At 34.2% G+C, this 57,671-nt stretch carries 56 protein-coding genes and 2 tRNA genes (2 of these 58 only partly in view); 30 read left to right on the top strand and 28 right to left on the bottom strand.

The features are described from left to right. The 4 genes from J7574_RS21955 to J7574_RS21970 form a co-directional block, all read left to right on the top strand. Nucleotides 1–366 carry the end of a DUF5103 domain-containing protein gene (locus J7574_RS21955; protein WP_290973991.1) on the top strand. It extends 888 nt beyond the left edge of the window, so the window shows 366 of its 1,254 coding nt (coding positions 889–1,254); the start codon falls outside the window, past its left edge; its stop codon occupies nt 364–366. A 79-nt stretch (nt 367–445) separates the two neighbouring features. Beyond that, nucleotides 446–832, top strand: coding sequence for a Co2+/Mg2+ efflux protein ApaG (gene apaG, locus J7574_RS21960; RefSeq protein ID WP_110348906.1), 387 nt, complete (start codon nt 446–448; stop codon nt 830–832). Between the two features lie 153 nt (nt 833–985). Then, nucleotides 986–2,611, top strand: a complete 1,626-nt coding sequence (gene pruA / locus J7574_RS21965) for an L-glutamate gamma-semialdehyde dehydrogenase (RefSeq protein WP_290973998.1) — start codon at nt 986–988, stop codon at nt 2,609–2,611. Nucleotides 2,612–2,886: 275 nt separating this feature from the next. Further along, the gene (locus J7574_RS21970; protein WP_290974001.1) at nt 2,887–3,618 is read left to right on the top strand and encodes a hypothetical protein; all 732 of its coding nucleotides are present in this window, start codon (nt 2,887–2,889) and stop codon (nt 3,616–3,618) included. A gap of 63 nt (nt 3,619–3,681) precedes the next feature. Here the strand turns inward: J7574_RS21970 and rsmG are convergent, their stop codons facing one another. Further along, entirely contained in the window at nt 3,682–4,311 is a 630-nt protein-coding gene (rsmG, locus tag J7574_RS21975) for a 16S rRNA (guanine(527)-N(7))-methyltransferase RsmG (RefSeq protein WP_290974004.1), read from the bottom strand. Between the two features lie 107 nt (nt 4,312–4,418). Here rsmG and J7574_RS21980 point away from each other — a divergent pair, with 107 nt between their 5' ends. Together J7574_RS21980 and J7574_RS21985 are read left to right on the top strand one after the other, a co-directional pair. Continuing rightward, nucleotides 4,419–5,516, top strand: a complete 1,098-nt coding sequence (locus tag J7574_RS21980; RefSeq protein WP_290974007.1) for an acyl-CoA desaturase — start codon at nt 4,419–4,421, stop codon at nt 5,514–5,516. Nucleotides 5,517–5,589: 73 nt separating this feature from the next. After that, entirely contained in the window at nt 5,590–6,780 is a 1,191-nt protein-coding gene (locus J7574_RS21985) for a pyridoxal phosphate-dependent aminotransferase (protein ID WP_111376719.1), read from the top strand. 118 nt (nt 6,781–6,898) lie between these two features. Here the strand turns inward: J7574_RS21985 and J7574_RS21990 are convergent, their stop codons facing one another. After that, nucleotides 6,899–7,951: a serine hydrolase gene (locus J7574_RS21990; protein WP_290974012.1), complete on the bottom strand. Its 1,053-nt coding sequence runs from the start codon at nt 7,949–7,951 to the stop codon at nt 6,899–6,901. Nucleotides 7,952–8,308: 357 nt separating this feature from the next. Between J7574_RS21990 and J7574_RS21995 the strand changes: the two genes are divergently transcribed. From J7574_RS21995 to J7574_RS22015, 5 genes are all read left to right on the top strand, one after another. Continuing rightward, on the top strand, nt 8,309–8,764 hold the full coding sequence (locus tag J7574_RS21995) for a PA2169 family four-helix-bundle protein (protein ID WP_111364986.1): 456 nt from the start codon (nt 8,309–8,311) through the stop codon (nt 8,762–8,764). A gap of 308 nt (nt 8,765–9,072) precedes the next feature. Next, on the top strand, nt 9,073–10,941 hold the full coding sequence (locus J7574_RS22000) for a U32 family peptidase (RefSeq protein ID WP_290974018.1): 1,869 nt from the start codon (nt 9,073–9,075) through the stop codon (nt 10,939–10,941). Nucleotides 10,942–11,179: 238 nt separating this feature from the next. After that, nucleotides 11,180–12,340, top strand: a complete 1,161-nt coding sequence (purT, locus tag J7574_RS22005; protein WP_290974020.1) for a formate-dependent phosphoribosylglycinamide formyltransferase — start codon at nt 11,180–11,182, stop codon at nt 12,338–12,340. A gap of 2 nt (nt 12,341–12,342) precedes the next feature. Then, nucleotides 12,343–12,663: a DUF6370 family protein gene (locus J7574_RS22010; RefSeq protein ID WP_290974024.1), complete on the top strand. Its 321-nt coding sequence runs from the start codon at nt 12,343–12,345 to the stop codon at nt 12,661–12,663. Beyond that, on the top strand, nt 12,663–13,238 hold the full coding sequence (locus J7574_RS22015; protein WP_207297683.1) for a Crp/Fnr family transcriptional regulator: 576 nt from the start codon (nt 12,663–12,665) through the stop codon (nt 13,236–13,238). The genes J7574_RS22010 and J7574_RS22015 overlap by 1 nt, the downstream gene beginning before the upstream one ends. A 79-nt stretch (nt 13,239–13,317) precedes the next feature. On the opposite strand, the gene aceA is transcribed toward J7574_RS22015, so the two are convergent. Then, nucleotides 13,318–14,598 (bottom strand): isocitrate lyase, encoded by a 1,281-nt coding sequence (gene aceA, locus J7574_RS22020; RefSeq protein WP_290974030.1) that lies wholly within the window; start codon nt 14,596–14,598, stop codon nt 13,318–13,320. Nucleotides 14,599–14,784: 186 nt separating this feature from the next. Beyond that, nucleotides 14,785–16,386 carry a malate synthase A gene (aceB, locus tag J7574_RS22025; RefSeq protein ID WP_290974033.1) on the bottom strand — a complete coding sequence of 534 codons (1,602 nt, stop codon included), beginning with the start codon at nt 16,384–16,386 and terminating at the stop codon, nt 14,785–14,787. A 211-nt stretch (nt 16,387–16,597) separates the two neighbouring features. Between aceB and J7574_RS22030 the strand changes: the two genes are divergently transcribed. The 5 genes from J7574_RS22030 (at nt 16,598) to J7574_RS22050 (ending at nt 20,895) form a co-directional block, all read left to right on the top strand. Continuing rightward, nucleotides 16,598–18,079, top strand: a complete 1,482-nt coding sequence (locus tag J7574_RS22030) for a helix-turn-helix domain-containing protein (protein WP_290974036.1) — start codon at nt 16,598–16,600, stop codon at nt 18,077–18,079. A 6-nt stretch (nt 18,080–18,085) separates the two neighbouring features. Beyond that, on the top strand, nt 18,086–18,445 hold the full coding sequence (locus J7574_RS22035; protein ID WP_290974039.1) for a hypothetical protein: 360 nt from the start codon (nt 18,086–18,088) through the stop codon (nt 18,443–18,445). A 603-nt stretch (nt 18,446–19,048) separates the two neighbouring features. Further along, nucleotides 19,049–19,765: a pirin family protein gene (locus J7574_RS22040; protein ID WP_290974042.1), complete on the top strand. Its 717-nt coding sequence runs from the start codon at nt 19,049–19,051 to the stop codon at nt 19,763–19,765. Between the two features lie 183 nt (nt 19,766–19,948). Further along, nucleotides 19,949–20,173, top strand: a complete 225-nt coding sequence (locus J7574_RS22045) for a (4Fe-4S)-binding protein (protein ID WP_223709575.1) — start codon at nt 19,949–19,951, stop codon at nt 20,171–20,173. Between the two features lie 188 nt (nt 20,174–20,361). Further along, nucleotides 20,362–20,895, top strand: a complete 534-nt coding sequence (locus J7574_RS22050; RefSeq protein WP_290974047.1) for a YceI family protein — start codon at nt 20,362–20,364, stop codon at nt 20,893–20,895. Between the two features lie 234 nt (nt 20,896–21,129). Here J7574_RS22050 and J7574_RS22055 read toward each other — a convergent pair whose 3' ends face one another. Next, nucleotides 21,130–21,993 (bottom strand): helix-turn-helix domain-containing protein, encoded by an 864-nt coding sequence (locus tag J7574_RS22055; protein ID WP_290974050.1) that lies wholly within the window; start codon nt 21,991–21,993, stop codon nt 21,130–21,132. 187 nt (nt 21,994–22,180) lie between these two features. On the opposite strand from J7574_RS22055, the gene J7574_RS22060 reads away from it, so the two are divergent. Together J7574_RS22060 and fabD are read left to right on the top strand one after the other, a co-directional pair. Continuing rightward, complete coding sequence (locus J7574_RS22060) at nt 22,181–22,543, top strand: DUF983 domain-containing protein (RefSeq protein WP_290974053.1); 363 nt, start codon at nt 22,181–22,183, stop codon at nt 22,541–22,543. Nucleotides 22,544–22,616: 73 nt separating this feature from the next. Then, nucleotides 22,617–23,489, top strand: a complete 873-nt coding sequence (gene fabD / locus J7574_RS22065) for an ACP S-malonyltransferase (protein WP_290974056.1) — start codon at nt 22,617–22,619, stop codon at nt 23,487–23,489. A 101-nt stretch (nt 23,490–23,590) separates the two neighbouring features. On the opposite strand, the gene J7574_RS22070 is transcribed toward fabD, so the two are convergent. From J7574_RS22070 to J7574_RS22085, 4 genes are all read right to left on the bottom strand, one after another. Continuing rightward, nucleotides 23,591–23,875 carry a hypothetical protein gene (locus J7574_RS22070; protein WP_290974059.1) on the bottom strand — a complete coding sequence of 95 codons (285 nt, stop codon included), beginning with the start codon at nt 23,873–23,875 and terminating at the stop codon, nt 23,591–23,593. A 60-nt stretch (nt 23,876–23,935) separates the two neighbouring features. After that, nucleotides 23,936–24,841 (bottom strand): EamA family transporter, encoded by a 906-nt coding sequence (locus J7574_RS22075; protein WP_290974062.1) that lies wholly within the window; start codon nt 24,839–24,841, stop codon nt 23,936–23,938. 83 nt (nt 24,842–24,924) lie between these two features. Further along, nucleotides 24,925–25,941: a UDP-glucose 4-epimerase GalE gene (gene galE / locus J7574_RS22080; RefSeq protein WP_290974065.1), complete on the bottom strand. Its 1,017-nt coding sequence runs from the start codon at nt 25,939–25,941 to the stop codon at nt 24,925–24,927. Between the two features lie 45 nt (nt 25,942–25,986). After that, nucleotides 25,987–27,117, bottom strand: a complete 1,131-nt coding sequence (locus J7574_RS22085; protein WP_290974068.1) for a DegT/DnrJ/EryC1/StrS aminotransferase family protein — start codon at nt 27,115–27,117, stop codon at nt 25,987–25,989. A 136-nt stretch (nt 27,118–27,253) separates the two neighbouring features. On the opposite strand from J7574_RS22085, the gene J7574_RS22090 reads away from it, so the two are divergent. Beyond that, nucleotides 27,254–28,483, top strand: coding sequence for a glycosyltransferase N-terminal domain-containing protein (locus J7574_RS22090; protein WP_290974071.1), 1,230 nt, complete (start codon nt 27,254–27,256; stop codon nt 28,481–28,483). A gap of 338 nt (nt 28,484–28,821) precedes the next feature. Next, a complete protein-coding gene (locus tag J7574_RS22095; protein ID WP_008467260.1) occupies nt 28,822–29,037 on the top strand; it encodes a hypothetical protein in 216 nt (71 codons plus the stop codon). A 127-nt stretch (nt 29,038–29,164) separates the two neighbouring features. Here the strand turns inward: J7574_RS22095 and J7574_RS22100 are convergent, their stop codons facing one another. The 4 genes from J7574_RS22100 to mutS all read right to left on the bottom strand — a co-directional run bounded on the left by J7574_RS22100 (nt 29,165) and on the right by mutS (nt 32,643). Next, nucleotides 29,165–29,545, bottom strand: coding sequence for a DUF1508 domain-containing protein (locus tag J7574_RS22100; protein ID WP_290974076.1), 381 nt, complete (start codon nt 29,543–29,545; stop codon nt 29,165–29,167). A gap of 156 nt (nt 29,546–29,701) precedes the next feature. Next, a tRNA-Leu gene (locus tag J7574_RS22105) sits at nt 29,702–29,787 on the bottom strand. A gap of 15 nt (nt 29,788–29,802) precedes the next feature. Continuing rightward, nucleotides 29,803–29,875, bottom strand: a tRNA-Gly gene (locus tag J7574_RS22110). A 161-nt stretch (nt 29,876–30,036) separates the two neighbouring features. Next, nucleotides 30,037–32,643: a DNA mismatch repair protein MutS gene (gene mutS / locus J7574_RS22115; protein ID WP_290974079.1), complete on the bottom strand. Its 2,607-nt coding sequence runs from the start codon at nt 32,641–32,643 to the stop codon at nt 30,037–30,039. Nucleotides 32,644–32,801: 158 nt separating this feature from the next. On the opposite strand from mutS, the gene J7574_RS22120 reads away from it, so the two are divergent. The 3 genes from J7574_RS22120 (at nt 32,802) to J7574_RS22130 (ending at nt 36,071) form a co-directional block, all read left to right on the top strand. Continuing rightward, nucleotides 32,802–33,233, top strand: a complete 432-nt coding sequence (locus tag J7574_RS22120; protein WP_008467274.1) for a DUF1573 domain-containing protein — start codon at nt 32,802–32,804, stop codon at nt 33,231–33,233. A 75-nt stretch (nt 33,234–33,308) separates the two neighbouring features. After that, on the top strand, nt 33,309–33,845 hold the full coding sequence (locus tag J7574_RS22125; RefSeq protein ID WP_290974084.1) for an RNA methyltransferase: 537 nt from the start codon (nt 33,309–33,311) through the stop codon (nt 33,843–33,845). Between the two features lie 42 nt (nt 33,846–33,887). After that, on the top strand, nt 33,888–36,071 hold the full coding sequence (locus tag J7574_RS22130; RefSeq protein WP_290974087.1) for a T9SS type B sorting domain-containing protein: 2,184 nt from the start codon (nt 33,888–33,890) through the stop codon (nt 36,069–36,071). An 86-nt stretch (nt 36,072–36,157) separates the two neighbouring features. Here the strand turns inward: J7574_RS22130 and folK are convergent, their stop codons facing one another. Then, complete coding sequence (folK, locus tag J7574_RS22135) at nt 36,158–37,291, bottom strand: 2-amino-4-hydroxy-6-hydroxymethyldihydropteridine diphosphokinase (protein ID WP_290974090.1); 1,134 nt, start codon at nt 37,289–37,291, stop codon at nt 36,158–36,160. A 138-nt stretch (nt 37,292–37,429) separates the two neighbouring features. On the opposite strand from folK, the gene sppA reads away from it, so the two are divergent. The 3 genes from sppA (at nt 37,430) to J7574_RS22150 (ending at nt 42,922) form a co-directional block, all read left to right on the top strand. Further along, nucleotides 37,430–39,187 carry a signal peptide peptidase SppA gene (gene sppA, locus J7574_RS22140; protein WP_290974092.1) on the top strand — a complete coding sequence of 586 codons (1,758 nt, stop codon included), beginning with the start codon at nt 37,430–37,432 and terminating at the stop codon, nt 39,185–39,187. Nucleotides 39,188–39,197: 10 nt separating this feature from the next. Beyond that, a complete protein-coding gene (locus J7574_RS22145; RefSeq protein ID WP_290974095.1) occupies nt 39,198–40,145 on the top strand; it encodes an alpha/beta hydrolase in 948 nt (315 codons plus the stop codon). A 173-nt stretch (nt 40,146–40,318) separates the two neighbouring features. Continuing rightward, nucleotides 40,319–42,922: an AsmA-like C-terminal region-containing protein gene (locus J7574_RS22150; RefSeq protein WP_290974099.1), complete on the top strand. Its 2,604-nt coding sequence runs from the start codon at nt 40,319–40,321 to the stop codon at nt 42,920–42,922. Between the two features lie 134 nt (nt 42,923–43,056). Here J7574_RS22150 and J7574_RS22155 read toward each other — a convergent pair whose 3' ends face one another. After that, entirely contained in the window at nt 43,057–44,139 is a 1,083-nt protein-coding gene (locus J7574_RS22155; RefSeq protein WP_290974102.1) for a glycosyltransferase family 9 protein, read from the bottom strand. Nucleotides 44,140–44,390: 251 nt separating this feature from the next. Beyond that, nucleotides 44,391–45,185, bottom strand: a complete 795-nt coding sequence (locus J7574_RS22160) for a DUF2797 domain-containing protein (protein WP_290974105.1) — start codon at nt 45,183–45,185, stop codon at nt 44,391–44,393. A 241-nt stretch (nt 45,186–45,426) separates the two neighbouring features. Between J7574_RS22160 and J7574_RS22165 the strand changes: the two genes are divergently transcribed. From J7574_RS22165 to J7574_RS22175, 3 genes are read left to right on the top strand one after another with little or no spacing between them, the layout of a single operon-like run. Then, nucleotides 45,427–46,938: a GH3 auxin-responsive promoter family protein gene (locus tag J7574_RS22165; protein WP_290974108.1), complete on the top strand. Its 1,512-nt coding sequence runs from the start codon at nt 45,427–45,429 to the stop codon at nt 46,936–46,938. Between the two features lie 54 nt (nt 46,939–46,992). Further along, the gene (locus J7574_RS22170; RefSeq protein ID WP_290974111.1) at nt 46,993–47,400 is read left to right on the top strand and encodes a YbbC/YhhH family protein; all 408 of its coding nucleotides are present in this window, start codon (nt 46,993–46,995) and stop codon (nt 47,398–47,400) included. A gap of 31 nt (nt 47,401–47,431) precedes the next feature. Continuing rightward, nucleotides 47,432–47,674 (top strand): redox-active disulfide protein 2, encoded by a 243-nt coding sequence (locus J7574_RS22175; RefSeq protein WP_290974114.1) that lies wholly within the window; start codon nt 47,432–47,434, stop codon nt 47,672–47,674. A 185-nt stretch (nt 47,675–47,859) separates the two neighbouring features. On the opposite strand, the gene serB is transcribed toward J7574_RS22175, so the two are convergent. The 7 genes from serB to J7574_RS22210 all read right to left on the bottom strand — a co-directional run bounded on the left by serB (nt 47,860) and on the right by J7574_RS22210 (nt 52,040). Continuing rightward, the gene (serB, locus tag J7574_RS22180; RefSeq protein WP_290974117.1) at nt 47,860–49,089 is read right to left on the bottom strand and encodes a phosphoserine phosphatase SerB; all 1,230 of its coding nucleotides are present in this window, start codon (nt 49,087–49,089) and stop codon (nt 47,860–47,862) included. A gap of 156 nt (nt 49,090–49,245) precedes the next feature. Beyond that, nucleotides 49,246–49,680, bottom strand: a complete 435-nt coding sequence (locus J7574_RS22185) for a VOC family protein (protein ID WP_290974120.1) — start codon at nt 49,678–49,680, stop codon at nt 49,246–49,248. A 123-nt stretch (nt 49,681–49,803) separates the two neighbouring features. Beyond that, nucleotides 49,804–50,241 carry an SRPBCC domain-containing protein gene (locus J7574_RS22190; protein WP_290974123.1) on the bottom strand — a complete coding sequence of 146 codons (438 nt, stop codon included), beginning with the start codon at nt 50,239–50,241 and terminating at the stop codon, nt 49,804–49,806. Between the two features lies 1 nt (nt 50,242). Next, a complete protein-coding gene (locus tag J7574_RS22195; protein ID WP_290974126.1) occupies nt 50,243–50,653 on the bottom strand; it encodes a VOC family protein in 411 nt (136 codons plus the stop codon). A gap of 148 nt (nt 50,654–50,801) precedes the next feature. After that, nucleotides 50,802–51,206 carry an SRPBCC family protein gene (locus tag J7574_RS22200; protein ID WP_290974129.1) on the bottom strand — a complete coding sequence of 135 codons (405 nt, stop codon included), beginning with the start codon at nt 51,204–51,206 and terminating at the stop codon, nt 50,802–50,804. Between the two features lie 19 nt (nt 51,207–51,225). Continuing rightward, nucleotides 51,226–51,630, bottom strand: coding sequence for an SRPBCC domain-containing protein (locus J7574_RS22205; protein ID WP_290974132.1), 405 nt, complete (start codon nt 51,628–51,630; stop codon nt 51,226–51,228). Nucleotides 51,631–51,632: 2 nt separating this feature from the next. Continuing rightward, nucleotides 51,633–52,040 (bottom strand): VOC family protein, encoded by a 408-nt coding sequence (locus tag J7574_RS22210; protein ID WP_290974136.1) that lies wholly within the window; start codon nt 52,038–52,040, stop codon nt 51,633–51,635. 141 nt (nt 52,041–52,181) lie between these two features. On the opposite strand from J7574_RS22210, the gene J7574_RS22215 reads away from it, so the two are divergent. After that, entirely contained in the window at nt 52,182–53,147 is a 966-nt protein-coding gene (locus tag J7574_RS22215) for a GlxA family transcriptional regulator (protein ID WP_290974138.1), read from the top strand. Nucleotides 53,148–53,368: 221 nt separating this feature from the next. On the opposite strand, the gene clpX is transcribed toward J7574_RS22215, so the two are convergent. From clpX to J7574_RS22240, 5 genes are all read right to left on the bottom strand, one after another. Further along, nucleotides 53,369–54,601: an ATP-dependent Clp protease ATP-binding subunit ClpX gene (clpX, locus tag J7574_RS22220; protein WP_290974141.1), complete on the bottom strand. Its 1,233-nt coding sequence runs from the start codon at nt 54,599–54,601 to the stop codon at nt 53,369–53,371. Nucleotides 54,602–54,778: 177 nt separating this feature from the next. Further along, nucleotides 54,779–55,453, bottom strand: a complete 675-nt coding sequence (gene clpP, locus J7574_RS22225) for an ATP-dependent Clp endopeptidase proteolytic subunit ClpP (RefSeq protein ID WP_290974144.1) — start codon at nt 55,451–55,453, stop codon at nt 54,779–54,781. Nucleotides 55,454–55,785: 332 nt separating this feature from the next. Continuing rightward, nucleotides 55,786–57,108, bottom strand: coding sequence for a trigger factor (locus J7574_RS22230; protein WP_290974146.1), 1,323 nt, complete (start codon nt 57,106–57,108; stop codon nt 55,786–55,788). A gap of 112 nt (nt 57,109–57,220) precedes the next feature. Next, entirely contained in the window at nt 57,221–57,565 is a 345-nt protein-coding gene (locus J7574_RS22235; RefSeq protein WP_111283849.1) for a phage holin family protein, read from the bottom strand. A gap of 54 nt (nt 57,566–57,619) precedes the next feature. Then, on the bottom strand, nt 57,620–57,671 hold the end of the coding sequence (locus J7574_RS22240) for an alpha/beta fold hydrolase (RefSeq protein WP_290974152.1). The gene runs 713 nt beyond the window's last position; the window shows 52 of its 765 coding nt (coding positions 714–765); its start codon lies beyond the right edge, outside the window — the gene reads right to left on this strand; its stop codon occupies nt 57,620–57,622.

The following is a 57,671-nucleotide window of genomic DNA, read 5'->3' on the forward strand; positions in this document are numbered from 1 at the left end:
AATAGTATAGAAGCTGATTATGCTTGGGTCTATTTTACGCTTTCTGCACCTGCTTTTAGAATGAACAAAGACATTTATATTAGCGGAATGTTTAACAATTACAGCCTTTCACCAGAATATAAAATGGATTACAATAACGAAAAGGGCGTTTTTGAAAAAGCCGTCATGATAAAGCAAGGTTTTACTAATTTTCAGTACACCGTTGCAGACAAAAAAGGCATTGTTGATTTTGAAAATGCCATTGACGGAAACTTTTATCAGACTGAAAACGAGTACACCGTGCTGGTTTATTACAAAGAAGCAACCGATCGTTATCAGCGTGTAATTGGAAAAGGAAATGCAAACTCTATCAATATAGTCAATTAAAACAATGTTAAGGTTTTAGTTTAAACGATTTTTTTTTGTAGCTTTGCCTTTATAACACTCACATATATACGGCGTTAGTATGGTTTCCCAAATTACACGAGGCATAAAAATATCTGTTTTGACTAGTTTTGAAGGCACGTACTTCAAAAACTACAAGATTCATTTTGCTTTTAGCTACGTAGTTACCATCGAAAATCATAGTAAAGATTCTGTGCAATTAACTTCACGCCACTGGGAAATTTTTGATTCTTTAAATGATTTAGAAGTGGTAGATGGTGAAGGTGTAATTGGGAAAAAACCAGTTTTAAAACCTGGCGAAAACCATACGTATAGTTCTGGCTGTTTATTATCGTCTCCTTACGGCGCAATGAAAGGTCATTTTAACATGATTAATTTTACTACTACAAAAATATTCAAAGTAATTGTTCCTACTTTTAGAATGTGTGCTCCTTTTGCATTAAATTAAGATATAGTTTACATCTATAGCTTTTATCGTTATCTTAATCACAAAATTGTCAATTTATTAATTTATCCTTTGTACTTTTGTGCAGCGTTAGATTTTTCGTAACAAAACAAATCGTCTAACTTTAAATTGTCTAATTCACAAATTTTAAATAACATGCTTAAAGGATTTTTTCATGTACCAAAAGCGGTAAACGAGCCTGTAAAAAGCTACGCACCAAACTCACCAGAAAAAGCTGCTGTTCAAGCTGCTTATACCACAATGTGGAATTCTCAAATTGACGTTCCTTTATATATTGGAAGCGAAGAAATTAGAACTGGAAATACAAGAAACATTACAGCTCCACACGACCACAAACACGTTGTTGGAAAATACCATTTAGCTGAAAAACAACATATAGAAAGTGCCATTGCTAATGCACTTGAGGCAAGAAAAGCATGGGCAAACATGGCTTGGGAACAACGTGCTGCTATTTTCTTGAAAGCTGCCGAACTTATTGCAGGACCATACAGAGCTCGTATCAATGCGGCTACAATGATTGGTCAGTCTAAAAATATTCACCAAGCAGAAATCGATTCTTCTTGCGAATTAATTGACTTCTTACGTTACAATGTTGAGTTTATGACTCAAATCTATAACGATCAGCCAAAATCTGATTCTTCTGTTTGGAATCGTGTAGAATACAGACCTTTAGAAGGTTTTGTTTACGCTATTACTCCTTTCAACTTTACTGCTATCGCTGCAAACCTTCCTGCAAGTGCTGCTATGATGGGTAACGTTGTAGTTTGGAAACCAAGTGATAGCCAAGTATTTTCTGCAAAAGTTATCGTAGACGTTTTCAAAGAAGCTGGAGTTCCAGACGGAGTTATTAACGTAGTTTTTGGAGATGCTTTAATGATTACAGATACTGTTTTGGCTAGCCGTGATTTTGCTGGTATTCACTTCACAGGATCAACTCATGTATTTAAAGATATCTGGGCTAAGATTGGTGCAAACATCAACAATTACAAAACGTATCCAAGAATTGTTGGTGAAACAGGAGGTAAAGATTTTATCATTGCTCACCCAAGTGCAAATGTAAAACAAGTAGTTACAGGAATTACTCGTGGAGCTTTTGAATTCCAAGGACAAAAATGTTCTGCTGCTTCTAGAGCTTACATTCCGCAAAGTTTATGGCCAGCTGTAAAAGAGCAGTTAATTGCTGATGTTAAATCTATGAAAATGGGTTCTCCAGAAGATTTTGGAAACTTCATTACAGCTGTTATTCACGAAGGTTCTTTTGACAAATTAGCTAGTTATATCGACCAAGCTAAAAAAGACGCTGACGCTGAAATCATCGTTGGAGGAAACTACGATAAATCTGTAGGATACTTTATTGAACCAACAGTTATTGTAACAACAAATCCAAAATATACAACAATGGAAACTGAGCTATTCGGACCAGTTATCACTCTTTATGTTTACGAAGATGCGAAGTGGGAAGAAACTCTTGAATTAGTTGACACTACTTCTGAGTACGCTTTAACAGGAGCTGTGTTTAGTCAAGATCGTTATGCTATTGAAGTAGCAACAACTAAATTACAAAACGCTGCTGGTAACTTCTATATCAATGACAAACCAACTGGAGCTGTTGTAGGTATGCAACCATTTGGTGGAGCAAGAGCTTCTGGAACTAACGATAAAGCAGGTTCTGCATTGAACTTATTGCGTTGGGCTTCTCCAAGAACTATCAAAGAAACTTTTGTAACTCCAGAAGATTACAGATACCCTTTCTTGGGTTAATCCAATTTAAAATTTCAGGTTTCAAGTTATAAATCTGACTAATATAAGTAAAGCCAATTCTCTTCCGAGAATTGGCTTTTTGCTTTTACTTACAATAATAGTTGCTGATTTTGTAATCTTTTTCTTATTTATTTAAAAATCAACACTTTAAACATCTCAATTACCTTATTTTGATACTTTAAAAACTTATTGTTCCTATCAAAAAAAACTCATCCAACTAAATTTGTCTCAATCTTAAATAGCATTAAAAGACCTAATATATTAATAGCATAAGTATGAGAAATTTAAACAATGTTCCTAAAGTTATTATGGAATCTAAAAGCATTGGGCATCCAATTAATTATAAATGGACAAAAAAGAAAATAAATAAACTTTTGGATCCTATTGAAGGCAATGAAGACCTTGAAGAAACCTTAATGCAAATAAACCATAAAGGTTCAATTGGTTTGACTGCCGCATTGTTGGAATGGGTTTACTGGCGTTTTACAGGTTATAGCCAAGTAACAAATGACACACAAAAACGTCTTGAAGCGCTTTGGTGTTCTATTAACAATCGCGAGCAAACTAATCCTTTATTATTTGACACCGATTTTGATATGCCTGCAGCAGGTTCTGTTAATGGCGCACTTTGGATCGCGTTAATGAATGTGAGAATGATAGATGTAAGATACCGCAAAGGATCTTACTTTCTACAAAATGAACTTGTAGGGTTAGCATTGCTAGCGCGTCATATTACACCAAAAAAGAAAAAATTCGATAACTGGTTTGCACAAACTATTATTAAATTAACTCATTCACATCCTAATCCATACAAAAACGAAAAATTGGATGAAAGCGACGAAGCGGTATACGATTCGTCACACGAACCAGTAATTTGCAGAGAATTTTTCTTTGATGAAAATTTCAAATATTCAGTTGAAGCATCAGAAAATGCAATTCATGCTTTCATTGACAATTTAGATCTTAAAGCAAATAGCTTTTTAAATCTTCCCAAAAAAGCTTCATAATTTAAGCTATAGTTTTGTTCAAAAAAATAACCCGTTTAGAAATTCTAATCGGGTTATTTAATATTAAGATTTAAATTTTAAAGGAAGATGAACTACCTTTTTGGTTTCAAAAAATTCATCTTCGAAATAATCAGCCAAATCATATAAAGTGGCATTCGGAAAATCTTTTAATTCTTCGGCTAAATCACCACCTTTTAAATAAAGGATTCCATTTTTAAGAATGTGTTTGTGCTGTTTTTTGATTTTATCATTAATCCACGAAACAAAATCTGGCATATTGGTAACAGCACGGCTCACAATAAAATCAAAATCGCCTTTTACCAATTCAGCACGCTTTTGTTCTGCTTTTACGTTCTTTAATTCTAATGCATCAACAACACCTTGAACTACTTTTATTTTTTTTGCGATAACATCAATTAAATAAAAACGCGTTTCAGGAAAAAGAATCGCTAACGGAATTCCAGGAAAACCTCCTCCCGTTCCAACATCTAAAACCGTTGTTCCAGGTTCGAACTTCATGACCTTAGCAATTCCTAATGAATGCAAAATGTGTTTTGTATATAATGAATCGATGTCTTTGCGAGAAATAACATTGATTTTTTCATTCCAATCGTGGTATAAAAAGTCTAATTTTTGAAATTGTTCGATTTGAAGATCCGTCAAATCTGGAAAATATTTCAATATCTCATCCATTGCTATAATTTTTTAACAAAAGTACTACTTTACGATTGAAATATTTAACTCAATTTTGCAAATTGAAAATTTATAATAATTACCTTTGAAACCTATTTAAATTAATTATGAATAACACTGCTCCTACTTTTGCACGGCAAGACAATTTAAAGTTTTTTAGAACGCTTAACTCACGCGTAAACAATTACTTTAAAGAAAATAATATCAAAAAGACCGGAAACTGGCAGTTACACTTAAAAGCCGTTATTCTATTTGCTGTTTTTTTAACTCCATACTTTTTAATCCTTACGCTTAACATGCCTTTTTGGGTGATGTTGCTTTTATCAATCGTAATCGGAATTGGAATGGCGGGTGTTGGAATGAATGTAATGCATGATGGCAATCACGGATCATATTCTACTAAAAACTGGATCAATAAATTCATGGGCGGAACTATTTATGTTCTAGCAGGAAACGTATACAACTGGCAAGTACAGCACAATGTTTTGCACCATACTTATACTAATATTCCAGGACATGATGAAGACTTGGATGCAGGACGAATTATTCGTTTTACTGAACATGCTAAATGGTATCGTTTTCACCGTTTTCAGCACTATTATTCTGTTTTCTTATACGGTCTACTGACATTTAACTGGGCTCTGACAACAGATTTCAGACAAATGCGTACTTATTTGAAAAGAAAACTATCTTATGGAGAACCAAAAAGCCCTAAGATTCTTTGGACAACTTTGATCATCACAAAAATGATTTATATTTCTATCTGGATTGTTCTTCCTATTTTAATCGGAATTACATGGTGGAAAGTACTTCTAGGCTTTTTCGTGATGCATTACACTGCTGGATTAATTCTAAGCGTTGTGTTCCAATTAGCGCACGTTGTAGATCATACCACAAACCCAACTCCAAACGAATTAGGAGAAATGGACAATACTTGGGCAGTTCACCAATTGTATACTACAACTAATTTTGCTCCTAAAAATGCTATCGTGAATTGGTACACAGGCGGTTTAAATCATCAAATCGAACATCATATTTTCCCAAATATCAGTCATATTCATTACGGTAAAATTGCAAAAATTGTAAAAGAAACAGCAAAAGAATGCAATTTGCCTTATTACGAATATAAAACAATGCGAAGTGCCGTTGTTGCTCACTTTAAGCATTTACGCGAATTGGGAATGAAACCAGAATTAGCAGTTTAGAAACTAAAAAAATCTATTAATAATTAACCTTCCTTAAACAACAGCAAATTTAAGGACATTCAAAATTTTTATAATGAATCATATTCTTTCGGACAGAATCAACAACTTAGCAACTTCGCAAACATTGGCAATGGCCGCTTTAGCACGCGAACTAAAAGCACAAGGAAAAGATATTATTAGTTTAAGTTTAGGTGAGCCTGACTTTAATACGCCAGACTTCATCAAAGAAGCAGTAAAAAAAGCAGTAGACGAAAATTACAGCACTTACTCGCCTGTTGAAGGATATTTAGAATTAAGAGAAGCAATTTGCAGAAAATTTAAAAGAGACAACGATTTAGAGTACAAACCAACTCAAATTGTAGTATCTACAGGAGCAAAACAATCTTTATACAACATTGCACAAGTAATGTTAAATGATGGTGACGAGGTAATTTTACCAGCACCTTACTGGGTTTCTTATTTTGAAATCGTAAAACTTTCTGGTGGAGTTCCAGTTGAAGTTCCAACATCTGTAGAAACAGATTTCAAAATGACACCAGAACAATTAGAAGCTGCAATCACACCAAAAACAAAAATGATGTGGTTTTCTTCTCCTTGTAATCCTTCAGGTTCTGTTTACAGCAGAGAAGAATTAACAGCTTTGGCTAAAGTTTTAGAAAAACACCCAAATATTTACGTAGTTTCAGATGAAATCTATGAGCACATCAATTTCTCAGGAACTTTCTGCAGTATCGGTTCAATCCCAGGAATGTTGGAAAAAACAATTACAGTAAACGGAGTTGCAAAAGCATTCGCAATGACAGGATACAGAATTGGTTATATTGGAGCCCCAGAATTTATCGCAAAAGCGTGTACAAAAATTCAAGGACAAGTAACTTCAGGAGCAAATTCTGTTGCACAAAGAGCTACAATCACTGCAGTAGATGCTGATCCAAGCGTGTTAAACCATATGGTTGAAGCTTTCCACGGACGTAGAGATTTAGTTGTTGGATTATTGAAAGAAATTCCAGGAGTAAAAATCAACGTTCCAGAAGGAGCATTCTACGTATTCCCAGACGTTTCTTCTTTCTTCGGAAAAACATTAAAAGGACACGAAATTAAAGATGCAAACGACGTTTCGATGTATCTTTTAGCAGAAGCAAACGTTGCAACAGTAACAGGAGACGCTTTCGGAAATCCAAACTGTATTCGTTTCTCTTACGCAACAAGCAACGACATTTTAAAAGAAGCATTACGCAGAATCAAAGAAGCTTTGACTGCATAACCATATTCTAAGTTTTATAAAAACGGCTTAAGGTTCAAAAGTTTCATCACTTTTATACTTTAAGCCGTTTTTTTATTGAATTTATTTAGGCGAATCAAAGCATCTAAAAAGTTTTTCTTTAGTCAATTAAAAGAGAAGCGATCTCTTTTGTAATAACAGTTGGAGAATTACATTCGCAATTACTCAAACCAACCACATAAATTTGATCTGTTGGCTCATAAATTCCCATAGATTTAAAACCAAAAATACTTCCTCCGTGTTCACGAATTGTTTTACTTTTTACTTTTTCCAAATGCCAACCATATCCATAATCTATATTTGTCCTATTATTTAGTTTATAATTTGTAAAAGCTTTTTCCCTATAATTTGGGCTTAATAATAAATTTCCGTTTAGTGCATTTTGCCATTTTAGCAAATCATCTACAGTAGACATTATTGAACCAGAAGCATACGGTATAGAAAAACTGATATAGTTTGCATTTACATAACCACTTTTATCGCGATAGCCAGAAACTCTGTTTTTAATGATCCTATCATGACTTGCATAGTAACTATTTTCCATTCCAGCTTTGTTAAAAATGTTTTGAACTACAAAATCTTCATAAGTCTGTCCAGTCACAATTTCAATAATATACCCTAAAAGCGCATATCCAGAATTACAATATTTATATTCTTCGCCAGGTTTAAAATCCATCGGTTGATCCTTAAAAAAATCAACAAGCTCTTTTGGCGACAAATCTTCTCTTGCAATATCCTTAATAGACTTCATGCTTGTAAAATCTTTGATTCCAGAAGTATGTGTCAGTAAATGATGTATTGTAATCACATTTCCATGTGTTGGATAATCAGGAATAAATCTCGTAATTTCATCATCGAGCTTAAGTTTTCCTCTTTCAGCCAATATTAAAATAGAAATTGCCGTAAACTGTTTGGTCATAGATCCAATTTCGAAAACAAATTCAGGTTTCATTTTTACATTCATTTCTAAATCTGCCATTCCAAAAGCTTTTCTATAAATAACCTTTCCTTTTTTAACAGCCAAAAAAACAGCTCCCGGATTCTCAGATTTAAACTTAGAAGAAATTAAACTGTCGATTTTAGCTTCTAAATTTTGAGAAAATCCATTATGGAAAACTAAAAGAAGAATTATAAATTTTAAAATTGTTTTCATGTAATAATTGATTAATGATTGATTTTCATTTTGACGACAAAATCAAACATTGGGTTACAATTTAAATTACAAGGGCGTGTTTCGCCGCGGCGAATCGGGCTATCCGCTATATCTTTTATGGTGAACCCCACCATAAAAGGATACCGCTCCTATCCCTCACGCAAAACGGTAAACAAGAATTGTCGTTTTTTAAAAAGAAAAAATTTGTTCAAATTAATTTAAATCTGCGTGAAACTTTTTTCAGAGTTTCAAAATTTCCATTCCACAATATTATAAAACCCCGCTTGTAATCCTGTAAAACAAACCACTTTATAATTGTAAACTTTGTAACATATTAATTTCAAAAAATTATATGTCATGACACATGCAGAAGAAACCACCACAGAAACAATTAAAACCTTAGAAGGATTAATTTCAATTCTTGAAGATGGAAAACTAGGATATACAGATGCAGCAGAGCATGTAGAAAATCCCGCAATAAAAACCGATTTCCTTGAATATGCCCGCGAAAGAGCTTTATTTATTGTAGAGTTACAAAACCAAATCAACAAACTAGGAAAATCTACAGATACTTCTGGCGGAGGTCCGCTTGGAGCTTTACACCGTACTTGGATTGATATCAAGTCAGCTTTTACAGGAGGTGATACCGAAGCCATTATAAACGCCTGCATTACTGGAGAAGAAGCCGCAATTGAAAAATATAAAAAGGCACTCGAAGAAAATCACCTAGAACACGAACAGATTTACATCGTTTCAAAACAATTGAACAGTATTCAAAATACTTTATCACAAATTAAAATGAGAGCAAATTAATCGATCGATTCATGCTTTTTTTTTGAGAACTGCTCGGTCTTCGGATCGGGCGGTTTTTTTATTTTGAGCTTAAATAAAAACCTTTTTCTTGACATTAGGAAAATGGTAGAAACAGAATCAAGTTCCGAAGGAACGAATCATTTTGAAGCAACGGATTTTGATCCGTGGTAAGGAAAACAACACCATTATCATTCCATATTAAGTTAACAATTTCAAAAAAAACGCTTCAGGACTAGCAAACTCAAATAATTTATTAGACCTTTGCACACTTTTTTTCGTGAATACCACAAAAGGCTAAAGTTTTAGAAATGAAGAAGAAAATAGAAATATTAGCTCCAGCAAGAGATTTAATCGGCGGAATGGCAGCTATTAACAGCGGTGCCGATGCAGTATATATTGGTGCACCACAATTTGGAGCACGTTCTAATGCCAACAATTCTATTGAAGATGTTGCTGCATTAGTAAAATATGCTCACTTATTTAATGCTCAAGTTTTTGTGGTAATGAATACCATTTTATACGACAACGAATTAGAAACGTGTCGTGCCATGATTTGGGAATTATACGATATTGGCGTAGATGCCTTGATTATTCAAGACATGGCGATTATGGAAATGGACTTGCCTCCTATCGTACTTCACGCCAGCACACAAGCCAACAACCGTGACGCAGATAAAATCAAATTTCTTAAAGATGCCGGAATCAAACGTGTGGTTTTAGCACGTGAATTAAACTTGCATCAAATCAAACAAATCTACGATCACGCTGATGTTGAACTAGAATTCTTTGTAACTGGTGCATTATGTGTATCATTCAGCGGAAACTGTTATATGAGTGTAGCAAACGGAGAACGTAGCGCTAACCGTGGTTCTTGCGCTCAAAACTGTCGTTTACCTTATAACTTAATTGACGGAAACGGAGATACTTTAATCCGAAACAGTCACTTGCTTTCGATTAAAGATTTAGACGTTTCAGATCAGATACCGAATTTGATTGAAGCTGGAATCGTTTCTTTCAAAATTGAAGGACGTCTTAAAGATGTAGCTTACGTTAAAAACAATGTATCTTACTTACGCCAAAAATTAGATAGCTTTTTAGAAGGAAGCGATAAATATACTAAGGCTTCTTCTGGAAAATGTACGTATACTTTCGATTCAACTTTAAGCAGAACTTTTAACCGTGGTTATACCGATTATTTCGTAAACGAAAGACACGCTAGTATTGGTTCTTGGGAAAGTCCAAAATCAAAAGGACAATATATTGGTAAATTAATCCGTACTATTGGAGACGCTTACGAAATTGAAAATGGCGAATTGTTAAACAACGGTGACGGACTCTGTTTCATCAACGAAAATAACGAAGCTGACGGAATTTACGTAAACAAAGCCGAAAATGGAAAAGTTTATCCAAACGTTTTAAAAGAAATCAAAGACGGAACTTTCATTTACCGTAACAACGATACTGCTTTCATCAAAATTGTTGAAAGAGAAGACAGTGCGATCCGTAAAATCGGAACGACTTTATTACTTACCGAAAACGAAAATGGTTTCGAATTAATCGCAACCGACGAAGACGGAAATGTAAGCACAGTAAAATTAGAGCACGCAAAAGAACCGACAAAAACTGGCGAATCAATCGAAGAAAACATTAAAGTTCAATTGGCAAAAACAGGTTTCACCCCTTACAGCGCCGATGAAATCAATGTAATGTTTACTCAAAACTGGTTCCTTCCTATTTCAAAAATCAACGAAATGAGAAGAAATGTTTTCGAACAATTATCAGAAATTCGTCTGGCAAATTACAAACGTGAAGAACACCAATTGGTAAAAACGTCACATCCTTATCCAGAAACTAAACTGGATTTTATGTACAACGTTTCGAACAAAACGGCTCGTAAATTCTACGAACGTCACGGTGTTACCGAAATTGAAAAAGCATTTGAATTACAATGGGATCCAGGAAAATCTCGTGTAATGACCACAAAATATTGCATCAAATACGAATTAAAAAAATGTCCGATACACCAAAAAGATATTGTGGGTGTTAAGGTTAAAGAACCTTTGGTTTTAAAACAGGGCGAATTGGAATACAAATTAAAATTCAACTGCAAACCCTGCGAAATGGAAATCTGGGAAAAAGATGCCGAATTTGAGATTGAAGAAGATCAATTTCATTAATTTTATTTTAACCGCAGAGTTTTTTTACCGCAAAGGCACAAAGAATTACGCAAAGTTCGCAAAGATTAATTAAAATCTTTGCGAACTTTTTCTTTTACTTAAAAACAAAACTTAGCGCTCTTAGCATATTCCTTTGCGAACTTTGCGGTTAAATTAATCTGCAAAATCAAGAGACAAACTTTGCGGTTAAAAGAAGCTTTTTCTTTACTTTTACTACGCAACAATACACTACTCCAAAATGAAAATATTACTTCTCGGTTCAGGCGAATTAGGCAAAGAATTTGTCATTGCCGCACAACGAATCGGACAAACTATAATTGCAGTTGACAGTTACGAAAATGCACCAGCCATGCAAGTTGCACACGGATTTGAAGTCATTAATATGCTTGACGGCGAAGCTCTTGACCGAATTGTAGCAAAACACAAACCTGATTTTATTGTTCCCGAAATAGAAGCCATTCGCACCGAACGTTTTTACGATTACGAAAAACAAGGCATCACAGTTGTTCCTTCAGCGAAAGCGGCCAACTTTACCATGAACCGTAAAGCTATTCGCGATTTAGCAGCAAAAGAACTCGGATTACGAACAGCAAAATACCAATACGCAACATCGGCAGAAGAATTACAAAAAGCGGTTCAGAAAGTCGGAATTCCGTGTGTGGTTAAACCTTTAATGTCTTCTTCTGGAAAAGGACAATCGACAATCAAATCGGAAAGTGATATCGAAAAAGCCTGGCAATACGCCGTTGCAGGTTCGCGTGGCGATGTTATCGAAGTGATTGTAGAAGCTTTTGTAGACTTCCATTCAGAAATTACACTTTTAACGATTACTCAAAATAATAATCCAACATTATTCTGCTCGCCAATTGGTCACAGACAAGAAAGAGGCGATTATCAAGAAAGCTGGCAACCAGCTTTGGTTTCAGAAAAAGATCTATACGAAGCTCAGGATATGGCCGAAAAAATTACCGAAGCGCTTGGCGGTGCCGGACTTTTTGGTGTTGAATTTTTCCTGACAAACGAAGGCGTTTATTTCTCTGAACTTTCACCACGTCCGCATGACACGGGGATGGTAACTTTAGCAGGAACGCAAAATTTCAACGAATTCGAATTGCATTTACGAGCGATTTTAAGTCTGCCAATTTTCGAAATTACTCTAGAAAAAGCTGGAGCTAGCGCTGTAATTTTAGCATCAGAAGATTCGACAAATCCAACTTTTACCGGAATCGAAAAAGTAGCCGCTTTACCCAAAACCGATTTTAGGATTTTTGGAAAACCAACTTCAAGACCTTACCGAAGAATGGGAGTCGTTTTAAGTCACGATACACTTTCAACTCCAATTAATGAAGTAATAGAACGTGCCAAAGAAACCGCAAAATTAATAACTGTAAACTTGTAGATATGAAAAATATATTATTAGTGACATTCCTTTTTATTGGAATCGCTGTACAAGCACAAAGCAAAAAGAAATTTGATAAACCAACAGTAGTTGAAGCTTCATGCGGAGAATGCCAATTCGGAATGAAAGGCAAAAGCTGTGATTTAGCTGTTCGCATTGACGGAAAAAGCTATTTTGTTGACGGAACAACGATTCACGATCACGGAGATGCGCATTCAGAAAAAGGTTTTTGCAATGCTATCAGCAAAGCTTTAGTTACGGGAGAAATTGTAAACAACAGATTCAAAGCAACATCATTCACTTTAATAGACGATAAAAAATAATGGCATTAATTCTCGAAAATATTGCCAAACACGTTTCTCTGACTCCAGAAGAACAGGCGCTTTTTTTATCTAAAGTAGAAACAAATACATACAAAGCCAAGACGCTTTTGTTAAATGCGGGCGAAGTTTGCACGCATTCTTATTTTGTAAATTCTGGTATTTTAAGAAGTTTCAATATCAACGATAATATTGTTGAGCATGTACTTTCATTTGCCTGCGAAGGCTGGTGGATGAGCGATATGTACAGTTACTTTTCGCAGAAACCAGGACAGCTTTTTATTGAAGTTTTAGAAGAAGCAGAAGTAGTTTCTCTATCCAAAGAAAATCAAGAGCAATTGTATCTCGAGATTCCGAAATTGGAACGTTTTTTCAGGATTTTAATTGAAAATTCATTAGTTGCGAACCAGCAGCGATTAATGGACAACTTAAGCCTACCTGCCGAAGAACGTTTTGAAAAGTTCACTAAAAAATACGGAACATTAGTTCATAAAGTTCCTCAAAAACAAATCGCTTCTTTCATTGGTGTAACACCTGAATTTTTCAGCAAAATGAAAGCTCGCCTTTTGAAGAAATAAAGTTTTCCGCCACGAATTCACGAATTTTTATTTTCAATGATTGTCGAATAAAAATTCGTGAATTCGTGGCGGAAAAAAATTAAAATTGCTCAACCTCCGTAGAATGTTTCATTGCGGTTATGGATGATCTTCCTATCATCACCGTATTTTGAACGGCGTCGAAATAAGAAGTTCCTACAAAAGCTTGGTGTTTTACAGCTCTGAATCCGTTTTTTTGGAGAGCGAATTCTCTTTCCTGCAATTCAGAGTAGCCCGCCATTCCGCGTTCTTTGTAGGCTTTAGACAATTCGAACATACTTGTATTCAAAGCGTGGAATCCTGCCAAAGTGATGAATTGAAAACTGTATCCCATTGCTGCCAAATCTTCTCTAAACGTTTCCATTTCGGCTACAGATAATTTCGCTGCCCAATTGAAAGAAGGAGAACAATTGTACGCCAGCATTTTATCTGGAAACTCCTTTTTCATCGCTTTTGCAAATTTTCTTGCATATTCTAAATCCGGATTACTGGTTTCCATCCAAATCAAATCAGCATACGGAGCGTAGCTCAAACCTCTAGCGATTCCCTGATCGATTCCGTTGTTTACATAAAAGAAACCTTCAGCTGTTTTTTCTCCCGTTAAGAATTTACGATCTCTTGGATCTGCATCACTCGTTAGCAAATTAGCTGCATCAGCATCTGTTCGGGCAACAATTAAAGTTGGAACTCCCATAACATCTGAAGCCAATCTTGCTGCAATCAATTTATTAATCGCTTCTTGAGTTGGCACCAAAACTTTTCCGCCTAAGTGTCCGCATTTTTTAGCAGAACTCAGCTGATCTTCAAAATGAACTCCAGAAGCTCCGGCCTCAATCATTGACTTCATTAATTCGAAAGCATTTAAATTGCCCCCAAAACCTGCTTCGGCGTCGGCTACAATCGGCACTAAATAATCTTTTTTATCTTCAATATTATTTACGGTCTGAATCTGATCGGCACGCAATAAAGCATTGTTTATCTTTTTTACCACCATCGGAACGCTGTTTACAGGATACAGTGATTGGTCAGGATACATCTCGCCCGCCAGATTCGCATCAGCAGCAACCTGCCATCCACTCAAATAAATTGCTTCTAAACCGGCATCCACTTCCTGAATCGCCTGATTTCCCGTTAAAGCTCCCAAACCCGCTACATAATCCTGACTTTTTAACTTTCTCCATAATTTTTCTGCACCCATTTTTGCAATAGAATGCTCGATTTTATACGATCCTTGAAGCGTCACTACTTCACTTGCAGTGTAAGGACGCTCCACTCCTTTCCATCTCGGGTTCGTAATCCAATCGTTAATCAGTTCCTGAATTCTGTCTTCTGTTGTTTTCATAAATAGTATAGTTAAGTTGGTTAGTAAGTAATAGTGTTCAGTTCACAGTTTTAAGTGTCCAGTTTTTAACTGACCTTAAAAGATCTGTGTAAATCTTTCGTTATCATTTTATCTGCCTGATCTGTAAAATCTGCGAGAGTTTTTTTGCTCGCAGATCACGCAGATAGAGCAGATTTTATTTTTTAATTATAAGTACTTATAACATGGAATCGTTAAGAAATCAACGAAATCGGCATTTACAACTAGCCTCTCCAAAACTTTTTCAGCTAAAGGAAATTGCTGTTCTTCGTGTTTTTCTTCGCCTAATTCTGTTTTGATTTTCTGAAATTCATCCAAAGCCAATTCGTGATAGTACGCCAGATCTAATTTTCGTCCATTATCCAAAATCACTTTGTTTTGAAGCCATTGCCACAATTGCGATCTCGAGATTTCAGCGGTTGCCGCATCTTCCATCAAATTATGCAAAGCGGCAGCACCTTGTCCATTCAGCCAGGAAGCCAGATATAGAACTGCAACATTGATGTTTTTTCGAACACCGTTTTCTGTAATCAGTCCAATTGGCGGTTCAATCAGATCTTCTTCTGTTATTTTGCGGTTTTCTCTTTTTATATGAATCTGATTTGGACTTGGCATTCCTTCATCAAAAACGGCTTTTGCCAACGAAACCAAATCTGGATGTGCTACCCAAGTTCCGTCATGACCGTTTCGAACTTCACGTTCTTTATCGGTTTTCACTTTCGCGAAAGCGATCGCATTGGCTTCATCATTATTTCGAATAGGAATTTGCGCTGCCATTCCGCCGATTGCATGGATTCCGCGTTTATGACATCTCTGAATTACCAGATTTGAATATGCATTCATAAAAGGTGAAGTCATATTTACCTGATCGCGATCTGGAACAATGAATTTTGGATTTTTTCTAAACTTTTTAATGTAAGAGAAAATATAATCCCAGCGTCCGCAGTTTAAGCCAACGATATGTTCTTTCAATTCGTAAATGATTTCATCCAACTGAAAACTTGCTGTAATCGTTTCAATTAAAACTGTCACTTTTATTGTTCCTCGTTTCAGTTTCAAATAATCTTCTGTAAAATCAATTACGCTGTTCCACCATCTTGCTTCCAGATAATGTTCCAATTTCGGAATGTAGAAATACGGTCCAGAATTGTTCTCCAAAAGTCTTTTATGATTATGAAAAACATATAAACCAAAATCTACTAGCGAACCCGAAACTTCATTCCCTTCAATCAAAACATGTTTTTCAGGCAGATGCAAACCTCTTGGACGTACAATCAGTGTTGCGATTTTTTGATTTAAGTGATACGATTTCTGTTTCACCAAATCGGTATACGTAATGGTTTTGTTCACCGCATCGATTAAATTCACTTGTCCGTCCATTAGGTTTTTCCAAGTTGGAGAAGTGCTGTCTTCAAAATCGGCCATAAAAGTTTTCGCACCCGAATTCAGAGCATTGATAATCATTTTGCGGTCAACTGGTCCAGTAATTTCGACTCTTCTGTCTAATAAATCTTTAGGAATTTCTCCAGCTGTCCAATTACTTTCTCTGACGCTTTTTGTCTCTGGAGTAAAAACCGGCAGGACGCCTTGATCAAAAGCAACTTGTTTTTGCTCTCTTTGCAAAAGCAATAATTTTCTTTGCGAATCGAATTTTTTGTGCAATTCGATGATAAACGCAGTCGCTTCTTCTGTCCAGATTTTTGGATAAGCAAGCTTTTTGTCGGCTAAGAATTCTATAGCCATTTCAGTAATCTCTAATTGGTTTTTCATAGCTGCAGATTTTAATTTTTATTGGATTAAAAAGTTATTCTTCTCAATCGTATTTCATTTTATCAAAACCAATAAATCATAACTAACTCATAATTAATTCGTTTCGACAGTACAATGTTATAAAAAAGTTTTTTACAAAACAAGCGAACGTTCGCTAAATTTTAAAAATATTTATTTTGCGATTGTTTTTAGAATGTCTATATTTGACATTATGGATATCGAAAAAGACTATATAAAGCTGATTTTTGGGCTAAAACTGAAGCAAGTTCGGACGCAAAAAAACTTGTCTCTTTTTGGTTTGGCCAAACTGACCAATCTTTCAAAATCGTATTTAAACGAGATTGAAAAGGGAAAAAAATACCCCAAAACAGATAAAATTTTGCTTTTATGCGAACATTTGGATGTGACTTACGACCAAATGGTGTCTTTAAAACTCGATAATAACCTCGCTCCGATTGGCGAAATCTTAAAATCTGGAATTTTAAAAGAGATTCCGCTTGAACTTTTCGGAATTCAAGAAGCCGACTTAATTGATATTATCGCGAATGCTCCAGCAAAAGTCAATGCCTTTATCAGTACGATTATTGAAATTGCACAGCATTATAATTTAAGTCGGGAAAGTTTTTTCCTCGCCGCTTTACGTTCGTATCAGGAAGCGCACAGCAATTATTTTGAAGATTTAGAAGAAAAAGTAATTGCTTTTTCGAAGTCCTTTCAAATCAATTTAGATTCGAAGATCAGTATTGAAGAGCTAGAAGCGATTTTAAAAGAGGAATACGAATACGTCATAAAAGAAATTGCGTTTACAGATCAGGAGGCTTTGGGAGATTTGCGTTCGATTTATGTTCCAAAAAGTAGAACTTTATTGCTTTCAACCGAACTAGATGATCCGCAAAAAGCTTTTATTTTAGCCAAAGAAATAGCGTATAATTATCTACAGATTTCAGATCGTCTGCTGACTTTTAGTTGGATTAAGTTTGAAAATTTTGATCAGGTTTTGAATAATTTTTATGCTTCTTATTTTGCGGGAGCTTTACTTTTGCCAAGAAAATTGGTTGTCAATAAAATCAATGCTTTTTTGGAAAACGAAAATCCAAAACCGGAAGAATTTGTCGCACTAATTGAGAGTTTCCAAGTTTCGCCTGAATCTTTTTATCAGCGATTGACCAATTTATTGCCAAAAGATTTTCAGCTGAAAAACCTTTTCTTCCTAAGATTGTCTCACCGAATTGGTTCTGATGTTTATCAAATCAACAAGGAATTGCATATTACGCATCAGCAGGAACCTCACGCCAATGAGACGAATGAACATTATTGCAGAAGATGGGTTTCGGTAAAAACGATTGACGAAGCGATCAGACAGAATAAACCTCATTTTTTTGATGCACAGATTTCGAGTTACGCTAATAGCGGCAACGAATATTTGGTTTTTTCATCGGCTACAAAAGATCCTTTTGCTGAAAATTATATTAGAAGTATTTCGGTTGGAATCTTAATTAATCCGACAATGAAAAAGAAATTTAAATTCATTGACGGAAAACCTTTGGTAAAACGAATTGTAGGTGTAACTTGCGAAACCTGCGCGGTACCAGATTGTTTAGAAAGAGCTGCTCCGCCAATTGTTTTGGAGAAAAAGAAACGCCATGAAAATACAGATGCCGTTGTACAGCAGTTTATGAATCAATACAGTTAGAATTTTATGCATTATTTATCTTTACTAATAGTTCTGCTTTCTGTAAACTTCAGTCAGAAAACAGACAAACTTAATGGACGTTATAATTATCTAATAGAAGATAACGATTCGTATATCCAAAAAGATAAAATTACTTTTAAGGATAGTGTTTTTGTTTTTGATAATAAATACATGCCTAAAGGAAAGGTTTCTTATGGAAATGCAATACTTCTGGATAATTTCATAAATACTGATTTAGTTATAACTATTCCGAAAGATCAAATTCAGAAAGATACTATTGAGTTTTTTATGCATGATAGGAAAAGTTCTTCTGCAAATTACCTTGATGAAGTGACTGGGAAAGGGAGATTAATTAGGATAAAGTAGTTTTTTTAGTCTCGCAAAGGCGCTAAAGCGCAAAGGTTAATTTTTCTTTAAACACGATTTCTCAACGCAATCTTGTCATCCTGAGGAAGGAAGGATCTCACTCGAAGCTCGACAAAGATTGGCGATCATTCAGATGGAATTTCGCATGTGATCCTTCCTTCGTCAGGAGGACAAGCTGCATGGTTACTTTCCTATATTACTTCTGAAAACAAAAACTTCTAAATTAGCCCCGATAGAAGTGGAAATCCTTTTGTGACGGGGTTCGGCACAAAAGATTGAAACGGATAGCGGGACTAGACTTATTTTGAAAACCAATTTTCTGCTTCAAAAAATCAATTAGATAATTTGGGAATGTGTCAATTAGATAATTCTACTAAATCTTGAAAATTTTTCAAAGATTGGTGAATCACTTTGTAGAGTTACTAGTATGATCCTTCCTTCATCAGGATGACAAACTGCATGATAAAAACCTTTGAACCTTTGTCACTCTGTCTCTTTGTACCTAAAAAGAAAAACCTCAAAATCTTTCTTAATCTAGGTTAAGTGCTTTTCCTTTACGATGATAGTATCTTTGTACTATAAAAATAATGAAAGGACAAAATCATGGAAAATATAGTATTGCACAAAGCAGAATCAAGAGGAAATGCAAATCACGGATGGTTAAACGCTTATCATAGCTTTAGTTTTGCTAGCTGGTATAATCCAGATAGAATTCAGTTTGGAGCGCTTCGCGTTTTGAACGATGATACGATTGCTGCAGGAATGGGATTTGGAACTCACCCTCACGATAATATGGAAATTATTACGATTCCGCTTGAAGGTGATTTGGCTCATAAAGACAGTATGGGAAACACTGAAGTGATCAAAAATGGTGACATTCAGGTAATGAGTGCGGGAACTGGAATTCAGCATAGCGAGTTTAACCCAAATGCTGATCAGCAGACTAAATTATTGCAGATTTGGCTGTTTCCAAATAAAAGAAACGTTACGCCACGTTACCAACAAATCACTTTAGATGTTGCGGACAGACACAATAAATTATCTCAAGTTTTATCTCCAAATGCAGATGATGAAGGGGTTTGGATTCACCAAGATGCTTGGTTCAACATGGGTAATTTCGATTCTGGAGTTACTGCCGAATATAAAATCAAAAAAGAAGGAAACGGAGTTTATGCTTTCGTTTTAAAAGGAAATGTAACCATCAACGGTCAGGAATTAAATTCTCGTGACGCGGTTGGAATTTCAGGAACTGATACTTTAAATATTAAAGCGAATACAGATGCTGAATTCTTATTAATGGATGTTCCGATGAATTATTAATTCGAACAAAAAACAATTAAATACCTGTTACGCTGAAACGATAATAAATCTGGAAATCAGATTATTATCGTTTCTTTTTTTAACCTTTAATTGATAAAAAACAAAATAAGAAAGACTAACTTTATAAAAATAAGGACATTGGTCTGACTTTAAAATTAAAACTAATCCTTAAAATTTTAAACCATGAATCCAAATAATCTCACTAAAGAATACACAAACGGAGAAGTTACTATTGTCTGGCAATCTGGAAAATGTATTCACTCCGCAAATTGCGTCAAAAACAATCCAGATGTTTTTCGTCCAAAAGAAAAACCGTGGATTACTCCAGAACAATCTACAACTGAGAAAATAATTTCGACTGTAAATAAATGTCCGTCGGGAGCGTTGACATTTTATATGAATAAATAATCATCATTAAAAACCCGACAGGTTTTCAAAACCTGTCGGGTTTGTTCACATAAATTTTTATAAATGTGATAATCAAAAAATTATCGCATTTTTTATTTCTTAATCTAGGTTAAGTGCTTCAAGACAACTGTCAACGTAACTTTGTCTTATCAAAATGAAACAAATTAATTATTTAAAAAAATAAAATTATGGCAACTACAAAATGGTCAATTGACCCAACTCACTCAGAAATTGGTTTTAAAGTAAAACACATGATGTTTACTAATGTTTCAGGAAAATTTGGAACTTACGATGCAACAGTAACAACAGAAGGAGATAATTTCGAAAATGCAGACATTCAATTTTCTGCTGATATTGCTTCTATCGATACTGCAAATGCAGACAGAGATGGTCACTTAAGAAGTGGTGATTTCTTTGACGTAGAAAATCATCCAAAATTAACTTTCAAATCTTCAACTTTCAAAAAAATCGATGATGGAGACTACGAAATTACTGGAGACTTAAACATTAAAGGTGTTTCTAAAACGGTTAAATTCCCAGTAGAATTTAGCGGAATTATGACTGACCCTTGGGGAAATACTAAAGTTGGTTTAAATATTGAAGGAAAAATTAATCGTAAAGACTGGGGCTTAAACTGGAATTCGGCTCTTGAAACTGGCGGAGTGCTTGTTGGTGAAGAAGTTAAATTAAACATCGAAATCCAATTGGCAAAACAAGCTTAATCTTTGGTTTAGATTAGATTTAATTGGTTGACAAAAGCTCTGCGTTTACTCGCAGGGCTTTTTTGTTTTTTTTCGCCACGAATTCACGAATTATTTTTTTTTATTTCACGCAGATTTAAATTGATTTAAGCAGATAAGCATAGATTTTATTTTAATCTGCACAAATCTGTAAAATCTGCGTGAAACCAAAATAATAGCCAAAGATTAATTAAAAAATAATTCGTGAATTCGTGGCTATCTAACAGTATTTCTAAATTCTGTTGGTGACATTCCGGTTTGTTTTTTGAAGAATCGCGAGAAGTATGAGTAATCTTCGTAGCCGACTTTGAAAGCGACTTCGTTTACTGCCAATTGCTTATCAATCAACATTCTTTTGATTTCGAGAATAACGCGATCTGTGATTACTTCTGTTGCCGTTTTCTGGAGAATTTCGTTGCAGATTCTATTGAGGTGTTTTAGCGTGATATTTAATTTTTCAGCATAAAATGAAGGCAATTTTTGGGTTCTGAAATATTGTTCTAAAAGCGATTCGAATGTATTGATTTTGATGTTGTATGAATGTGTTTGATGCGAATACGTTTCGCTGTATTTTCTAGCAATTTCGATATGAATGCAGTCTAACAAATTCAGCAATTTATCTAATTGATATTTATTGTCTGTACTATTTTCTTGGATCAGCAAATCAAAATAAGGAAGGATTTTTGGAATTTCATTTTCTTCAAAAACCATTTCTGGCCGATTATGAATGGAATGATAAAAATTATAATCGTTGATCTTTTTTTGTCCGAAATACAGATTATACAATTCCTGCGAAAAGATAATGACGAAACCTTCAACATCTTCAGATAAACTCCAATGATGCATTTGTCCAGGTTGCAGCACAAAAAGGCTTCCTCTTTTGATTCCGAATTGATCAAAATCGATTTCATGCAATCCTGAACCCTTGGTAAAAAAGACCATTAAATAGGAATCATGCCGGTGCGGTTCTTCGACAAAACTGTGATTTTTTAAATGTTCTGTAAAAGTGTTAACATAAAAATCGCGATGAATATCGTTACAGCTAAAATTCTGCACACTATAAATGGGATATCTTTTCATTCACAAAAAATATTTATTGTTTTTCTAATTACAGAATACTTTTGTTCGATTTGGAATTTGGAATTTGGAATTTAGATTTTGAAAATTTAGTCAAAAATGTCTTTATTATGCTATAATAAGCGAAGATATAAAAAAGACTTTTACAAACCTCTAAATTACCTTTGTATAAACAAAAATCAACAAGATCATGTCAAGCGCATTAACTCATATTTTAAAAAACGAATGTCCTGTTTGTCATAAAGGAAAAGTTTTTACAGACAAAAATATTTTCTTGAACTTCAGTTTTCCAAAAATGAACGAATACTGCAGTCACTGTCATTATAAATTCCAAAAAGAGCCTGGCTATTTCTTTGGCGCCATGTATGTAAATTACGGATTAACAGTAGCACAGGGAATTGCAACGTATTGTATTGCACAATATTTTTTCGAAACCAATTTCGATTTAAGAATCCTTCCTATTATTGCTGTTGTGATTACTTTGCTCACTCCTTTTAATCTCAGATTTTCAAGATTAGCATGGATTTATATGTTTAAGGGTTATTCGAGCTAAAAAAATAGTACTTTTGCCTTCCAATTGAAACTAATTTTCAATTTTAAAAAAAAGTAAAAATTAAATTAGACAAATGAAAGCATACGTATTTCCGGGTCAAGGTGCACAGTTCACAGGAATGGGTAAAGACCTTTATGAAAATTCGGCTGTTGCCAAAGAATTATTCGAAAAAGCTAATGAAATATTAGGTTTCAGAATTACAGATATTATGTTTGAAGGTACTGCCGAAGAACTAAAAGAAACAAAAGTAACACAGCCAGCTGTATTCTTACATTCGGTTATTTTAGCTAAAACTTTAGAAGATTTCAAACCGGAAATGGTTGCAGGACACTCTTTAGGGGAATTCTCCGCTTTAGTAGCCAACGGAACTTTATCTTTTGAGGACGGTCTTAAATTGGTTTCTCAGCGTGCTTTAGCTATGCAAAAAGCTTGCGAAATCACTCCATCTACAATGGCTGCTGTTTTAGGTTTAGCCGATAATGTTGTAGAAGAAGTTTGCGCTTCTATCGATGGTGTTGTGGTTGCTGCCAACTACAACTGCCCAGGTCAATTGGTAATTTCTGGAGAAACTACTGCTGTTGAAAAAGCTTGTGAGGCAATGAAAGCTGCTGGCGCGAAACGTGCTTTGATTTTACCTGTTGGTGGTGCTTTTCACTCGCCAATGATGGAACCTGCAAGAGAAGAATTAGCTGCTGCAATTGAGGCAACTACTTTCTCAACTCCAAGTTGTCCAGTATATCAAAATGTTACTGCAAATGCAGTTTCTGATGCAAACGAAATTAAAAAGAACTTAATCATTCAATTAACTGCTCCTGTAAAATGGACTCAGTCTGTTCAGCAAATGATCGCTGACGGTGCGACTTTGTTTACTGAAGTTGGCCCAGGAAAAGTTTTAACTGGATTGATTAACAAAATCGATAAAGAAGCGGCTACTGCTAATGCTTAATTTTTAAGTGATCCGTATTCAGTTTTGAGTATTCAGTTACTGGCTATACAAATAAAAAAATCCTCATCAACTTTAATTAGTTTATGAGGATTTTGTTTTTTTTATTTTTTCCAAGGATAACTTTTAATTCTTTTATACATTTCAATTTTAAATTGTTCCGGTGTCAAGCCATTTTCAAACTCATGATCAAAATTATCTGTCCACCATTCTCTAATTTTTCTAATTGATTCCTTCTTAGCTTCCTCAAGAGTCAAACCTTTTGCAAACTCAGCATCAAAATTAAAAGTTTCGAGATCTATACCTTGTCGTCTTGGATTTTGAATTTCATATTCTGTTGCAGGCCCTTCAACCTTATTGATTTTTTTATTTTCTTTATTCGAGTCCATAATTTCTGTGCTTTCATTCTTACAAATTTACAGAATAAATGAAATCAAAATAAATACTTTTTATGAAACTTTCTTTTCCTTCTTTTTATAATTTACAATAAAAACTCCCAGAATAATAAGTGTTGTGGCAATTAAAAAATCAATTGTAATGATTTCGTCTAAAAGCAGCCAACCCAAAAAAACTGCAATTATCGTATTTATGTACGACAAAATGGAAACCTGAACCGGCGTAACGTGTTTCAGCGCATAATTATAACTGAAAAAAGCAATTACAGATCCAAAAATCGACAAATACAATGCAGCTAAAACACTTTTAGTGCTCCATAAATTCACATCGATAGTAGGCGAAAAAATAAACGCTAAAACGACTTGGATACACGAAGCCATTGTAAATTGATAAAATAAATTAAGAACTATATTTTTAGATTTATTGCCATGAATTTTGGTATAAATTGTTCCGGCTGCCCAAGCTGTAATCGCAAATGCCATAAACATCATTCCAATTCTGTAATCAGCATCTAAAAAAGCCCCTAGTCCATCTTTAAATATAAAAACAACTCCCGAAAATCCTATTATAACCCCAACAAACCCTTTTAAACTTGGTTTTTGCAATTTAAATAAAATACTCCCGAGAAAAATAAGTATAGGAGACATCGCACTGATTACAGAAGCTAGTCCACTTGGTACAGTCTGTTCGGCAACGGTTGTAAAACCATTTGCCACCACAATCATTAAAATAGAAGGAACAAGCTGATGTTTTAGGTTTTCCCAACCAATCCACTTTAATTCTTTTTTGAATAATAAAATGATCATCATGATTATTCCTGCCAATCCCTGACGGATAGAGGTTACAAACCAAGGTGGAATCGTTTCTACTGCAACTCTAATTCCTAAAAATGTAGTGCCCCAAATAATTCCAACAGCCGCTAAGGCAAATATTAATTTATAATCTAAATCTTTTTTCATAAAAATTAAATGTCATTAAAAGAAAAGTCCCAAACTATATTGCTATAATCTGGGACCTTCAAAATTTATAATTTTATTAAAAATTACTTATTCCTCACTTTTTGTTCCCATTTCCAAGCACTTGCCATAGCTTCATCCAGACTTAGTTCAGCCTTCCATCCTAAGACGTTATTTGCCTTATCTGTATTCGCATAAGCTTCAGTAATATCACCTTCACGACGTGGCATCATCTTATAAGGTAGTTTTTTATCGCTGACTTTTTCAAAACTGTGAATCACTTCAAGAACAGAGCTTCCTTTGCCTGTTCCTAAGTTGAAAGTTTCTACTTTTGCTAAATTCTTTTTGTTTAATAAACGCTGTAAAGCAATTACGTGAGCTTTTGCTAAGTCTACAACGTGAATATAATCGCGAATTGCAGTTCCATCTGGAGTTGGATAATCGTTTCCAAAAACAGATAATTCCTGACGCAATCCTACTCCTGTTTGAGTAATAAACGGAACTAAATTTTGAGGAACTCCCAAAGGCAATTCTCCAATTTCTACCGATTCGTGTGCTCCAACTGGATTAAAATAACGCAATAAAATTGCACTGATATTGGTAACTTTAGCTGTATCTGTAATGATTTCTTCGCCAATTTGTTTTGTGTTTCCATAAGGAGACATTGCCGTTTGCACTGGCGCATCTTCAGTAATTGGCATTTTTTCGGCTTGACCGTAAACCGTACATGAAGAACTGAAAATGAAACTTGCTTCTGGCTTTTGCTGCAATTCCTGTAAAAGATAAATTAAACTGCTAATATTGTTTTCATAATACAACAAAGGTTGCTCAACACTTTCTCCTACTGCTTTTGAAGCTGCAAAATGAATTACTCCTGTAACGTCACTGTGTTTTTTAAAGAAATCCCGCACTGCTGCTTTTTCTCTTAAATCTAATTTTTCGAATAAAGGCGTTTTTCCTGTAATTGATGCAATTCCTTTTAAAACATCTTCTGAAGAATTTGAAAGATTATCAATAATCACCACCTCGAAGCCTTCATTTTGCAATTCGACTACGGTGTGGGATCCGATAAATCCTAAACCTCCTGTTACTAATACTTTCATTTTGCGGTTGTTTGTGGTTATATTTTGGCTAATACTTAGACTTTCTTATTTTAAAAACTCAATTACACTGTCTGTAATATATTTAATTTGCTCGTCATCAAGCTCTGTATGCATTGGCAATGCAATAACTTCTTGAACCAATTGATTGGTAATAGGAAATTGCTCTTCTTTGTAACGCGGATCTAAATATGCTTTTTGAGAATGCAACGGAATTGGATAATAAATCGCACATGGAATTCCTTTATCCAACAAATGCTGCATCAACGCATTTCGATCTGCATCAATAATTCTTAATACATATTGGTGAAAAACGTGATCGTTTTGATTGGCGTCAAAATCAGGAGTTATGATTTTTGCATTTCCAGCAAATGCCGCATTATATTTTGTTGCCGCCAAACGACGAGCAGCATTATACTGGTCTAAAAGAGGCAATTTTGCATTTAAAACACCTGCTTGAATACTGTCTAAACGCGAATTAACTCCCACAACATCATGATGGTAACGTTCGTACATTCCGTGATTTACAATTCCGCGGATGATGTGCGCTAAATTATCATCATTTGTAAAAATTGCTCCTCCGTCTCCATAACATCCCAAGTTTTTAGATGGGAAGAAAGAAGTCGCCGCAACGTGGCCAATAGTTCCTACTTTAGCTTTTGCTCCAGATTTAGAAATATAATCTGCTCCAATTGCTTGAGCATTATCTTCAATTACATATAAATTGTACTGAGCTGCAATTTCCATAATCGCATCCATATTGGCAGCACGTCCAAACAAGTGAACTGGAACAATTGCTTTTGTTTTTGGAGTGATTGCTTTTTTAACAGCATCAATATCGATATTCATATTATGCAAATCAACATCAACTAAAACTGGTGTTAACTGCAATAATGCAATAACCTCAACAGTAGCAGCAAAAGTAAAATCGGCAGTAATAACTTCATCTCCTGGCTGAAGACCTAATCCCATCATGGCAATCTGCAAAGCATCTGTACCATTTGCGCAAGGAATAACATGTTTTGCTCCTAAATAATCCTCAAGATTTTTTTGAAACTGATGAACCAAAGGTCCGTTGATATAAGTGTTTGTATCTAAAACTTCTTGAATTGAAGCATCTACAGTAGATTTTATTTTTTCGTATTGACTTTTTAAGTCAACCATTTGGATTTTTTTCATTTTTGAATCTATTTAAAAATTAAAGACACTGTTTTTAGACAGAAATCTCTAAAAGGAGGAACAAAAATAGTTATTAATCCCTTCAAACCAATGAAAATAGTTCAAAGAAATGTAATTTAGCTGCAAAAAAAATTACATGCTTTTTTTATACAACTTAGCCATACATATCGCAGGATTTTTCTTAAGAATCATAGCCTTGTTTAGTCCGAAAATTAAGCTTTTTGTAGAAGGCCGAAAAAGTGTTTTTAACACACTACAAGAAAAAATAAAGCCTCTAGACAAAACAATCTGGTTTCATTCTGCTTCATTAGGCGAATATGAACAAGGACTTCCCGTTATAGAAAAAATTAAAGAAAAATATCCTTCTCATAAAATTATTGTAACTTTTTTTTCACCTTCTGGATACGAAGTTCGCAAAAACAACACAGTAGCCGACGTGACGATTTACCTGCCTTTGGACACAAAAAGCAATGCAAAGAAGTTTATCCAATTAGTTCACCCAGAACAAGCATTCTTTATTAAATATGAATTTTGGTTGAATTATTTAAAAGAACTTGAAAACCACCAAATACCAACTTATCTGATTTCTGGAATCTTCAGAGACAATCAAATGTTTTTTAAATGGTATGGCGGATTTTATAGAAAAGCGCTAAACGCTTTTACCTATTTCTTTCTTCAAAACGAAAAATCGAAAGAAAAAATAGAAAGCCTTGGCTTTAAAAATGCCATTGTTTCTGGCGATACCCGTTTTGACCGTGTAAATGCCATTTTAGAAAGAGACAATCAATTGGACTATATTGAAAATTTCAAAAACAATCAGCCAACAATTGTTGTTGGAAGCTCTTGGCCAAAAGATGAAGCCTTAATAGCAGAATACATCAATCAGGCTCCCGAAAATGTAAAATTCATCATCGCTCCACACAATATTAAACCGGATCAGATTTCAGATCTACAGTCGAAAATTACAAAATCGACCGTTTTATTTTCAGAAAAAGACACCAAAGACCTTTCTACTTATAGTGTTTTTATAATTGACACCATCGGAATCTTGACTAAAATTTACAGTTATGGAACGATAGCCTACGTAGGTGGCGGATTTGGAACCCCAGGAATACACAATATTCTAGAACCAGCCACTTTTGGAATTCCAATCGTAATTGGCCCAAACTATTCAAATTTTGCTGAAGCAATTGATTTAGTTGAAATTGGCGGCTGTATGCCAATAACAACTATCGCAGAATTAAAAGACGTTTTAGATCGATTATTAAACGACAAAGACTTCCTAGAAGAAAAAAGCGAAATCTGCAGAAAATTTATTCAAGATAACAAAGGCGCTACTGAAACCATTATACAACTTATTCCATGACCTTTGGACCGATTTAAAAGTGTTAAAATTAAAAAAGGAATACAAATAAGCTCATTTTTATCTTAGAGCGATCTAAATAAATAGTCTTAAAAAACAAAATAAACCACAAGTAAGAGAATTAAAACAGGCTACTTTTATAAAGATTTTTTAATGAAAAATTATTTACACAATAAATTAGATAATTTAAGAAAAATTTATATTTTTGGCATATTCTTTGATAAATAAGATAAACGTGAGTAAGGAAAATATTTTAAAAAAAAAGTGAAAAAATATTTTACATATTAAAAAATTTATATCTTTGCCACGAATTAATAATTAACCTTTTATAATAAAGTAAGATGAAAAAAGTATTTTTAAGTTTAGCTGTTGTTGCTGTATTAACTGTTGTATCTTGTAAAAAAGCTGACGCTGCTGCTGAAGCTCCTGCTGTAGATTCTACTGCTGTTGCTGTTGATTCAGCTGCTGCTGTTGTTGATTCTGCTGCTGCAACTGTTGATTCTGCTGCTGCTAAAGTTGACTCTGCTGCTGCTAAAGTAGAAGAAGTAAAAAAATAATTAGAACCTAAGTTCTAACGATTTTAAAACCATCTTTTAGATGGTTTTTTTTATGATTAATTTTTCGATTAATCAACACCATAAAATAAAAAAAAGCGTCCGCAATTGCGAACGCTTTTTTTTATTATTATTCAGCAGCCTCATCCTCTTCCTCAGGCTCCTCATCTCCAAAAATCGATTCGCTCGACGAGAAATCTAAAATTTCGGACCTAGACGAATAAGTCACAATCTCTTTTATCCCTTTCTGCAGAAGCAATTCTGTACTGTATTTTCGACTTGTAGCAAAGTGCACATCACCTAACATCAATTTGAAAAAATACTTTCCTCCAGAGCCTTTAAATTTCAAAAACTTCGCAAAGTCAATATTTGCTTTAAATTTCTCAATATCTTCTTCACACTCAAACCTCAACTCATAACTCAAACTCGTAAAAATAACTTTCCCCTTTCGCGAAGTAAAAGTAAATTTATATTCATCATTAAATCGCTTGCTAATTACAAAAGCACCCATTTACAAATTTTAGATTTTAGATTGTTGATTTTTTTTTTAAGACGCTAAGCCACTAAGATTCTAAGATACTGAGATTTCCCAAAATCCAAACCCTTAAAAACCACAAAGCTTAGATTTTTCCAATAAAAAAAGCCTCTTCAAAAGAAGAGGCTTTAGTACTCAGAGCGGGACTTGAACCCGCACGAACATTGCTGTTCACTGGATTTTAAGTCCAGCGTGTCTACCAATTTCACCATCCGAGCATTGTATGGTTTTAGAGCGAAAAACGGGGCTCGAACCCGCGACCTCGACCTTGGCAAGGTCGCGCTCTACCAACTGAGCTATTTTCGCATTTTCAAATTTTATTAAGAACCGCAACACTTGTTTTGTTTCGTATTGCGAGTGCAAATTTAGGACATTTATTCAATTACACAAGCGTTTTTTCAAAAAAAAATCGACTTATTTTATAACTTTCTGATAACCTAAACTTTAAAATTGAAAATTTTTATATTTTATTTTTTAACCAACATTCTTTTGATCTCATTCAGTTTCATCAACGCTTCTACTGGTGTAATTGCATTAATATCGAGATTGAGAATTTCTTCTTTTATCTCTTCCAGCAAAGGATCATCCAAATTAAAGAAACTCATCTGCATTTCTTCATTGGCCGATTTTATTCCATTCAAAGCATCACTTGAATGATTCTTTTCTAATTTCTTCAAAAGCTTCTGCGCTTTCGAAATAACCAATTGCGGCATTCCTGCCATTTTCGCAACGTGAATTCCGAAACTGTGTGCGCTTCCTCCTTTTACCAATTTTCTAACGAAAAGAACAGTGTCTTTTAATTCTTTTACCGCAACATTAAAATTCTGGATTCTTGGCATCGATTCCGTCATTTCATTCAATTCGTGATAGTGCGTTGCAAAAAGCGTTTTTGCTCTTCCTGGGTGTTCGTGTAAGAATTCGGCAATTGCCCAAGCAATTGAGATTCCGTCATAAGTGCTCGTTCCTCTTCCAATCTCATCCAATAGCACTAAACTTCTATCAGAGATATTATTCAAAATCGAAGCGGTTTCATTCATTTCGACCATAAAAGTAGATTCTCCCATCGAGATATTATCCGAAGCTCCAACTCTGGTAAATATTTTATCTACAATTCCCATTCTAACACTATCAGCAGGAACAAAACTTCCCATTTGAGCCAAAAGCACAATTAAAGCCGTTTGTCTTAAAATAGCAGACTTACCCGACATGTTAGGCCCGGTGATCATAATAATTTGCTGTGTTTCTCTATCTAAGAAAACATCATTTGCAATATATGGCGTTCCAACTGGCAATTGCTTTTCAATTACAGGATGCCTTCCGTTTTTAATGTCTAACTCAAAAGTATCATCAATTTCAGGACATACATATTGATTTTCGACAGCCATTTGGGTAAACGAACACAAACAATCTAACTGCGCAATTAAATAGGCATTCATCTGAACTGGTTTTATATAAGTTCCAATCCACGCTACCAATTGTTCGAAAAGTTCGCTTTCTATTTTATAAATCTTTTCTTCTGCTCCTAAAATTTTAGTTTCGTATTCTTTTAATTCTTCGGTTATATAACGCTCTGCATTTACCAAAGTCTGTTTACGAATCCATTCTTCTGGAACTTTGTCTTTATGTGTATTTCTAACTTCGATGTAATATCCGAAAACATTATTAAAAGAGATTTTCAATGAAGAAATTCCTGTTCGCTCCGATTCTCTTTTTTCAATTCCTTCCAAAAATTCTTTTCCAGAAGTTGAAATTGCGCGTAATTCATCTAACTCCTCATTAATTCCGCTCGCAATAGCATTTCCTTTTGAAATAGCAACAGGAGCATCTTGATTTAAAGTTGTTTTAATTTTTTCGCGAAGCAAATCACAGGCATGCAAACTGTCACCAATTACTTTTACAGCTTCCTGCGGACTTTCAAGCGCCAATATTTTAATTGGAATAATCGCATCCAGAGATTCTTTCAAATAAATAATTTCTCTTGGTGACACTTTTCCTGCCGCAATTTTAGAAATCAAACGCTCTAAATCTGAAATCTGCTTAATCTGATATTGAATATTATGCAGAATTTCAGGATTTGATTTTAAATACGCTACTACTTCATGTCGGCTTTTTACTTTGTTAGCATCTTTTAAAGGCAAAGCCAACCAACGCTTCAACAAACGTCCCCCCATTGGAGAAAGCGTTTTATCGATAACATCCAAAAGCGTAACCGCATTTGGGTTATAGCTATGATACAATTCTAAATTTCGAATTGTAAAACGATCCATCCAAACGTATGCATCTTCTGCAATACGCTGAATCGCCGTAATATGTTGCACACGATTATGTTGTGTCTCTGATAAATAATATAAAATTGCACCAGAAGCAATAATTCCTTCTTTTAACTCTTCAACACCAAATCCTTTTAAAGAATTCGTTTGAAAATGCTTCGTTAAAGTTTCTAAAGCATAATCTTCTTTATAAATCCAATCTTCTAAGTAAAAACTATGAAAATCTTCACCGAAAGCAGTCTTGAAGTCGTTCTTATTGTTCTTCGGAACCAAAACCTCACTTGGATTAAAGTTCTGCAATAATTTATCAATGTATTCTGCATTTCCCTGAGCCGTTAAAAACTCTCCAGTCGAAACATCTAAAAATGAAATTCCGATATTTTTATTAGCAAAATAAACAGATGCTAAGAAGTTATTAGATTTAGAATGCAAAACCTCATCGTTTAAAGAAACTCCTGGAGTTACCAGTTCTGTCACACCTCTTTTTACGATAGTTTTTGTCATTTTAGGATCTTCCAGCTGATCGCAGATTGCCACACGAAGTCCGGCTTTTACCAGTTTTGGCAAATAAGTATTTACAGAATGATGCGGAAACCCAGCCAATGCTGTTTCGGTATCAGACCCTGCTCCTCTTTTAGTTAAAGTAATCCCTAAAATTTTAGAAGCTCGAATGGCGTCTTCTCCGAAGGTTTCATAAAAATCTCCTACTCTGAAAAGCAGACATGCATCAGGATATTTAGCCTTGATTTCGTTGTACTGTTTCATTAAAGGTGTTTCCTTCACCACTTTCTCTTTAGCTGCCAAATTGTAATAGTTTTAAATGAAAAATTAAGACAGCGAATTTATGATTTTTTAGTGGCATATCGAAAGCTTCAAAAATTAAAATATTTTAAGATATTTTTAGTTACTCATTTAAGAATTTTATATAGCTTTGTTTATCATTTAAAAAAAGACCCTTAAAGATGAAAAAAATAATCTTATTCGCTATGTTGGCTGTAGCTGGTATTACGGCTACTAATGCACAAACAACTAAAAAAGCTAAAGCTGCTAAAGTTGCTAAAGTTGAAGGAGCTGGAATGCTTTTCGAAACTGAAACTATCGATTACGGAACTATCGCTCACAATGCTGATGGAAAACGTGAATTCGTTTTTGTTAACAATGGTACAAAACCATTAATCATTACTAACACTCAAGGATCTTGCGGATGTACTGTTCCAACTACTCCAAAAGAGCCAATTGCTCCAGGAGCTAAAGGTGTTATTGGTGTAAAATATGCTACTGACAGAGTTGGTGCTTTTACAAAAACAGTAACTGTAACTTCTAATGCTGAAGGGCAACCAACAAAAATCCTTACTATTAAAGGTACTGTTTTACCAGATCCAGTAAAAAGCTAATCTGAGAAACATTTAAAATAATCAAAAAGCTTCCTTATCTTTGGAAGCTTTTTTTATGACTACAATTCAAAAACAATGAGAAAACTCGAAAACAGCGAACTAGATCGCAAATCGATTGAAGATTTTAAAAAATCAGAGAAAACCCCTTTAATATTAGTTTTAGACGATATTAGAAGCCTACACAATATTGGCTCTGTTTTTAGAACTGCTGATGCGTTTTTGATTGAAAAGATCATTTTATGCGGCATTACCGCAACTCCTCCCAACAAAGAAATTCATAAAACCGCTCTTGGCGCAACCGAAACTGTCGCGTGGGAACATCATGAAAATGTTTTAGAGGTTATTGAAAACTTAAAAAAAGAAAATGTTCTTACGATGGCCATTGAACAAGTGGAAAGTGCTATTTTTCTTCAGGATTTTAAAGTGGCGAAAAATCAGAAATATGCTTTGGTTTTTGGAAATGAAGTGTATGGCGTATCACAAGAAGCTGTTGCCATCTGTGACGGATGTATTGAAATTCCACAGTTGGGAACCAAACACTCTCTTAATATTTCTGTAAGTGCCGGAATTGTGGTTTGGGATTTATTTCAAAAAATAAACTGGCCTGAATAAAAATTTATTTTTTTATTCTCAATTAATTGATATTTTTAGCGAATGAAAAATATCAAATTAACAACTATTTCTCTTTTCTTTTCTGTTTTAAGTTTTAATATTTCAAATTCAAATGAAAACTCAAAAGCTTTTAACAAAAAAAATAAACATATCCAAAAAACCACCATTAGTCAAAAAACAAAAAAACTAAAGAAATCCAATTTTGCAATTGATCCTCCTAAACTCATTGCACAGGGAGATCAGCTTTACTGTCCGCAAACATCGATTAATATTGTCACTGATTTTACAATTCGCCATGACGCTGCTGAAAATGGCACACAAGAACTATACATCCAGATTTCATCTGGATACTCTAATGGTTTTGACCGATTAGAACTAACAAATCCGACTTTACACCCAAACATTATAACTAGTTGGGACGCCAATTCCGGGAAGCTAAAATTATCAGGAACAAATGCAGCAACAGAAATTCCTTATGATGATTTTATTTCAGCAGTAAAAGATGTTGTCTTTACCAATTCGTCTGCAACCGCAAGTGGAACAAGAACTTTCTCTATTACAATTGGACAAGCAAATTATTTGCCTTCAACAGGACATTATTACCTGTTTATTTCCAATGTAGGCGTTACTTGGACAAATGCACGCAACCTTGCCGCATCGAGCACGTACTACGGCCTTCAAGGATATTTGGCTACTATTTCGTCTGCCGACGAAGCAAAATTAATTGGCGAACAAGCTTCTGGAACTGGATGGATTGGAGGAAGTGATGCCGAAACAGAAGGCGTTTGGAAATGGGTTACGGGTCCAGAAGCAGGAACTGTTTTTTGGAATGGAACCGCAAACGGCTCGACTCCAAATTTTGCTTTTTGGAATACAGGTGAACCCAATCAGCTTGGAGATGAAGATTATGCACACATTACTCAACCTGGAGCTGGAATAAGAGGTTCTTGGAACGACTTATCAAATACTGGAGACCCTGCAGGTAATTATCAGCCGAAAGGCTATATTGTGGAATATGGCGGAATGCCTGGCGAAGCACCGCTTGAAATTGCCGCCAGCACCAAAATTACCATTCCTGTGGCAACACCAGCTATTGACCCAGCTCCTGCCTGCGATTCTGGGAGTTTTACTTTTAATGCAACAGCAACTTCTGGAGCAACCATAAGATGGTTTAATGCCGTTACTGGCGGCAATTTACTAGCAACAGGTTCAACTTACACTACACCAGCATTAACCACAACTACCACTTATTATGTCGATGCTGGTTGTGAATCAAATCGCAAGTCAGTAAAAGCAACGGTAAATGCAACTCCATCAATTACTGTTGCAGAACAAGACACTTATACCAATTGTGGTCCAGGAAGTTTAACTATAAAAGCGACTTCAAATGTTGGTTCTATAAACTGGTATGCTTCAGCAACAGGAGGCACAAGTCTTTATGTGGGAACAGCCTTTACAACTCCAACAATTACGACAAACACCACATACTATGCCGAAGCATCAAATGGTTTCTGTATAAATACAACTAGAACTCCGATAAACATTGTAATCAACACTCCTCCAGCGGTTACAGATGAGACTTTGACATTATGCCAGTTTCGAAATGTAACATTAGATGCAGGAATTTCTGGAATGACTTATTTATGGTCAAATAATAATGAAACTACTCGAACGATCTCCGTTGATAAGGCTGGCAAATATACTGTTGATGTTACAAGTCCTGAAGGTTGCAAAAGCACCAAAACAATAACAGTCGAAGAACACAAGATCCCACAAATTGCTCGAGTGGATGTTGAAGGAACAAGAGCCATTATTTATCCCGTAAAAGCAGAAGATTATTTTGAATATTCTGTCGACGGTGCCTTTTTTCAAGATTCTAACGTTTTCTATGATGTTCCAGGCGGACTTCAGACAGCATACGCAAGAGCAAAAAAATGTGGAGGAACTTCTAGACAATTTGTAGTTCTTGTTTTCCCTCCGTTTTTTACGCCAAACAACGATTCCTACAACGATGTCTGGGAAGTAACCGGGATGGAAAATTATCCTCAGGCAGTAGTTACTATTTTTGATCGCTATGGAAAATTAATAGCACAATTAAGCCACTTCAAAATGAGTTGGGATGGCACTTTTAATCAAGTTCCGCTTCCTGCTTCCGATTATTGGTATGCTTTAAAAGTGGATGATTCAACGCCAATATTAAGAGGACATTTTACATTAAAAAGATAATTTTTGTAATGAGAGAATGTGCCAATTTGATGATTAGATAATTCTAAAGCAATTATCTAATTATCCCATTTTCTAATTGCCACATTTCAATTAAGCTTCTTCTTAATTTCATTCAATATATAAAGGTAATCTTCGTGCTTTTTTACAAAATCGCGATCCGAAACATCAATTATTAAAACATTCAAATCGGTTTGAGATTTTATGTATTCCAAATAGCCGTTATTAATTTTGTCTAAATATGTGGCTTCAATATTCTGTTCATAAATACGCCCACGCTTTTTGATGTTTTGCAGCAATCTCTCTGTATTCTGATACAAATAAATATACAAATCTGGCTTTGGCATTTCCTTGTAAATGATATCAAATAGATTTCTGTACAAACGATATTCATCTTCTGCAAGGGTTATTTTTGCAAAAATCAACGATTTAAAAATATGATAATCAGCAACAATAAAATCTTTGAACAAATCAAACTGCGCCAAATCATCAGCCAGTTGCTGGTAGCGATCTGCTAAAAAAGACATTTCTAATGGAAACGCATATCGGTTTTGATCTTTGTAAAATTTTGGCAAAAACGGATTATCAGCAAAGCGTTCTAAAACCGTTTTTCCGTTAAAATCTTCTGCTATTTTATGCACCAAAGTGGTTTTTCCAGCTCCAATATTTCCTTCAAAAGCAACATAATTAAATTGGTTTAAAAGAATTTCGGCAATTGGACTTTTCAATTTCTGCACCACTGTACAAACACTATCATCTGGAGTAACGGCAATTAATTCAGAAATTGTTTTTTGTAAAATTGGGTGTTTCCAATTTAACTTTAAATCCTGCATTGGAAGCAAAACAAAATTTCTATTTTGCATTAGCGGATGCGGAACCTTTAATTTTTCAGTCTCAATTATTTCATCATCAAAAGCAATCAAATCAACATCGATAATTCTAGATTGATATCCCTCTTGATTCAAACGGATTCTTCCCAGTTCTTTCTCGACTTTTAAAATTTGATTGAGTATTTTTTGCGCAGAAGAATTGGTGTGCAAAAGAAGCGCGCAATTATAAAAAGCATCACTCTCAAAACCCCATGCAGGAGTTTCGTAAAGTTTTGAAACCTGAATAACAGTCCCCACATTTTGATGTATCAAATCGATACAATTTTGAATGTTTTCTAGTCTGCTGCCTTGGTTGCTGCCTATCGATAAAACGACTTGATGCTGTAATTTCATAATTAATGCAAATTAACTAAAACTATTTTAGAATTAACCAATATATTTGTGAAACGACGTCTCAAATTCAATCCTAAATTTAGATGTCTAGTTTGTAACATTTTGTTCTTTTTTGATACTTATAAAAAAAATATACATATGAAGTTTTTAGGAAATGTAATTGCCACAGTAATTGGTATTTTTGTTTTTATGATGCTCTTTTTCTTCGGAGTAATCTTTATTAGCGCTATTTTCGGAAGCGATGACACAGTTTCTGTCAAATCTGATTCGGTTATTGAATTGAATTTAAAAGAAATTAAAAACGACTACGCAGGGAAATATAAAGATCCTTGGGTAAGTGTCTTTTCAGACAAAAAAGGCATTGGTTTGACCGATGTGCTTAACGCTATCGAAGCTGCAAAAACAGATGACAACATTAAAGGAATTTCGATTTTAAATGACGAATCATCTCTTGGTCTGGCACAATACAAAGATTTAAGAAACGCTCTAGAAAGCTTCAAAAAATCAGGAAAATTTGTTTGGGCTTACGCCAACACCTATTCTCAAAAAGAATATTATTTAAATTCTGTTGCCAACACCATTTATTTAAATCCTGCTGGAGATTTAGATTTTAAAGGCCTTTCTTCTGAAGTGATGTTCTTCAAAGATTTTCAAGATAAATCTGGAATTCATATGGAGGTTATTCGCCACGGAAAATACAAAAGTGCCGTTGAGCCTTTCTTAGACAATAAAATGAGCGATGCCAACAGAGAGCAGATTACCGCACTTTTAAGTTCGATTTGGGCGACCGTTTCTGCTGATATTTCAAAGAGCAGAAATATTCCGTTGCCAAAATTAAACGAAATTGCAAATGGCCTTTTGGCAAGAACTCCTGAAATGGCAAAACAACAGCATTTAGTAGATATTGTAGCTTATGAAGATGTTTATCACGATGCCATTAGAAAAGCATTAAAAGTAGACAAAGATGAAGATTACAATAAAATTTCTATTTCAGATTATACTCAAAATCACGTAACAACAGCTTTGGCTAATTCTGCAACCGATCAGATTGCGATTATTTACGCTCAAGGAGAAATTGGAAGCGGTGAAGGAGATGTTAATACAATTGGAGAAGGTTCTATGCGTCGTTCTTTGCAAGAAGCAAGAAAAAATGACGATGTGAAAGCCATAGTTCTTAGAATTGACAGCCCAGGAGGAAGCGCACTAACTTCTGATTTAATCTGGAGAGAAATAGAAATTACCAAAAAAGTTAAACCTGTGGTGGTTTCTATGGGTAATTATGCTGCATCTGGCGGTTATTATATTGCCTGCAACGCCAATAAAATTTTTGCTGAAAACAACACTATTACAGGATCGATCGGAGTTTTCGGAATGTTGCCAAACTTCAGTCCGTTAGCCAACAAATTAGGCATTAATTCCGAGCAAGTTAAAACGCACGAGAACGCTGCAAATTACAGTCCGTTTTTGCCTGTTGACGAAAAGTTCAAAGCTTTTACTTTAGAAGGAGTAGAAAAAATTTACAACACTTTTGTTACTCATGTTGCAGAAGGCCGTAAAATGACTTTTGCTCAAGTTGATTCAATTGCGCAAGGTAGAGTTTGGTCTGGAACTGAAGCTTTAAAAATTGGTTTGGTGGATAAAATTGGCGGATTGAATGATGCAATCGCTGAAGCGGCTAGAATCGCTAAAGTAAAGAAATACAGCACTCAGAATTATCCTGAATACGAAAAAACATTAAACGACTTGCTTGGAAATCTTCCTTTTGCAAAATCGAAAGAAGCTTTCATAAAAGAAGAAATCGGAGAGGAAAATTACCTTCTGCTTGAACAGGTTAAGAAATTTCAAAAACAAAAAGGAGTGCAAGCGATATTGCCTTACGGAATCAATATTTATTAATTGAATTGAAATGAATAAAGTAATTCTTTTTTTAACGGTTTTATTTTGGAGCTTTTTAAATGCTCAAACTACAAAAGAAATCACTTTTAAGGAAACGCCAGCGATATTAAAAATAAACAATGACCAAATTTTTGGTACGCTGACCACTCCCGATTTAACCAAAAAATTTCCAGTTGCTTTAATCATTGCGGGTTCTGGCCCAACGGACAGAAACGGGAATAATCCGATGATGAAAAACAATTCGTTAAAAATGCTGGCAGAAGCTTTAGCAAAACACGGAATTGCATCATTACGATATGACAAAAGAGCTATTGGAGAAAGCAAAGCGGCAGGCGGTTCTGAAAGCAGTCTGGTTTTTGAAAATTATATTCAAGATGCCAAAAGCTGGATTAATTATTTAAAACGAGACAGACGTTTTTCTAAAATAATCATAATCGGTCACAGCGAAGGTTCTTTGATTGGAATGGTTGCCAGTGCAAAAGCAGACAAATTTGTTTCTATTGCAGGAGCGGGCGAGCCAGCAGATCAAATTCTGAAAACGCAAATTGGCGCAAGGTCAATGAAACAGCTTAATGACATGACTTACCCGATTATCGATAGTTTGAAAAATGGATTTACAGTCAAAAAAGTAGACCCGATGCTGAATTCTCTTTTTAGACCAAGCATTCAGCCTTATTTGATTTCGTGGTTCAAATACAATCCGCAAACCGAAATACAGAAGCTTACCATTCCTGTTTTAATCCTTCAAGGAAATAATGATATCCAGATTGCTGTAAAAGATGCAGAGAATTTAAAACAAGCCAATAAAAATACAGATTTGCAAATTATCGATAAGATGAATCATATTATGAAAATTGTTGATGGCAATCAGGAAGCTAATTTAGCTACTTACAATAATGAAACGCTTCCTATTTCGGAAGTTCTAGTTGAGAAAATAGTTTCATTTATTCAGAAATAATAAAATAAATTCAGTTAAAAATCCGTTTTGAAAGTATTTCTCAACGGATTTTTTTCGTATAAATTTAAATAAAATTCTTACAAAATTAAGAAAACTTTATCTGCAAACTCTAGTAAAAAAAACTATTTTTGCAAGAGTCGATTTTAACACGTTAAACCCTCAAATCTATTTATATGCTAAAAAAAGTTTTAAAAATAAGTGCCATAGTAATTGTGGTATTTGTTGCTGCATTATTTGCCATTCCGTTTTTGTTTAAAGACCAAATCAAGGCTAAAATCGTCGAAGCTATCAACGAAAGTGTTGATGCCAAAGTAAGTTTTACAGATGCCGATTTAAGTTTATTCAAAAATTTTCCAAACGCAACGGTTGGAATCGAAAAATTAGTTATCATCAACAAAGCTCCTTTTGAAGGCGACACATTGGTTTCGCTAGGAGAATTGAATTTAAAAATGAGTGTAAAAGAGCTTTTCAAAGGAAAAGATGAGCCTTTAAGCATTCAGGGAATTAGTTCTACAAACGGATTAATCAATATTATTTTCAATAAAGATGGTGTTGGAAACTTTGATATTGCTTTAAAAGACAAAAAAGACGATAAAAAAGACGAAGCTAGCAAACCGCTTGCATTGAAAATCCAAAACTATAAAATTGAAAATTTTACTTTTAGATATATCGATCAAGGCTCTAAAATTAAAATGGTAATTGACAGTTTAAATCACGAAGGAACTGGAGATTTTACCAATTCAAAGCTAGATTTGGCTACAAAATCTACAGCTAAAGTTTCATTGGACATGGATAAAATGAACTACATGAAAAATGTAAAACTTACTCTAGATGCCGTTCTTGGAATTGATTTAGAGAAGAGCAAATATACTTTCAAAGAAAACAAAGCTTTAATCAACCAATTGCCTTTGGAGTTTGACGGATTCATTCAAATGGCAGAAAAAGCTCAGATTTACGATTTGAAATTTAAAACTCCTACTTCATCATTTACCAATTTCTTAGGTTTAATTCCTTCGGCTTACGCTTCTAGCTTAGAAGGTGTAAAAACAACTGGAGATTTTACTGTAAATGGTTTTGCAAAAGGAGAATTGACAGATACGACGGTTCCTAAATTCAATATCGAAATCGCATCAAACAATTCTTCGTTTCAATATCCTAACCTGCCAAAATCGGTTCAGAATATTGTAATTGACACGAAAATCATCAACGAAACTGGTATTTTAAATGATACTTATGTTAACCTAGATAAGCTATCTTTTAGAATTGACCAGGATGTTTTTAGCGCTAAAGCGAATATCAAAAACATAACGGTAAATCCGATTATTGATGCGGCTTTAAAAGGAACAATCAACTTGGCCAATCTTTCAAAAGCCTATCCTATTAAAATGGATAAACCTTTGGCTGGTATTTTAAAAGCAGACGTTACGACCAATTTTGATATGGCTTCAGTAGAAAAAAGCCAATACCAAAACATCAAAAACGCTGGTACAATGAGTTTGTCAGGATTTAAATATACTGATGAGAACAACAAATCGATGAACATCAGCACGGCTTTGGTTGAATTTAATCCAAGCAAAATCAACTTAAAACAATTTGATGCAACAACAGGAAAAAGTGATATCAGCATTAACGGAGTGTTAGAGAATTTCTATGGTTTTATGTTTAAGAAACAAGAACTGAAAGGAAACTTCAATATGAGTTCAAAACAATTGGCTGTTGATGATTTTATGACTTCTGGCGAACCTGCAAAAACTGAAACTAAAACTCCAGCAAAACCAGCTGATGCAATGAAAATTCCAGCTTTCTTAAACTGTACTTTAAATGCCAAAGCTACAACGGTTTTATATGATAATTTAAAACTTCAAGACGTTGCTGGAACATTGATTATTAAAGACGAAAAAGCAACTCTTCAAAACTTTAAAACAAATATCTTCGGCGGATCAATCGGTCTTAACGGAGCTGTTTCTACAAAAGAAAAAGTGCCTACTTTTGATATGAATTTAGGATTCAATCAAGTTGATATTGCACAAACTTTTACACAGTTGGATATGATGAAAAAAATCGCTCCAATTGCTGGAATCATCAACGGAAAATTAAATTCGACTATTAAATTGAATGGTAATTTGGATGCCAAAGAATTGACTCCAGATTTAAAATCGATTTCAGGAGATTTATTAGGTCAATTATTATCGACTACAGTAAATGCTAAAAACTCAACAGTTTTAAATTCGCTTACTTCAAATGTGAAATTCTTAGATTTAAATAAATTGAATCTAAACGATTTAAAAATGGCCTTGACCTTTGATAACGGAAAAGTAAATGTAAAACCATTTGACATCAAATATCAAGATATTAAAGCTACAATTGGCGGAACTCACGGTTTTGACCAAACGATGAATTATAACATTAAATTTGATGTTCCTGCTAAATATTTAGGAACTGAGGCCAATAATTTAATTGCAAAATTATCACCTGCAGATGCCGCTAAATTGGAAAATATTCCAATTAATGCTTCTTTGACTGGTAACTTTTCAAATCCTAAAGTGAGCACAGATATGAAAGCTGCTGTGAGCAATTTAACAACACAATTGGTAAATCAGCAAAAAGAAAAACTGACTCAAAAAGGAACTTCAGCACTTACCGATTTAATCAATAAAAACACTAAAGCAAAAGATACGACTCAGGCTGCAAAAACCGAGAAAGAGCAAAAAACTCAAGAAGTAACTAAAAAAGCTAGTGATTTATTGAATGGATTGTTTAAGAAGAAAAATCCATAAAAAAGGCTCTAAGGTTCTAAGACGCTAAGGTACTGAGCTTCTCAAAGCTAAAAAAACTTAGAACCTTAGTATCTCAGCATCTTAGAACCTAAACAAAAAATCCTGTTCCGAAAGAACAGGATTTTTTGTTGTTTTTATATTGCTTTTGAATAATTATTTAATCTACCGTTATTCAAAATTGAGTTTATCGTTTTTATGTATTCTTTTTGGGTGTACAGATTCACATCTACTCCAATGCTGCAATTATCGTAAGGTTCGTACTTTTTCAGATTAGATACAGAAAACAATCCTATCGTTGGCGTATGTACTGCGCTAGACAAATGCATAATTCCGCTGTCGGCACCAATAAACAAGTCTGCATTTGCAATTACAGATCCTATTTCTCGAATGTCTTTGCTGTAGAATGTTGGAGCTTTAAATCCAATTTGTGACACATTTTCTACAGGCAAAATTTCAATAATATTATAATCTTTATATTCTGCTATAAGTTGAGAATAAAACTCTTCCCACCATTCTTCCGAAAGACACTTTGTTCCTGTGGCGTAGGTAAAAATGCAAATTGTTTTTTTATCGTTATTTGTAATTCCGCTTAATATTTTTTTGCCTTCAGCAACTTCAGATGTCGTTAGTTTAAGATCTAAAGGAGCAATTATTTTGTTGCTATTGGTTGGCATTCTGAGTTTTGCCAAATAATTTCGAAAATTGTAAACTGGGTATTTTGCAATATGCTCAAAATCATTTTTTTGTTCTGTCGTCTCTTCATTCGAATCGCCAAAAAACTTGTATTTGGCATTTGAAAACTGAACCGCTAACCGGCCCGAAGAGGAGTTTTGATCTACATTAATCGCTAAATCGTAAGGTGTTTTCTTTAACGAAATCCAAACTTTTGAATAAGCGATCAAACTTTTAAATGGTTTTTTAGGCAGAGGAATTATTTTGTCAATGACATCATATTTTTCAAAAATAATCGGAGCTACTGTGCCCTTTACAAATAAATCAATTTTACAATTTGGAAACATCTCAGACACTTCCTGAACAAGCGGAGTAATTAATAAAAGGTTTCCTAGCCTTCCATTTGGTCTGCAAATAAGAACTCTTTTTATTTCGCTTTTATCGACCAAAATAAAGTCGTCCTGCATATTGGCCTTTCCAACATTCTTAGTCAGATTCCGCATTATGCTTCGCCTGTGTACATTTATTTTGTTTAAAACACTCATTTATGGAATAATTTAGGGGGATTACAAAATCTTAATTAAAATTTAAAAATACTGGCAGACTCAAATCTACCTCCTTTTATTTTTTAAAAATAAATTCTTCCAATAAGCATTTGTTACAAAATTGTAATCAAATGTATCAACATTTACACCTCTTTTGTTTTTGGAATTGAGTTAAAATTACAATAATTTATCATATAATTAACAAATTAATAGATGTATACATAAAAGACATCGACAGAAACCTGATTAGCCTAGACATCTATTGTGACCACGTAACCTTCAGAACCCCTAATATTAAAGACGGTTCCATTTTCAAAAAGTAAATATTGACCTTTAATACCTGTTAATTTTCCGTTGAATGAAGGTGTCTTATCTAAGTTTAAACTGTTCACTTTTGCAGGGTAACTCAAAACGGGATATTGAAGTTCGTAAACATCATCTTTTTGAACATAAAAGTAATCTCTAACTTCTGATGGAATCAAACTTTCAATCTTGGCTTTTTCTGCAATTAAATCGAAACTTTCTACAGAGTTCTGAAGCATTTTTCTCCAATTGGTTTTGTCTGTATAATGATCTTTTAAAGCTACCTCTGTAATTCCTGCTAAATATCGGTTCGGAACCTCAACAATTGCAATGGCTTGAGAAGCACCTTGATCGATCCAACGCGTTGGAACCTGCGATTTGCGGGTAACACCCACTTTTATTTCGCAAGCTGAAGCCAAATACACAATGTGCGGCTGCAATTGCGCTTTTGATTCATATTCTAAATCTCTGTCAGCAATTCCTAAATGGGCAGTACTCAATTCTGGTCTCATAATCCAATCTCCAACCGCTGGACTTGAATAAAAACATTCGTAACAGAAACCTTGTCGGTATATTTTTTTCTTTTTACCGCAATTCAAGCATTGGCAGCCTACAAAATTGATTTCAATTTCTTTATCTAATAATTGATTTACATTTAAGAAACTATCTTCGAAAACCAAATAATATTGAATTGGACTTCCTAATTCGGTTTGCATTTTGGTCAGTACGCCTTGATATTGCATTAGTATTTTTATTTATAATTGCTGATTTAGATTTATCAAAAGATTTAAAATTTTTTGTGTTAAAATTCGTTTAAACAGATAGAATCTTTACCTCAAATCGAATTGTTTTTTACAAAAAAATATTATTTTTGATATGAAGACAAAGTTACTATTTGTCTATCGATATTCAAATTTTAAGTTTTTTGTTTTACACAGATCGTGCGATTTAAAACCTAAAATCAGTTAACTAAAAACCCGATTCATGCCTTTATCAATTATCAATTCGTTTGCATCTTGGGTCCTCAAACAAAGGATTCATCAAATAGAGCTTTTTTTAAAATACCCTAATGAAGTTCAAGAAGAATTATTGCACAACTTATTGACGGCATCAGAAAATACAGTTATTGGAAAACAATATGATTTTTCGAGTATAAACTCCTATCAAACCTTTGCAGAAAGAGTGCCAATTGCAACTTACGAAGAATTACAGCCACTAATTGAGCGCACACGTTTGGGCGAACAAAACGTTTTTTGGGAAACACCAATTAAATGGTTTGCAAAATCAAGCGGCACTACAAATGCCAAAAGCAAATTTATTCCAGTAAGCAACGAAGCATTGGAAGATTGCCATTATAAAGGAAGTAAGGATCTTTTGTGTCTTTATTTGAATAATAATGAAGACTCTGAACTGTTCTTGGGAAAAAGTCTTCGATTGGGAGGAAGTTCTCAGATTTACGAAAACAACAATACTTTCTTTGGTGATTTATCGGCAATTTTGATTGAGAATATGCCAATTTGGGCAGAATTCAGCAGCACGCCAAGCAGCAAAACTTCGCTAATGAGCGAATGGGAAACCAAAATCGCCGCCATTATTAATGAAACCAAAAATGAAAATGTAACCAGCTTTGCAGGAGTGCCGTCTTGGATGCTGGTTTTAATGAATAAGGTTTTAGAAAATACTGGCAAGCAGAGTTTATTGGAACTTTGGCCCAACTTGGAAGTCTACTTTCATGGAGGCGTAAGTTTTTCTCCTTATAAAGAACAGTACAAAAAATTGCTGCCAAGCAAAGATTTTAGATACTACGAAATATACAATGCCTCTGAAGGTTTTTTTGCAATTCAGGATTTGAATAATTCAAGTGATTTACTGCTAATGTTGGATTACGGAATCTTCTACGAGTTTATTCCGATGGACACTTTTGGAACTCCAAATCAAAAAGTAATTCGATTGGCAGATGTTGAGCTGAATAAAAACTACGCGATTGTTATTACGACCAACTCTGGTTTGTGGCGTTATCTGATTGGCGATACTATTCGTTTTACATCATTGAATCCTTACAGGATTAGAGTTACAGGAAGAACCAAGCACCATATTAATGTTTTTGGAGAAGAATTAATGGTAGAAAACACCGATCAAGCCATTGCAAAAGCCTGCCTGGTTACGCAAACAGAAGTTATCGATTATACGGTTGCTCCTATTTTTATGCAGGACAAAGAAAAAGGCGCACACGAATGGATGATTGAATTCAAGAAAAACCCAGCTGATGTAGGTCTTTTCCAAAAAGTTCTAGATGAAACATTGCAGACTCTAAACTCAGATTACGAAGCAAAACGCTATAATAATATGACTTTAAATCCTTTGGTGATTAATGTTGCTCGCGAGAATCTTTTTTATGACTGGCTAAAGGAAAGAGACAAATTAGGAGGTCAGCATAAGATTCCTAGACTATCGAATCAGAGAGATTATTTGGAGCAATTGAAAGAAATGTGTTGATTTTTTTTGCCACGAATTTCACAAATTTTCACGAATTAAAAATTAATAAAAACCTTGATTCTAAAATCATTCGATAAACTTGACTCATTAAAAAAACTCATTTTATTCTTTTTGATTTTTAGTTTGAGCAACTGTTCTGATATTACACATCAGAAACTAGGAAAAGAAAATGCAGAAAATGAATTAAAAATAGCGCTTAATGGCGCTTCTCAACACAATGTTGTTAATTATAAGGAATTAGTAATAAAAAACGAAAATATTGCAATCCAAATTGCAGAACCTATTCTTTTTGAGATTTATGGAGAATCTCATATTAAAGACCAAAAACCTTATGAAGCTTATTTCATTGACAATTATTGGGTAATTAACGGAACTTTGCCAATTGGAATGCTTGGTGGTACTTTTGTCATTATTATTGACGCAAGAAATTCAGAAGTTTTAAAAATTACTCATTACAAATAACCATTTAATTTCTTAAATAAAATTATAATAGATGAAGGATACAAAATTCAGCGATATGACAACTGAAGAACTGGTTAAAAATCAGAAGACATTAAAAACGGTAAATACTATTTTTTGTGTTGTGCTTTTTATGCTTTTTGCGCTTAACATATTTATTGTTTTCATGAAAGGTTTTAGTGCGATGAATGTTATTCCGATTGCTTTATTGCCTATTCTATTTTTGAATCTGAAAAATTTAAAAGAGATTAAAAGAGAATTAGAATCTCGTGAATAAAACGCTAATTCCACTAAACGGATAGCCCGATTCGCCGCGGCGAAACATGCCCATATAAAAAAACCTCAGCTCTTTTTTGAAGGACTGAGGTTTTGTTTTTTATTAGTTTCCGTTTGTCAGGCTGAGCGAAGTCGAAGCTCTTTTAAACTTAAAGTCCTTCGACTCCGCTGAGGGTGACAAGCAAATTACATCATATCGATATATCTATCATGATATCCTAAAAGATATAAAACTCCATCAAGACCTAGACTTGAGATTGAAGTTGAAGCGCTTTCTTTAACTTTTGGTTTAGCATGAAAAGCGATTCCGAGACCTGCTAAGTTTAGCATTGGCAAATCGTTTGCTCCATCTCCAACTGCAATTGTTTGGTTGATGTGGATTCCTTCTTTCTCGGCGATTGCTTTTAAGAATTCTGCTTTTTTCTGACCGTCTACAATATCACCTAAATATTTACCTGTTAGTTTTCCGTCTTTTATTTCTAACTGATTGGCGTGAACGTAATCTATACCTAATTCTTTTTGAAGATATTCTCCAAAATAAGTGAAACCTCCAGATAGAATTGCGGTTTTGTAACCGTAGTATTTTAGAGCTTTCATCAAACGATGCGCTCCTTGTGTGATTGGTAAATTAACAGCAACCTTTTGTAGAACTTCTTCGCTCAAACCTTCTAAAAGAGCCATACGTTTTTTGAAGCTTTCGTTGAAGTCGATCTCACCATTCATAGCCGATTCTGTGATGGCGCGAACTTGATCTCCTACTCCATTTAATTCTGCTAATTCGTCGATTACTTCAGTTTGGATTAAAGTAGAATCCATGTCAAAGCAAACTAAACGGCGGTTTCTTCTGTAAATATTATCTTCTTGGAATGAAATATCAACATTCAGCGTTCTAGAGATTTCCATGAAACTAGCTGTCATAATGATCTTATTTACAATCTCGCCCGTAACAGACAATTGAATGCAAGAACGCGGATATTCTTCCTTTTCGACAATAGAAGTTCTTCCTGTTAATCGGATAATAGAATCAATATTCAGGTTTTGATCTGACATAATTTTGGTTACGGCCGCCAATTGAGAAGCAGCCAGTTTTTCGCCCAAAATATTGATGATATATCGTTGTTTAGATTGTGATTTTACCCATTTTTCATAGTCTTCAATAGAAATTGGAATAAATTTCACTTTAATTTCTAATTCGTAAGCCTTGAAAAGAAGATCTTTTAAAACTGGTGCCGAAGAAGAACCAGCAGCAATTTCGAACAAAATTCCTAAAGAAAGTGTGTCATGGATATCGGCTTGACCAATATCTAATATATTAGCATCGTATGCTGCCAAAACAGCTGTTAAACCTGCTGTAACTCCAATTTTATCGTGTCCTGAAACTTTTAATAAAATGATCTCTTTATCTTCTGCTGCCATTTTTCTTTCTTGATTTTGAAGCGACAAAAATCGGCAATCTCTCGATGATAAAAAAGAATAATCCTTGTTTTTTTGAAAAGAAAAAGCACATATAAATGTGCTTTTTCGAGTAATTTAACAATTATCTTTTATAATTGAAATAACATAACTTTTTGATTATTGATTTTGTGCATTTTCATCAAAATTCACCATCCAATTAATACCGAATTTATCTTTAAACATTCCGAAGTAAGCTCCCCAGAAAGTTTTGTTCAATGGCATTTCTACTTTTCCTCCAGCCGAAAGTCCGTTGAAAATTCTATCTGCCTCTTCTGTACTTTCTGTATTGATCGAAATAGAGAAATTATCACCAAAACCTACATCTCCGTATCTCGGATGTGTGTCACTTCCCATTAAAATAGTATTTCCAATTGGAAGCGATACGTGCATAATTCTATTTAAAGCCTCTTCTGAAAGTACTTCTCCTTCTTCTGCGGGAGCATCTTTAAATTTTCCGATATAAGGAAAATCCCCGCCAAAAACTGATTTATAAAACAGAAATGCTTCCTCGCATGTTCCGTTAAACATTAAATATGGATTTACTGCTGCCATGATGTTCTTTTTTAAATTGTTAATTATAAATTGTTAGTCATTAATTCATTTGAAGCAGAAAGTCTTTTATCTAGTAACCTTCTTGCCTCTTTCTTCTTTTTTTAATTTCTTACTTCTTATTCTCTAATTCTCAGATAACTCTTTAATCATTTCCATTCCTTTTGGAAAAGCTTCTTTAAAATAGTCAATATGTTTTTCGATTACATCAACTTCTACATGGAGGTCTACTACAGCACCTTTTTGATCTAAGCGATACGTTTCCATTGCTCCAACCCATTTTTCTGTTTCTTCGTTTGGAGGAACTTCCTTAAAATTTTTAAGTTCGCCCATATGCTTAAACGCCATGTATTCGTTCGGAATTTTCGATTCAATTAAACTATTCATTCCTTCTCCGCCTGGCCCTAAAAAATAAATTTTATCGCCTTCGTTCCAACTCGTTTCAACGTAACTTCCTTCACAAAAAGCGCTTGTCCACTTTCTGTAAGTTTCGTCGTCCCATAAAACTTTCCAAATCTTTTCTTTGGGTGCTTTTATATCGATGTTAAAAATTAATTTTTCCATGCTACTCTGGTAATTTACTAAAGTCCATAAATAAAACATTCCAACGATGACCATCCAAATCGGCAAAACCAAATCCGTACATCCAACCTTGACTTTCTGCAGGAGGAGTAAAAACAGTACCGCCAGCTTCTTTGACTTTTTCGGCCAGTTCGTCAACTTCTTCTCTGCTTTCTGCATCGATCGAAATCAAAACTTCTGAACTCGATTTAGTATCAGTTAAAGGATTCTGAGAAAAACTAGAAAAAAGCATTTCTTCAAAAAGCATTATTACAAAATGTCCATCACCTACAACCATGCACGTCGAACTTGGCGTGTCATGTTGTTCATTAAACGAAAAACCAATTTTCCAGAAAAAATCTTTCGCTTTTGCTACGTCCTTTACAGGAAGATTCAACCATATTTGTTTTGTCATTTTTTTGTTTTTTTTGTTGGGTTAGATATTTATTTTTTTCTTTTTTAAACCATATAAGTGATATAAGTTAATTTAAGTATGTTCCTTCAAAACATAGTTACTATTTCTCTTTGTTACTTTGTTACTTTGTCTCTAAGCAACTTAAACTTTAGTTTGCTTCAATGTAACTTTTAAAATTATCTAAAATTGCCTGCCAGCCCGCGCGTTGCATTTCTTCTGGATTTTGCGTTTCTGGATCAAAGCTTTCTACAATTTCAACACCATTTGGAGTTTCTGTAAAAGTGATTTCTACTTTTCTGCCATCTCCTAAAATGTACGAAAGCGCTTCGTTTGGTTTTACTAAAGTAAATTCGCCTCCAAAATCAAAACTCATGCTTCCGTCTTTGGCAGCCATAGTCGATTTGAATTTTCCTCCTTCTCTTAAATCAGCTTCTGCGTAAGGCGTATGCCAATCTGGAGAAGCAAAGCTCCATTTTGTAATGTGTTCTGGCGTGTTCCAAAACTTCCAAACTTTTTCTACAGGTGCGTTTACTGTATTTTTTATTGTTATCATTTTATCTTAAGTTTTAGTTTTAAAATTTCTCTGTGTACTCTTTAAAATTGTTAATTACATCTTGACACCATTGCTTTTGCATATTTTCAGAATCGGTTTTATTGGATTCAAAATATTCAGTAAGCTTTACATGGTCTCCAAAATCCTCAAATCGAATACTACCAATTCTATTGTCTGAAAGCTTATATTCTATTAATTGAAAATTTTCAACCTTTGTATATATTCCCTCAAAATCAAAACTTTTAGTTTTATCTTTTGAGATCATTACATATTTGAACCTTCCTTTTTCTTTCAAATCGTTTTCTGCATAAGGCGTGTGCCAATTATCAAAAGCCATGTTCCAGTTCTGAATATGTTTTGGTGTAATCCAAAAATCCCAAACTTTTTCTATCGGCGCTTTGATTACAACTTCAACTGAAATCATTTTTAATTACTTGGAATCTTACTTTCATCCATAAAAAAGACTTCCCAATGATGTCCGTCTACATCTAGAAAAGTTCTTTGATACATCCAGCCATAATCTTGAGATTGCTGATAATCTGTACCTCCAGCCTTAATAGCCTTTTCCACCATTTCATCTACTTGTTCTCGTGTTTCCACAGAAAGTGCCATAAGCGCTTCACTGGTTGTTGTAGAATCACAGATTTGTTTTTTAGTAAAGGTTTGATAAAACTCTTTTACCAAAAGCATCACATAAATAGTATCGCTAATTACTATACAGGCTCCCTTTTCATTTGTAAATTTTGGATTGGTTGAAAAACCAATTCCATTAAAAAATGTCACTGCCCGATTTAAATCTTTTACAGCAAGATTTAAGAATATTTTAGTTTTCATCTTTATAAAATTACGAATTAATTAAAGCAAATGTAAAATTTTAAGATTACTTAAAAATGCCCTTAAAAGTCATTTTTGGGGTCATTTAAGACATTTTTCTTACTTTTGAATAAAACTAGAAACTGCAAAAACAAAAATATCATGAGCAAGAAATTAGGTTTAATCGTACCTCACGACTATAAATTATTGAGTATAGCAGCAATATTAGAAGTATTTGAAACCACAAACAAATTTACCTCGGGAACCGAAAAACCATTTGAAATTATACTTTTTCAGTCACAAGAACAGCTTGAGCAAGGAAATCTATTTGGATATAAAAGCAATGCTATTGAAACTTCAGATATTATGCTAGACTTAATTTTAATTCCCGCTTTTACTACCGACAATATGAGCGAGATGATAAAAAAGAATAGAAGTTTTATTCCTTGGCTGCAAAAACAGCATCAAGCTGGAGCCGAATTGGCCAGTTTTTGTACAGGAGCATTTTTATTTGCCGCATCAGGCTTGCTAAACGAAAAATTAGCCACGACACATGTTGATGCTTGCAGCGCATTTACCAAAGCTTTTCCGATGGTAAAACTAAAACCTGATGAGACCCTAACAGCCGACGGAAGTTTATATACCAGTGGAGGATCGACCTCAACTTTTCATTTACTGATTCTTTTGGTTCAAAAATTTTGTGGCAACGAAATGGCAGTTAAAATTGCCAAAACATTTTCTATCGATTTAAACCGATACAAACAAAGCTATTTTAGCACTTTCAGACCCAATCATTTGCATAATGACACTTTGGTGGCCATGTTGCAGCAAAAAATCGAAAGTCAGTATCATACGATTGAAAAATTGGAAGAAATTACAAAAGATATTCCAACAAGTGCCAGAAACATGACACGCCGTTTTAAACAAGTAACAGGAATTCCGCCAATCGAATATTTGCAGAATATTAGGGTAGAAAGTTCGAAAAAATATTTAGAACAAACCCAACTTTCTATTTCAGAAATTATCGAAAAAACGGGCTACAACGATCCAAAAGCTTTTAGAAAAGTTTTTTATAAAATGGTTGGCATGAAACCTATTGAATATAGAGAGAAGTTTAGAGTGCAATAATTAGCAGCAGCAGTATTTCATTTCAAAAGAAGTCTTGTCCTGCTCTTCACTGTATCTTTTGCTCTGAACGCCAGAGCAATAGGATGCCGTTTCGATCAGGACTATACGAGAAGTTTTTGCTTTCAAAAGGCCAAAAACAAAAAAACCTGCTCAAAAAATGAACAGGTCTATAATAGAACTTTGTCAAAGTTTTAAACTTTGACAAAGTTATTTAGCTCTATCTAAGAAGCAATTTCCATACGCTTCAATAAGTTTTTGCTTAACGTATGTTCTGCATATTCTTTGTCGATTGTCAAACTTATATCATCTGAAGTTGGCAATTCGTACATGGCATCTGTCAAGATAGCCTCGCATAAAGAACGTAATCCACGAGCACCTAATTTGTATTCTAAAGCTTTATCTACAATAAAATCCAGAGCTTCGTCTGTAATTGTAAATTCAACATCATCCATTGCAAATAATTTCTGATATTGCTTGATCAATGCGTTTTTTGGCTGTGTTAAAATCGCACGAAGGGTTTCTTTATCTAAAGGATCCATGTGCGTTAAAACTGGTAAACGGCCAATAATTTCAGGAATCAAACCAAAGTCTTTAATATCTTTTGGAATAATGTATTGCAACAAATTATCCTTGTCTATATTGTCTGTATTTTTAGAAGTAGAATATCCAACTGCCTGACGGTTTAAACGTTTTGAAATAATACGTTCTACTCCATCAAAAGCTCCACCCGCAATAAACAAGATATTTTGAGTATTTACTTCAACAAATTTTTGATCTGGATGTTTACGTCCTCCTTTTGGTGGTACGTTTACAACTGTTCCTTCCAATAATTTCAATAATGCCTGCTGAACACCTTCTCCAGAAACATCACGTGTTATTGATGGATTATCGCTTTTACGAGCAATTTTATCAATCTCATCAATAAATACGATTCCTCTTTCTGCTTTTGCTACGTCGTAATCGGCAGCTTGAAGTAAACGCGTCAAAATACTTTCAACATCTTCTCCAACATATCCTGCCTCTGTTAATACTGTCGCATCAACAATTGCCAATGGAACGTCTAACATTTTAGCAATCGTTTTTGCTACCAATGTTTTTCCTGTTCCTGTCTGACCAACCATGATGATGTTACTTTTTTCAATCTCAACTTCGTCGTCTAATTGCTGTTGCATTAAACGTTTGTAGTGATTGTAAACTGCCACCGACATTACTTTCTTAGTCTGATCTTGACCAATAACATATTGATCTAGGAAAGCTCTAATTTCTTTTGGTTTCTTTAAGATTAAGTCCCCAACTAGTTTTGCGCTTCCGCTAGATTTTAATTCTTCTAAAACAATTCCGTGTGCTTGTTCAATACACTTATCACAAATGTGTGCATTGATACCAGCAATTAATAAATTAGTTTCTGGCTTCTTTCTTCCACAAAACGAACATTCTAATACTACTTTTGCCATTCTATTTATGTTACTAAGCTGCAAAGATACTAAGTTTCTAAGCTTTTTGACCTAAAACTTAAAAACTTAGCACTTTACAGCTTAATATTTTTATTTTTTTTGTTTAAAGTTTCATGTTCCAAGTTTTCAAGTTAAACGTTGAAACTTGGAACATGAAACAATTTTAACTTTAAGAAATTATCCTCTTCTTAATACTTCGTCGATCATTCCGTACTCTTTTGCTTCGTCAGCTTTCATCCAGTAGTCACGCTCACTGTCTTTGTGCACTTTGTCAAAAGTTTGTCCAGAGTGTTGCGAAATGATATTGTATAATTCATCTTTTAATTTCAGCATCTCACGTAAGTTGATTTCCATATCTGTTGCAACACCTTGTGCTCCTCCAGATGGTTGGTGAATCATTACTCTTGAGTGAGGCAATGCAGAACGTTTTCCTGCTGCTCCTGCACATAATAAAACTGCTCCCATAGAAGCTGCCATTCCAGTACAGATTGTTGCTACATCTGGTTTGATGTACTGCATAGTATCATAAATTCCTAAACCTGCATAAACACTTCCTCCTGGCGAGTTTAAGTAAATTTGAATATCTTTTGAAGCATCAGCACTTTCTAAGAATAATAACTGAGCTTGAACGATATTAGCGATTTGATCGTCGATACCAGTTCCTAAAAAGATAATTCTGTCCATCATTAATCTTGAAAAAACGTCTAATTGAGAAACATTCAATTGACGCTCTTCGATAATATATGGAGTCATGTTTGTTGGAGTCATTGCTGCTACGATTTTATCGTAATACATTGCGTTTACTCCTTGGTGCTTTGTAGCAAATTTCTTGAATTCTTTACCGTAGTTCATATTTTTAGTTTAAAGTTGAAAAGTCTAAAGTCAGAAAATGACTTAAACGGATAAAACAAAGTTCGTACCTTTTTATAAAGGATGCCAATTTGTCTTCTTTTTTAAGATGCTAAGATTCTAAGGCACTAAGATTCTAAGTTTTTTTTTTAGATTTAGAAACGTTTACTAACCTGAAACCTGAAGCAAAAAAAGAACGTCAACAGAAGAAAAACTTCCATTGACGTTCAAATATAATTATTTTTATCTTTCGGTTTCTGTAATAAAATCTTAATTTTTAAAAAAGTATATTTCTTAACTTTCGACTCTATTACTTTTGACTTTCAGACTAAAATTTATTCTCCGTAAGATGCAGCGATAAATTCTTCGTAAGTAACCTCTTTTGTTGTTGGGTTAGCTTTTTCTTTGAAGATATCTAACATTTTAGATGCTACAACTTGCTCAGAAAGTCTTTTCACTTCATCTTGGTTAGATAAAACTCTAGCTACGATTCCTTGAACTTCTTCGTCTGTTGGGTTTGTTTGTCCAAATTGAGCCATTTGCTGTCTGATAGCGTTTGATGTAAACTCTTTCAAGTCTTCAAATGTAATTTGGATATTGCTTTGCGCTAATGCTTTTCCTTCGATTAATTGGAAACGTAAACCTTTTTCAGATCTTGCATATTCTACTTCAGCCTCTTCTGCAGTTAATTTTTTCTCTCCTACAGTTTGCAACCATTTTTTTAAGAATGCTTCCGGCAAATCAAATTTTGTGTTTTCGATTAAGAAATCTTGAACATCTAATAATAATTTTTGCTCTGCTTGCTGTGCAAATTGTGCTTCAGCATCTTCTTTAATTTTAGCTTTCAAATCTTCTAAAGAAGCTACTTTTCCTTCACCAAAAAGTTTATCAAATAATTCTTGGTTTAGTTCAGCTGGCTCAGAACCGTTGATTGCTTCAATAGTAAAGTTTACTTCAACATCTAAACCGTGAACACCTTCGTGCCCTACTTTTAAGTAATCCATTAATTGGTGATCGTCATCAAATAAACCTTTTGTGCTTACTGTAACAACATCTCCAACTTTTTTACCTACAAATTGTTTTTGAGCTTTTTTACTGAACGCATCAACAGAGATTGTAGTAGTATTGTTGATTCCGTTTGCTTCGTTTGAGAAAGTTCCAGTTAAATCAGATTTTGCATCAGATACTTCTTGTGGAACTGCTTTTCCAAATTGTTTTTGGATACGCTCTACTTGTCCGTCGATTAATTTATCATCAGCAGTAACAATATATTTTACGATATCATTTTTAGCTTCTAAATCAATTTCGAAGTTTGGCACTAAACCAATTTCGAACTCGAAAGTTAATTCTTCAGCATTCCAGTCAAGGTTTTCGTTTACTTTAGCAAGAGGAGTTCCTAAAAGATTTAGTCTTTCAGATTGAATATAACGCTCTAAAGCCAAATCAACTACTTTTTTGATCTCTTCTTGCTTAATCGCTTTTCCGTATTGTTTTTCAACAAGATCTTTAGGCACGGCACCTTTTCTAAATCCTTTAACTTGTGCTAAAGGCATTTTTTCGTTAATTCTTTTTGCTACTTGACCTTTATAATCCATATGAACAACGTTCATAACAATCGTCTCGTTTACAGCGTCTATTGCTACTCTTTTAATATCCATCTTCTTCTTTAATTTACGTAATAAAATTGGGTTGCAAAATTATAAAATTTTTGCAACCCAACCAAGTTTTTAATCTATTGTATTTGAAGCAGTTTTAATCTGCTCCATTGTTTTATTTATCGTCTCCCAATATTTTATAAGTAAGAGATTGAAGTATAGACAAAATAATACTGAATATTAGTGCTGTCCAGAATGTATCGACCACAAAGCCACCCACAATTTTGGTACACAGCAAAATAATCACAGCATTTATGACCAATAAAAATAACCCAAGCGTAACAAAGGTTACAGGTAGAGTGAGCAATACTAAAATTGGTTTAATAAAGATATTCAGCAATCCTAAAACTACTGCAACAATTACAGCCGTACCAAAACTAGCAACGTGAACCCCAGTTAAAATGTTAGACAATAATAAAACTAAGGCAGCGGTAACAAGAAGTCTAAGTAATAATTTCATAGTTTTTCAGGTTTAAAATTTATTTAAAAGTAATAAAATTTTTATCAAAAACGATTACTCTTTTAAAAACATCGTGGTCAGCTCAAAAAACAGCTTCGGATTCTCA

This window comes from Flavobacterium sp. (genome assembly GCF_017744675.1).
Classification (GTDB): Bacteria; Bacteroidota; Bacteroidia; order Flavobacteriales; family Flavobacteriaceae; genus Flavobacterium.

Excerpts from the sequence above, each read along its gene's own strand:
- J7574_RS22060 (WP_290974053.1), top strand. The coding sequence starts at position 22,181 with ATGTCAAGCGCATTAACTCATATTTTAAAAAACGAATGTCCTGTTTGT.
- J7574_RS22235 (WP_111283849.1), bottom strand. The coding sequence starts at position 57,565 with ATGAAATTATTACTTAGACTTCTTGTTACCGCTGCCTTAGTTTTATTA.
- J7574_RS22210 (WP_290974136.1), bottom strand. The coding sequence starts at position 52,040 with ATGAAAACTAAAATATTCTTAAATCTTGCTGTAAAAGATTTAAATCGG.
- aceA (WP_290974030.1), bottom strand. The coding sequence starts at position 14,598 with ATGAAAACAACAGAAGACAGAATTCAGGAACTGATTAACGATTGGATT.
- J7574_RS22090 (WP_290974071.1), top strand. The coding sequence starts at position 27,254 with ATGCTTTTTTTATACAACTTAGCCATACATATCGCAGGATTTTTCTTA.
- J7574_RS22145 (WP_290974095.1), top strand. The coding sequence starts at position 39,198 with ATGAATAAAGTAATTCTTTTTTTAACGGTTTTATTTTGGAGCTTTTTA.
- J7574_RS22055 (WP_290974050.1), bottom strand. The coding sequence starts at position 21,993 with ATGAAAAGATATCCCATTTATAGTGTGCAGAATTTTAGCTGTAACGAT.
- J7574_RS22200 (WP_290974129.1), bottom strand. The coding sequence starts at position 51,206 with ATGATAACAATAAAAAATACAGTAAACGCACCTGTAGAAAAAGTTTGG.
- J7574_RS22130 (WP_290974087.1), top strand. The coding sequence starts at position 33,888 with ATGAAAAATATCAAATTAACAACTATTTCTCTTTTCTTTTCTGTTTTA.
- J7574_RS22190 (WP_290974123.1), bottom strand. The coding sequence starts at position 50,241 with ATGGAAAAATTAATTTTTAACATCGATATAAAAGCACCCAAAGAAAAG.
- J7574_RS22070 (WP_290974059.1), bottom strand. The coding sequence starts at position 23,875 with ATGGACTCGAATAAAGAAAATAAAAAAATCAATAAGGTTGAAGGGCCT.
- clpX (WP_290974141.1), bottom strand. The coding sequence starts at position 54,601 with ATGGCAAAAGTAGTATTAGAATGTTCGTTTTGTGGAAGAAAGAAGCCA.
- J7574_RS22175 (WP_290974114.1), top strand. The coding sequence starts at position 47,432 with ATGAAGGATACAAAATTCAGCGATATGACAACTGAAGAACTGGTTAAA.
- J7574_RS22230 (WP_290974146.1), bottom strand. The coding sequence starts at position 57,108 with ATGGATATTAAAAGAGTAGCAATAGACGCTGTAAACGAGACGATTGTT.
- J7574_RS22035 (WP_290974039.1), top strand. The coding sequence starts at position 18,086 with ATGCATTATTTATCTTTACTAATAGTTCTGCTTTCTGTAAACTTCAGT.
- J7574_RS22155 (WP_290974102.1), bottom strand. The coding sequence starts at position 44,139 with ATGAGTGTTTTAAACAAAATAAATGTACACAGGCGAAGCATAATGCGG.
- J7574_RS22160 (WP_290974105.1), bottom strand. The coding sequence starts at position 45,185 with ATGCAATATCAAGGCGTACTGACCAAAATGCAAACCGAATTAGGAAGT.
- J7574_RS22165 (WP_290974108.1), top strand. The coding sequence starts at position 45,427 with ATGCCTTTATCAATTATCAATTCGTTTGCATCTTGGGTCCTCAAACAA.
- J7574_RS22095 (WP_008467260.1), top strand. The coding sequence starts at position 28,822 with ATGAAAAAAGTATTTTTAAGTTTAGCTGTTGTTGCTGTATTAACTGTT.
- J7574_RS22075 (WP_290974062.1), bottom strand. The coding sequence starts at position 24,841 with ATGAAAAAAGATTTAGATTATAAATTAATATTTGCCTTAGCGGCTGTT.
- J7574_RS21985 (WP_111376719.1), top strand. The coding sequence starts at position 5,590 with ATGAATCATATTCTTTCGGACAGAATCAACAACTTAGCAACTTCGCAA.
- J7574_RS22150 (WP_290974099.1), top strand. The coding sequence starts at position 40,319 with ATGCTAAAAAAAGTTTTAAAAATAAGTGCCATAGTAATTGTGGTATTT.
- serB (WP_290974117.1), bottom strand. The coding sequence starts at position 49,089 with ATGGCAGCAGAAGATAAAGAGATCATTTTATTAAAAGTTTCAGGACAC.
- J7574_RS22125 (WP_290974084.1), top strand. The coding sequence starts at position 33,309 with ATGAGAAAACTCGAAAACAGCGAACTAGATCGCAAATCGATTGAAGAT.
- J7574_RS22015 (WP_207297683.1), top strand. The coding sequence starts at position 12,663 with ATGGCATTAATTCTCGAAAATATTGCCAAACACGTTTCTCTGACTCCA.
- J7574_RS22215 (WP_290974138.1), top strand. The coding sequence starts at position 52,182 with ATGAGCAAGAAATTAGGTTTAATCGTACCTCACGACTATAAATTATTG.
- aceB (WP_290974033.1), bottom strand. The coding sequence starts at position 16,386 with ATGAAAAACCAATTAGAGATTACTGAAATGGCTATAGAATTCTTAGCC.
- galE (WP_290974065.1), bottom strand. The coding sequence starts at position 25,941 with ATGAAAGTATTAGTAACAGGAGGTTTAGGATTTATCGGATCCCACACC.
- J7574_RS22195 (WP_290974126.1), bottom strand. The coding sequence starts at position 50,653 with ATGACAAAACAAATATGGTTGAATCTTCCTGTAAAGGACGTAGCAAAA.
- J7574_RS22185 (WP_290974120.1), bottom strand. The coding sequence starts at position 49,680 with ATGGCAGCAGTAAATCCATATTTAATGTTTAACGGAACATGCGAGGAA.
- J7574_RS21990 (WP_290974012.1), bottom strand. The coding sequence starts at position 7,951 with ATGAAAACAATTTTAAAATTTATAATTCTTCTTTTAGTTTTCCATAAT.
- J7574_RS22050 (WP_290974047.1), top strand. The coding sequence starts at position 20,362 with ATGGCAACTACAAAATGGTCAATTGACCCAACTCACTCAGAAATTGGT.
- folK (WP_290974090.1), bottom strand. The coding sequence starts at position 37,291 with ATGAAATTACAGCATCAAGTCGTTTTATCGATAGGCAGCAACCAAGGC.
- J7574_RS22100 (WP_290974076.1), bottom strand. The coding sequence starts at position 29,545 with ATGGGTGCTTTTGTAATTAGCAAGCGATTTAATGATGAATATAAATTT.
- clpP (WP_290974144.1), bottom strand. The coding sequence starts at position 55,453 with ATGAACTACGGTAAAGAATTCAAGAAATTTGCTACAAAGCACCAAGGA.
- rsmG (WP_290974004.1), bottom strand. The coding sequence starts at position 4,311 with ATGGATGAGATATTGAAATATTTTCCAGATTTGACGGATCTTCAAATC.
- purT (WP_290974020.1), top strand. The coding sequence starts at position 11,180 with ATGAAAATATTACTTCTCGGTTCAGGCGAATTAGGCAAAGAATTTGTC.
- J7574_RS21980 (WP_290974007.1), top strand. The coding sequence starts at position 4,419 with ATGAATAACACTGCTCCTACTTTTGCACGGCAAGACAATTTAAAGTTT.
- pruA (WP_290973998.1), top strand. The coding sequence starts at position 986 with ATGCTTAAAGGATTTTTTCATGTACCAAAAGCGGTAAACGAGCCTGTA.
- J7574_RS22045 (WP_223709575.1), top strand. The coding sequence starts at position 19,949 with ATGAATCCAAATAATCTCACTAAAGAATACACAAACGGAGAAGTTACT.
- J7574_RS22010 (WP_290974024.1), top strand. The coding sequence starts at position 12,343 with ATGAAAAATATATTATTAGTGACATTCCTTTTTATTGGAATCGCTGTA.
- J7574_RS21995 (WP_111364986.1), top strand. The coding sequence starts at position 8,309 with ATGACACATGCAGAAGAAACCACCACAGAAACAATTAAAACCTTAGAA.
- J7574_RS22085 (WP_290974068.1), bottom strand. The coding sequence starts at position 27,117 with ATGAAAAAAATCCAAATGGTTGACTTAAAAAGTCAATACGAAAAAATA.
- J7574_RS21970 (WP_290974001.1), top strand. The coding sequence starts at position 2,887 with ATGAGAAATTTAAACAATGTTCCTAAAGTTATTATGGAATCTAAAAGC.
- J7574_RS22205 (WP_290974132.1), bottom strand. The coding sequence starts at position 51,630 with ATGATTTCAGTTGAAGTTGTAATCAAAGCGCCGATAGAAAAAGTTTGG.
- J7574_RS22030 (WP_290974036.1), top strand. The coding sequence starts at position 16,598 with ATGGATATCGAAAAAGACTATATAAAGCTGATTTTTGGGCTAAAACTG.
- fabD (WP_290974056.1), top strand. The coding sequence starts at position 22,617 with ATGAAAGCATACGTATTTCCGGGTCAAGGTGCACAGTTCACAGGAATG.
- sppA (WP_290974092.1), top strand. The coding sequence starts at position 37,430 with ATGAAGTTTTTAGGAAATGTAATTGCCACAGTAATTGGTATTTTTGTT.
- J7574_RS22120 (WP_008467274.1), top strand. The coding sequence starts at position 32,802 with ATGAAAAAAATAATCTTATTCGCTATGTTGGCTGTAGCTGGTATTACG.
- J7574_RS22000 (WP_290974018.1), top strand. The coding sequence starts at position 9,073 with ATGAAGAAGAAAATAGAAATATTAGCTCCAGCAAGAGATTTAATCGGC.
- J7574_RS22040 (WP_290974042.1), top strand. The coding sequence starts at position 19,049 with ATGGAAAATATAGTATTGCACAAAGCAGAATCAAGAGGAAATGCAAAT.
- apaG (WP_110348906.1), top strand. The coding sequence starts at position 446 with ATGGTTTCCCAAATTACACGAGGCATAAAAATATCTGTTTTGACTAGT.